Source organism: Paenibacillus sp. 05T425 (genome assembly GCF_056396205.1).
The window spans coordinates 170,883-228,553 of record NZ_JBFTLA010000006.1 but is presented as its reverse complement, the minus strand read 5'-3'; the positions used below and the strand labels follow the sequence as shown (position 1 = coordinate 228,553).

The following is a 57,671-nucleotide window of genomic DNA, read 5'->3' as shown; positions in this document are numbered from 1 at the left end:
CTACAAGATGCCGAATCTGACGTCCGAAGAGCTGGCCGAAATGCGGGACGTTGCACGCGATATCGTGCGCAAGCTGTCCGTCGAGCAGCTTCGCGAGGCGGAGACGGCGCGTACGCAGGTAGCGGAGCTTGTGAATGCGAGCCCTCTGGCGAATCGGACAAGCCGTGAAATCGTTCAAGAGGTTGCACGATTCGCCATCATGCCGAACAAGTTTCTCGACAAGCAGGCGACCGATGATGCGAAGGCGCTTGCGAAGCAGAATACGACGCCTGTCGTCATCAAGGAAGGCGATCTAATCGTCAAGCGCGGACAGACGATTACTCCTGACCTGTATCAACTGCTAGTCGATTCGTCTTTGCTGCAGGAAAAGAAAAACTATTGGCCGCAGCTGGGATTATTGATGATGTCGATTATGTTCACCGTGCTGCTATACGCTTACTTGCACAATTCCGGCAGCATTAACGGCATCAAGCCGAAGTACAATAATTCACAGTTGCTTATGCTGTGGCTTGTATTCCTAATTAACATTATTACGATTCAGATCGTTGCTCTTACACAGACCGATACGGCTTCGTATGTCGGTTTTCTCGCCCCGGCGGCGATGGGAACGATGCTTATTACACTGCTGCTGGATATTCACCTGGCGATCGTAAGTTCATTCCTGTTCGCGATCATGGGCAGTATTATACTGAATACGTCGCAGCATCAAATATTCGACTTCGAATACGGCTTCTTCATCATCGCCGTATCGTTCGCTGCAATCTTCTCGATTCATCGCGCCAGTCAGCGCTCTACGATCTTGAAGGCCGGCATTATGGTCAGCTTGTTCGGCTCGTTGTCGGTTATTGCGATGCTCCTGCTTAATGAGCAGCTCGACCGGATGCCATTCATCTATTCAGTCGCGTTCGCGTTCGCGAGCGGACTTGTTACGGCGGTGCTCGTTATCGGTCTGATGCCTTTCTTCGAGATAACGTTCGGAATTCTATCGGCACTCAAGCTCGTTGAACTATCGAATCCGAATCATCCGCTGCTGCGGAAGCTCCTTACCGAGACGCCGGGTACTTACCATCATAGCGTAATGGTCGGCAACTTGTCCGAGGCGGCGGCGGAAGCGATAGGCGCAGACGGCTTATTATGCAGGGTGGGCTCATTCTACCACGATATAGGGAAGACGAAGCGACCGAACTATTTCATCGAGAATCAGACCAATATCGAGAACCCGCATGATACGATCGATCCGAAGCTGAGCAAGTCGATTATTGTGGCGCATGCCAGAGATGGCGTAGATCTGCTAAAAGGACATAATATCCCTAAGCCGATCCGCGATATTGCAGAGCAGCATCACGGTACGACTTCGCTTAAATACTTTTATCATAAAGCATATAAGCAGGCGGAGGAGCAAGGCATCGAACCGACATTTACAGAGGATGACTTCCGGTATCCGGGGCCGAAAGCGCAATCGAAGGAAGCGGCAGTTGTCGGAATCGCGGATTGCGTAGAAGCAGCAGTAAGAAGCTTGCGCAACCCGACGGTTGAGCATATAGAAGCGATGATTCACAAAATAATTAAAAGCAGACTTGACGATAATCAGTACAACGAGTGCGATCTGACGCTGAAGGAATTGGACAAAATCGCGCAGTCGCTTAAGGAAAGCGTTATAGGCATCTTCCACTCGCGGATTGAGTATCCCGAAGATGTGAAATCAAAGGAGCGTTTGTCATGAGCTTGCAGCTCGATTGGAGCAATGAGCAACAGAAGGTAGAAATTCCGGAAGTTTGGATCGGCAGGCTGGAGCAGTTGCTTCGCATTGCAGGCGAGAAGGAAGGCATCGCAGGAGGAGAGGTAACGCTCACTTTCACGGACGATGAGGAAATTCATAAGCTGAATCTTGAATACCGCAATATCGACCGGCCGACGGATGTGCTTTCCTTCGCGATGCAGGACGACGGAGTGGACGAGCTTAACATTATTTTTGAAGTGGAATCGGAGGATGAAGTGGATCCGATATCCGGCATGCTTGGCGATATCATTATATCGGCCGAGACGGCTTTGCGCCAAAGCGAAGAGTATGGCCACTCCCTTGAGCGGGAGATCGGCTTCCTATTCGTTCACGGCTTCCTGCACTTGATCGGTTACGATCATCAGGATGAGGCAAGTGAAGCGGAAATGACGGCGAAGCAGGAAGCTGTGCTTCAGCAAGCTGGCTTGTCACGCTAATGCGCAAGTTCCTCCATAGCTTATCGGTTGCGAATGCAGGCATTCGGTTTGCCATTCGGACGCAATTGCATATGAGAATCCATCTAATTGCCGCGGCGCTAGCCTGCGGCATTGGTTTATTGGTGTCATTGCCGCGAGGAGACTGGGCAATCCTTATCTTAACGATCGCCCTCGTCATCTCAGCGGAGATGGTTAACACGGCAATCGAACAGGCAGTGAACTTAGCCAGCCCCGATATACATCCAATCGCCAAAGCGGCGAAGGATGTCGCGGCTGGCGCTGTTCTTCTTGCGGCTATTGCGGCAGTTGTAATTGGGTTGCTCTTATTAGGTCCGCCGTTATGGCGACTTTGCTTTGACTTATAGGAAAGTATATGAGTTTGCTCATACTTTCTCTATACGTTTCGACGAAACGATGGCGTCTATAGAAAGGATGCCATCTGGCGTTTCTTCTTAGAATATAAAGTTGCTGCTTGCCGGTTGAATAATAGACGCAATGATATTGCAGGAGGTATGGTACAATGAATTACGAAGGTTTATCGGAAGCCTATACGTTGTTGCTTCACTCGGCTAAGGAAGCGATGGAACGCGCTTATGTGCCTTATTCGAACTTCCAAGTCGGAGCGGCTTTGCTAGACGACGAGGGCCATGTTCATTATGGCTGCAATGTCGAGAATGCTGCATACGGACCTACTAACTGTGCGGAACGTACCGCGCTGTTCCGTGCTGTCGCAGACGGAAAGCGACCAGGCCAATTCAAGGCGATTGCGGTCATTGGCAATACGGATGGACCGATTGCGCCATGCGGTGTATGCCGACAGGTACTTGTAGAATTGTGCTTACCGGATATGCCGGTTATTATGGGCAATATGAACGGACAGTGGACGGTGTCGACCGTCTCCGCCCTTTTGCCGGGGGCGTTCACGCCTGCTTCACTAGAGAAAGGGGAAAGCTAGAGCCTATTATGAATCAACAATCATCGAACAACCGCGGGGACGGCAAAGGAAAGTTCCGTTCCGGCTTCGTAGCTATTATCGGACGGCCGAATGTCGGCAAGTCGACCCTGATGAATCATCTGATTGGTCAGAAGATTGCTATTATGTCCGACAAACCGCAAACGACACGCAACAAAATTCACGGGGTTTATACGACGAATGATACGCAGATCGTATTCCTCGATACGCCGGGTATCCATAAGCCGCAATCAAAGCTAGGCAATTATATGATGGCCACGGCGGAAAGTGCGCTGAAGGAAGTGGAAGCCGCTTTATTTCTGATCGATGCTTCGGAAGGGCTTGGGGGCGGCGATCGCTTCATTATCGAGCAGCTTAAGAAAGTAAAGACGCCGGTATTCCTCGTCATGAACAAGATAGACAAAGTGCTGCCTGAACAGCTTCTACCTATGATTACGCAATATAATGAGCTGTTCGACTTTGCTGAAATCATCCCGATCTCTGCTCTGCAAGGAAATAACGTGAGCACGTTGATCGAGCAATTGTCGCGCTATATGCCGGAAGGACCGCAATACTATCCTGCCGATCAGATCACGGATCATCCCGAGCAATTCGTTGTCTCGGAGCTTATCCGTGAGAAAATATTGCATATGACCCGCGAAGAAATTCCGCATTCCATTGCCGTAACGATTGAAGATATGAAGGTACAGGACAATGGCGTCGTCTATATCGGAGCCGTCATTTTCGTTGAGCGTGATTCCCAGAAGGGGATTATTATCGGCAAGCGAGGGGAGCTGCTGAAGGAAGTCGGCAAGCAGGCTCGCAAAGACATTGAGGCGCTGCTGGGCTCGCGCACATTCCTCGAATTATGGGTGAAGGTGAAGAAGGATTGGCGCAATCAGGAGCGAATTCTTAAAGATCTCGGCTTCAGGCATGATTGACCTTCGCTGACGTAATTTGCTAAGGATAGTCCTCGTTTCTTTATCGCATCCTAATACCGTCTGGAGCAGCATTTCCGACACGGAAAGGGATGGATACGAATGCGAGATTTTTCGTGGAAGTATTTTACGTTGACCGGGGATGTCGAATCCTTCATGCTGTACAAAGAAATGGATCAAATGGGCATCTTGGAACAGGATGGCGCGCAAGCTGGAGAAAACGACGATTATGCCATGATGGAATTAGAGGATAGCTCCAGCTAGCAGCAGCTTGAGACAAAGCATCATTTCAATTGCGAAAAAATGTGCTTACGCCGATATGGGACGGTGTAAGCCATTTACGCTTTAAGGGGAAATAATATGCTGTATCGAGTGGAAGGAATCGTTATCCGCAGCATGGATTACGGAGAAGGCAATAAGATCGTAACGCTGCTGACGAATACGAATGGCAAGGCCGGTGTCCTTATTCGCGGCGCCAAGAAGGTGAAGAGCAAGCACGGATCGCTTGCGCAGCCTTTTACATACGGGGAATTTGTATACTTTCGCACGAGCGGTCTCGGAACGCTTAATCATGGTGAGATCATTGAATCTCACCATCTTTTGCGTGAGCAATTAGATAAAACGGCTTATGCAGCTTATGTTGTTGAGCTGACGGACCGCGCGCTGCAGGATGATGAGGTCGGCAACTATCATTTTGAGCAGTTGAAGGCTTGCTTGTCAGCACTAGAGGAGGGCAAGGACCTGCAGATCGTGTCGCATCTGTATGAGATGCGGATGCTCGACTCAGCGGGCTATGCGCCCGAGTTCGACCAATGCGTGCATTGCGGCAATGTCGTAGGACCGTTTCGGTTATCGCCTTATGCCGGCGGCGTGTTATGTTCGAGATGCACAGGCAAAGATCCTTTCGCCATGCCGCTTAGCGAAGGGGCATATAAATTGCTGAAGTTATTTCGCAGATTGGATATGCGCAGGCTTGGCCAGATCCAAGTAAGACCGGAGACGAAGGCAGAACTGAAGCTTTGCATGCGCAAATTAATGGATACGCATATGAGCTTGCAGCTTAAGTCGCGAAGCTTCCTCGATCAGCTTGATAAGCTCAGTCCGCCTGAGTAGCGTCTCCGTCTAGAGACCGAGACAGGGCTACTGCTGTCGATGGTTACATACAGCTGATCCATGCAGTATGCTTGATGATGTTGGTTGGCTATATACAAATGATGGAGGGAATGACATTATGTCAGCAAAACAAAGCAGACTAGGCTTCGTTGTCGCGGGCTTGCTGCTCGGCATTCTAGTCGCATCGATCGATAACACAATCGTATCGACGGCAATGGCGACAATTGTGTCCGATCTTGGCGGTCTGGACAAATATGTGTGGGTAACTTCTGCTTATCTTGTCACCGAAATGGCAGGCATGCCCATTTTCGGCAAACTGTCGGATATGTATGGGCGGAAACGGTTTTTCGTACTCGGCATATCGTTATTTTTGATTGGTTCCGTATTATGCGGAACGGCGGAATCGATTACACAGCTTACGATTTATCGCGCGATTCAAGGGATTGGCGGCGGCGCTATGATGCCGATCGCGTTCGCAATCGTATTCGATATTTTCCCGCCGGAGAAGCGCGGGAAGATGGGCGGTCTCTTCGGTGCCGTATTCGGCACGTCCAGCTTGTTCGGTCCGCTTGCCGGAGCTTATTTGACGGAATATGTGAATTGGCGCTGGATTTTCTACATTAACGTACCAATCGGTCTTGTTGCATTGGCATTCATTATTATTTATTACAAAGAGTCTTTGTCGCATGCTAAGCAAGTAATCGACTGGTGGGGCGCATCGACGTTAGTCGGCTCGATCGTTTGCTTAATGTTTGCCCTAGAGCTGGGCGGCGCGGAATATGCTTGGGATTCCGTTCAAATCATCGGTCTCTTCGCAGCCTTTGCGGTTCTGTTAATCGCATTCTTCTTCGTGGAAACAAAAGCGAAAGAACCGATTATTGCGTTCAGCATGTTCAAGAAACGGTTGTTTGCCAGCAGTACCGGAGCAGGCTTATTCTACGGTGCAGCCTTCATTACGGCGGCACTCTATATTCCGATGTTCGTTCAAGGGGTCTTTGGAGGCACGGCCGTCAATGCAGGCCTAACGCTGCTGCCGATGACACTAGGCTCGGTATTCGCAGCGCAGCTTGGCGGTTTTCTTGCCAATAAGATTTCATACCGCAGTGTCATGACGTTATCGGCGGTTATCTTTATTACCGGCATTATACTGTTATCGACAATTACGCCTGATACGACGCGCTTCTTATTGTCGGTTTATATGTTCATTACCGGCTTCGGTATCGGTTTCTCCTTCTCCGTTCTTGGCATGTCGTCGATTCATGACTTCGATATGCGTCAGCGAGGAAGCGCGACATCGACGATGTCATTCGTCCGTTCGCTCKGCATGACAGTCGGCATTACGATCTTCGGCATCATTCAGCGCAATCATTTTACGAGCGGCATGGCCGAAGCATTCGCAGGCAGTGAAGGAAGCGGAGGTGGGGCGCCTATGACGGATAACGCACGCGAATTGCTTTCTCCGGAGAAGCGCGCAGAAATTCCAGCTCCGGTCATGGATAAGATCGTGGCTGCATTATCGGAATCGGTATCGGTCACTTTCCTATGGTCCATCGTTCCTGCCGGTCTTGCCTTCGTATGCGTCCTTATGATGGGAAATGCGGGCATGAAGGATCTGCTGGAGAAACGTGTACATGGCAAAGCGGTCATAGCGTCCCATAACGACGATACTCGCAGTCATTAGGCTAGAAGCCATTTAGTTGACATTGCATGGCAAACCGAATACAATAACTTAATATGTATATGGACTATGAAGGAAAAAGTAATCGTAATAATCGACGTGAATAGCGAGCCAGGGATAGTGAAAGCCTGGACGAACGATGACGATGAAGAGGCGTTCCTGAGTCTGAACGAACGAAAAGAGGGTTTGCTTCTCAATAAGCGAACCAAGTAGGGTGGAACCGCGGGATACAACTCTCGTCCCTACGTCTGGCAACAGGCGTAGAGGCGGGAGTTTTTTGTGATTCCAGTTACCCATCGCCTCTGCTGATGTCCAGCCACAGTCCGACAAAGGACAATAAACGAGGAAGAAGGAGACGGTTTTGATGAATTTTCAAGGTATGATATTGACGCTTCAACAATTTTGGGCTGAACAGAACTGCATTCTCGTTCAACCTTACGACACCGAGAAGGGTGCGGGTACGATGAACCCGATGACCTTCCTGCGATCGATCGGGCCAGAGCCATGGAACGTGGCCTATGTAGAGCCTTCGCGTCGTCCTGCAGACGGCCGTTATGGCGAGAATCCGAATCGGCTCTATCAGCATCACCAGTTTCAAGTGATCCTGAAGCCGTCGCCGGACAATATTCAAGAGCTTTATCTGGAGAGCTTGAAGCGTCTCGGCATCGATGCGCTTGATCATGATATTCGGTTCGTTGAGGATAACTGGGAATCGCCAACGCTTGGCGCTTGGGGACTTGGTTGGGAAGTATGGCTGGATGGCATGGAAATTACGCAATTTACGTACTTCCAACAAGTTGGCGGCATTGATGCGAATCCAGTTGCTGTAGAGATTACATACGGCATGGAACGCCTTGCCTCCTATATTCAGGAGAAGGAAAATGTGTTCGATCTGGAGTGGGTTGAAGGCGTTACGTACGGTGACGTGTTCAAGCAGCCGGAGTTCGAGCATTCCAAATATACGTTCGAAACATCGGATTCGGCTATGCTGTTCACGCTGTTCAATATGTATGAGGAAGAAGCGAAGAAGACGATGGAGCAGAAGCTCGTATTCCCTGCATACGATTATGTGTTGAAATGCTCCCATACGTTCAATCTTCTTGATGCCCGCGGGGCAATCAGCGTAACGGAGAGAACGGGCTATATTACTCGCGTCAGAAACTTGGCACGTTCATGCGCTGCGACTTATCTGGAGGAGAGAGAACGTCTCGGATTCCCGTTGCTGAAGAAAGGAGTGGAGCACAATGGCTAAAGATTTATTGCTGGAGATCGGACTTGAGGAAGTGCCGGCGCGTTTCGTGCGCGGTGCAATGAATCAGTTGAAGGATAAAATGGTCAAATGGCTCGCAGAATCGCGCATCTCGCATGGCGAGGTTGAGGCGTTTGCGACTCCGCGCCGCTTGGCGCTGCTTATTCGAGATGTCGCTGAGAAGCAATCGGATATGAACGAGGAAGCGAAGGGACCTTCGCGCAAAATCGCGCAAGATGAGCAAGGAAATTGGAGCAAAGCGGCTCTTGGATTCGCACGCAGCCAAGGCGTAGAGCCGGAGCAGCTTTATTTCCAAGAGCTTGCCGGTGTTGAGTATGTATATGCTACGAAGAGCAGCATTGGATCGGATACGGCTGGCGTACTGCCGGAAGGTTTGCCGTCGCTTATTACATCGATGTCATTCCCGAAAAACATGCGTTGGGGCGCGCATGAGCTTCGTTTCGTTCGCCCGATTCGCTGGTTAGTCGCGTTGTTCGGAGCGGAAGTTATTCCGTTCGAAATTACAGGCGTGGCAACGGGCAAAATATCCCGCGGACATCGTTTCCTTGGCGGCGAGGCCGTTATCGAAGAAGCTGGTCAATACGCAGAGAAGCTTCGCGAGCAGCAAGTTATCGTTGATGTAGCCGAGAGAGAGAAGCTGATCGTTGCGCAGATCGAAGAGCTTGCAGCGGATAAGGGCTGGGAAATCGCCATTAAGGAAGACTTGCTGGAGGAAGTGCTGTTCCTCGTTGAAATTCCGAACGTATTGTTCGGCACATTCGATCCGGCATTCCTTCACATACCGCAGGAAGTGCTTATTACTTCGATGCGTGAGCATCAACGCTACTTCCCCGTATTCAACAAGGAAGGCCAGCTTCAACCTAACTTCGTAACCGTGCGCAACGGCGACCGCAGATCGATTGAGCTTGTTGCAAAAGGTAATGAGAAGGTTCTTAGAGCTCGTCTATCCGATGCGAAGTTCTTTTATGAAGAGGATCATAAGCTTGAGATTGCTCAGGCACTCGCAAAGCTTGAAAATATCGTGTATCACGAGGAGCTAGGCTCTGTTGCGGATAAAGTAAGAAGAATTCGTGCAACGGCCGACTTGCTGAGCAACAAGCTCCAAACGGACAGCCAAACGGCGTCCGACGTCAGCCGCGCTGCGGATATTTGCAAATTCGACCTTGTTACGCAGATGGTCTATGAGTTCCCAGAGCTTCAAGGTATCATGGGCGATGATTATGCTCGCAAGCTTGGCGAACGCGAAGCAGTAGCGAAAGCCATTAATGAGCACTACCAACCGCGGTTTGCTGGCGATCGCGCTCCATCGTCGCTTACTGGAGCAATCGTAAGCTTGGCAGATAAGATCGATACGATCGTTGGCTGCTTCTCGATTGGCATTATTCCGACCGGCTCGCAGGATCCGTATGCACTGCGCAGACAAGCGGCGGGTATCGTCCAAATTATTTTGTCGCATGGCTTGAAGCTGAAGCTTAGCGAGTTGTATGAGGCGGCTTTGTTCGTGCACGAAGCTCGCGGTTTGAAACGCAGCAGTGCCGACATCCGTAAAGACTTATCAGACTTCTTCGCGCTGCGGATCAAAAACGTATTGTCCGAGCAAGGCGTACGCTACGACGTAGTCGATGCGGTTATGGCAACAGGCCTTGATGATCTTAGTCTTACGATTGAACGCGCAATGGTTATTCAATCGCTGGCTGCGGGCGAAGAACGTTCTGAATTCAAGCTGACTGTAGAAGCATTCAACCGTGTATGCAATTTGGCTTCCAAAGCAACMATATTCGAAGTGTCGGCTGMGCTATTCGCCGAATCGGCTGAGTCCGAGCTTTACGCAAAATGGAAAGAGCTGCATGTTGGCTTTGAGGCTGCGGTTAAGGAAGGTAATATAGCGCAAGCGGTTCAACTGCTGTCTTCGCTGAAACCAGCAATTGACGCATACTTCGAGCATGTTATGGTTATGGCGCCTGAAGAAGCGGTTAAGAACAACCGACTGGCTACATTGGCAGCTATCGCAGGGGATGTATCTTCCATTGCTGACTTCTCGAAGTTAGTGTGGTAGCTTACCCGAAGTATATCGATCTGTTTGCCGCCGGACTTCCGGTATATTCGCAAAGGGGGATGATTGAATGTCTAATTCAACAGCGGAAGTAATCGTATATGTCATTTCTGACGCTGCTGGCGATACGGGTGAGCTTGTCGTTCGCGCAGCTATTGCTCAATTTCATCCGATTAACGCCGATATTCGCCGAGCGCCATTTATTACCGACGAGCTTGCGTTGTTGCGTATCATCGGACAAGCGAAGCAGTGCGGAGCCATTGTGCTGTATACGCTGGTCATTCCCCAATTACGCGATAGCGTAAAGAAGCTGGCTGATGAAGCGGGAGTCGTTGCAATTGATTTGCTCGGCTCCTTTATCGAGACGCTGGAAGAACGGACAGGAAGAAAGTCACGCCAAGAGCCGGGGCTTAACCATGCGCTGGACGAGGATTATTTCCGTAAAGTAGAAGCGGTCGAATTCGCGGTGAAATATGACGATGCGCGCGATACCTCAGGCGTACGCAAAGCGGATATTGTTCTGGTTGGCGTATCCAGAACGTCGAAAACGCCGTTGTCCATGTATCTGGCTCATCAAAAATTTAAAGTCGCCAACGTCCCGCTCGTTCCCGAAATTAAGCCGCCGGCAGAGTTATACACGATTCCAAAGCATAAAATTATCGGCTTGACGATCGGCGTGCCTTATTTGAACATTATCCGCAAGGAGCGCCTTAAGGCACTAGGGCTGCCAAATACGGCACCGTATGCCACAACGGATCGGATCGAGAAAGAACTCGCGTACGCTGAAGATATTATGAAGCAGCTGGGCTGTGTGATCATTGATGTCTCGCATCGGGCCGTTGAGGAAACAGCCAGTCTCATTATGGAGCAGGTCAGACTGACTTAGCCACGTTGTTTATAGCAGCAGTATGCAGGATTTTTTCGTTATTTGCCGTATATAATAGTACAGTATAAATGTGAAAATCGAGAACGAGCGGTGATTCATGATAAAGGACAAGCCTAGGGCTGTTGTTGTCGATGCGGACGCTTGCCCGGTTAAGCAAGAAATTGCGGAAGCGACCAAATCTTTTCCCGTACGCGTCCTGATGGTCGCATCCTATGATCATCGGCTGGAAGCGCAGCCGGGAATTGAAGTTGTCCAAGTGGACCGCAGCGACCAATCGGTGGACTTGTATATCGTTAACCATATTACGACCGGCGACATCGTCATTACTCAGGACTTCGGTCTCGCTTGCATAGCCATTGGCAGAGGCGCGATCGTATTGTCGCCTCGCGGCGAGCAATATACGAATGACAACATTGATTACTTGATGGAACGCCGTCATGAGCTTGCCAAACGGAGGCGAAGCGGGGGTAAGACGAAGGGGCCGAAAGCGATGAATGATGCCGATCGTGAGCGATTTCAACAAAAGTTGACAAAAGTTTTACGAATTGAGCAGGAGAAACATGACGCATAGCGAATATTATTTACGTGTTACTAGGATGAAGGTGATGAACGATGACATTCGCAAAAATACCCGATGAGGTCATTAGCGAGATTTTGAAGCACAATGACATCGTGGAGACGGTCGGAAAATACGTTCATCTCACGAAGCACGGAAAATATATGAAGGGCTTATGTCCGTTCCATTCCGAGAAGACCCCGTCGTTCACCGTTACGCCCGAACGCCAAATCTTCTATTGCTACGGTTGCGGGAAAGGCGGCAACGTCATTCGTTTTCTTGAGGAGCTGGAGGGATATTCTTTCCCTGAAGCTGCTCGGGCACTAGCGGAGGATGCCGGCATTGCGGTACCTGACAGCTGGAGCTCAGATGATGGCGGGAGCAATAATCCGGAGAACGCCGAGCGCGCCAAGCTTATCGAAGCGCATGAGCTTACAGCTAAGCTATATCATTACATGCTGAACAATTCGAAGCAGGGCGTAGAAGCAAAGCGTTATTTGCGCGAGCGGGGACTAAGCGATAAGCTGATTGATCACTTCATGATTGGCTTCGCGACGGACGAATGGAATCGATTAGCAGACTTCTTAGAGAAGCGCGGATTTGACCTGGCCTTGATGGAGAAGGGCGGATTGTTATCGGCAAAAACGGATGGAAGCGGCTATGTGGATCGTTTTCGTAATCGCATCATGTTTCCGATATGGGATAAAGACGGCAAAACGACCGCGTTTGCGGGGCGCATTATAGGCGACGGACAGCCGAAATACTTAAATTCCCCGGAGACAATGCTTTTTACGAAGAGCAGAATCGTATATAACTTGCATCATGCACGGACTGCAATTCGCAAGAGCAAGCAGGCTGTTATTTTTGAAGGCTATATGGATGTCATTAAGTCATGGAGCGCTGGTGTCAAGAACGGCATCGCGACGATGGGAACCGCACTTACCAAGGAACATTGCGCCATCCTTCGCAGACAAGCGGAAGAGGCGATCGTCTGTTATGACGGCGATGATGCTGGACAAGCGGCTGCGTTCAAATCGATCCCGCTGCTGGAAGCGGCAGGTTTGAAGGTGACAGTGGCAATTCTCCCGAAGGGGAAAGACCCCGACGAATATATAGGTGAATACGGGCCGGACGCATTTCTGCGCGAGATCGTCGATCAAGCGGTATCCGTTACAAAATTTAAGCTTATATATTCAAGGAAAAACCATATACTGCTAAAAGAAGAAGGCAAAAAAAACTATCTGCTGGAAGCAATGGATATCGTAGCGGAGCTTAGCTCGCCCATTGAACGCGAAGTGTATTTGAAGGAATTGTCCCGCGAGTTCGATATTTCGCTCGAGTCTCTGAAGCAGGATTGCCATCGCAAGGTGCAGGAGCTGCAAAAAAAGAAACCGCAAGGGGATAATAACGACAATTCGTGGAATAATGGTAGAAATGAAAAGCGCCGTACGTCCGGACCTCCGGCTGTATTGCCTGCCTACACGCATGCCGAACGAAGGCTGTTGTACGTTATGATGCGAGACAAAGAGGTTGCTGAAGCCGTCCATAACCGAATCGGTGACGCATTTAACATGGAGGATCATGCGGCACTCGCTGCTTACTTATACGCTTATTATGCTCAAGGTCATGAATCGGATGCCAGCCGCTTTGTAGCTACGCTGCAGGATGATCAATTAGAGCGTACAGCGGCATCGATTCTCATGATCGACAGCGATTTTCCGTTTGATGAGACAACGATGAACGCTTATATCCGAGATATTGTTAGGGTACCGCAATTTAAGGAAATTGAACGCAAGAAAGAAGAAATGCTGCGCGCCGAGCGGTCAGGCAACGCTTTGCTGGCAGCGCAATTAGGACTTGAGATTATAACCCTAGACAGACAGCTTAAGGATCGTACTGAGGAGTAGTTTCTAGGGAGGAGGGAGTCGGAATATGGCGAATGATCAACATACTGAACTAGATACGGAACAAAAACTAGATCATGTAAAGGAACAGCTGATCGAGCACGGCAAAAAAAGATCTTCATTAACCTACAAAGAGATTATGGAGAAATTATCGCCTTTCGATCAGGATCCAGAACAGATTGATGAATTTTTCGAGCAGCTTGATGATTTGGGTATTGAGGTGCTTAACGAAAATGACGAGGATCATCCGCTTCGCGGTGCTGGGGAGGAACAAGAGCGCGAACAGGACGACTTCAACTTTGACGACGATCTGGCGTTACCGCCAGGCATCAAGATCAACGACCCGGTACGTATGTATCTGAAGGAAATCGGACGTGTTCCGTTGCTCCTGGCAGATGACGAGGTTGAACTCGCCAAACGTATCGAGAACGGAGACGAAGAAGCGAAGCGCAGATTGGCAGAGGCGAACTTGCGTCTCGTCGTTAGTATTGCGAAGCGTTATGTCGGCAGGGGCATGCTGTTCCTTGACTTGATTCAAGAAGGCAATATGGGCCTAATTAAAGCCGTTGAGAAGTTCGACCATGCGAAGGGCTTCAAATTCAGTACGTATGCAACTTGGTGGATTCGTCAAGCGATTACGCGCGCCATTGCGGACCAAGCGCGTACGATTCGGATTCCCGTGCATATGGTTGAGACGATAAATAAACTTATTCGCGTATCTCGTMAATTGCTTCAAGAGCTGGGGCGTGAACCGACGCCAGAGGAAATTGCTGCAGAGATGGAGCTTAGCACGGAGAAAGTACGCGAGATTATGAAGATCGCTCAAGAGCCGGTATCATTGGAAACGCCGATCGGGGAAGAGGACGACTCGCATCTCGGGGATTTCATTGAGGACCAAGAAGCGCTTGCGCCTGCTGATGCAGCCGCTTATGAGCTTCTGAAGGAACAGCTTGAGGATGTGCTAGATACGCTTACCGAGCGTGAAGAAAACGTACTGCGTCTGCGTTTCGGTCTTGATGACGGTCGTACGCGTACGCTTGAGGAAGTAGGCAAGGTGTTTGGCGTAACGCGCGAACGTATTCGTCAGATTGAAGCCAAAGCGCTCCGCAAGCTGCGTCATCCAAGCCGCAGCAAACGCTTGAAGGATTTCCTCGAATAACGTTTGGTTTGTTTGGTACTGCAATGACCTTTCTGCGCCTGCAGCGAGGTCTTTTTTTTCTAGTTCGACCCGATCCGTATACACATTATCTCTAATAAAGCATAGGTCTGAATCCGATACATACATTGAAACGTCAAAACGGTAAGACGGAAAGGATAAGAACCAATATGAATTCGGATCGCCGACAAATCATTGTAAGAGAAATCGAGCATTGGCGAAGGAGCAAGCTGTTGCCCGATCAATATTGCGATTTTCTACTCAATCTGTACGCGGATCAAGAAACGGACAGTCCATCCTCCCGAGCAGCCGGCGGATCGAGCACCGCACGAAAAGCGGTTGCGGCGGTACAGCGGGCTACAGGCATGCAATGGTTTCTTACATTTGGAACTTTTACCTTAATTTCCTTCGTTGTTTTTTATTTTAGCGTTTTTCATCCGCTATTGCAAATAGGTGTTATCGTACTGGCGGTAGTCGTTTTGTTGTGGCTTGGTAAACGTCTTGGAAAGCATAATGAGGCTGCCGGCTTAGCATTAACCGGAATAGCGATGCTGCTTCTATTAGGCGGTGGGCTGTTTATGTACGGATTGCATGATATAACGGAGTGGTGGACCAAAGTGGCCCTGCTTGGTTTCTGTGCGCTCTTATGGGTAGCCTATGGCATATTGGCTCGTATTCCTGTGCTGCACTTATGCGGCTGGATCACTTCGATACTTGTATACGCATGGCTGCTGTCGCATTACATGGGAGCTTCCAAGTGGTACGAAATTCAGTTATATTGGCTGCCGATTGCGTGCTTGTTCGCATGGGGCAGCTGGTTCATTCATCGTTGGCAGAAGCCGGTATCGGCTGTACTATTCGTCACCTGTGCGTTAGTATGGTTTATGCCTGAGCTGTACGCCATGTTGTTTTCAGACGAAATCGCTTGGATTCAACTGCAATTGATTGTCAAGATTGGCGTTGGCGGCGGTTTGTTGTTTTTAATGCGAAAAAAATGGATGGTGTGGGTTGTATAATGCTGAAATTATCAAAAAGACTGCAAACGATTGCCGATTATGTGTCGGAAGGCTCGCGAATAGCCGACATTGGCTCTGATCATGCAATGCTGCCCGTCTACTTGCTTCAATCGGAAAAATGTCCTTCGGGTATTGCCGGAGAGCTTAACGAAGGTCCTTACGAGGCCGCTCGCAAGCAGGCAGCCGATGCTGGACTGAGTTCGAGGTTGTCCGTTCGGCAAGGCGACGGTTTATCCGTTCTGAAGCCTGGCGAAGCCGATACGGTGACGATAGCGGGCATGGGCGGCAGTCTGATGAGCGAAATATTGGAAGCAGGCTTACAGGCAGGGAAGCTAAGCGGTGTGCGTGAGCTCGTTCTGCAGCCGAATGTCGGTGAAGATATCGTACGAAGATGGCTTTATGAACATAGCTGGTACTTGGCTGATGAGAGCATTATAGAAGAAGACGGTAAAATTTATGAAGTTATGCGAGCTGTCCTTGTTGTAGATGCAGCTGAATTGAATAATAAGCTGTATAACAGCGGTTTCCTTAGCGTCGAGCTGAATGAGGAGAAAGGTATTGCGGTACTGTTTCAAATGGGACCGCACCTGCTGCGGAAACCTACTCCTGTGCTGCATCAGAAATGGCGTATGGAGTTGGAAAAGCTGGACCGCATCTGTCAGCAGCTTGCAAAGTCGGAATTAGCAGAATCGGAGCGGAAGCTTCATCAGTTCCGTGCGGAAATGAATGTTACGCAGGAGGTATTGCAATGTTTGCCAACGGACATACGGTCATCCAATTGATGGAGAAACTAGCTCCCAAGCATTACGCGGTAGAAAATGACAAGATCGGACTGCAGCTCGGGACGCTTAATAAAGCTATTGATAAAGTGTTAATCGCGCTTGATGTAACCGACGAGGTCGTGGATGAAGCGATTGCGGCAGGTGCTGGTCTTATCATCGCTCATCATGCGATTATTTATCGTCCGCTGGCGAAGCTCGATACTTCAACGCCGKCAGGCAAGCTTTACGAGAAGCTGATCAAGAACGATATTGCGGTATATATTTCGCATACGAATCTCGATGTTGCCGATGGCGGCATCAACGATTGGTTGGCTGATCAGATCGGTATCTCAGCTTCCGGACGTCAGTGTCTGGAAGAGGTTCATACGGATAAGCTCTATAAGCTTGTCGTGTTCGTGCCGGAGAGCCATCATGAGCAAGTGCTGGAGGCGCTATGGCGCGCAGGAGCGGGCGAAATAGGCAACTACAGCCAGTGCAGCTTCAATATCAAAGGAACGGGTACATTCCTGCCAGGACCGGGTACTCATCCATTCCTTGGCGAGCAAGGCAAGCTGGAGCACGCTAACGAGGTGCGAATAGAAGTCATCGTTCCGCACAGCGTTCATCGCAAGGCGGTACAAGCGATGTTGAAGGCACATCCTTATGAGGAGGTAGCCTACGACTTGTACGCTGTCGATCTGAAGGGTCGTGCCTTCGGACTTGGCAGAGTGGGTAAGCTGAAGCAGGAAGTCAGCCTAAGCGAGCTTGCCGAACGTTTGAAGCAGGCATTCGACGTGCCTGCGCTTCGAGTCGTCGGTCAACTGGACCGCAGCATTCGCAAAGCGGCCGTGCTCGGGGGATCGGGAGCTAGGTATGTCCGTCACGCTATATTTGCAGGTGCTGATGTGATCGTAACGGGGGATATTGATTATCATACCGCGCATGATGCACTGGCAGCCGGAATCGCCATTATTGACCCCGGCCATAACATCGAGAAGGTTATGAAGCAGCAGGTTGCCGAGTGGCTGAATGGTCAGCTGCAGGCGACCAAAAGCGAAACGAAAGTAATTGCATCTACGTTAAATACTGAACCATTCACGTTCATATAGGGCCTTGTTTGCAATGCGGCTTGTTGTTCCAATATCAATTGGAACGAGTTAGAGGGTTGAGCTTTGACTGAATACCTAGTATACTAGATCGTGCTACGGAAAGTTTGACAGACAATCGCTGGCGGCCTTGTTGCCGCGAGAGGAAAGTCCGGGCTCCGCAGGGCAGGATGCTGGATAACGTCCAGTCAGCGCGAGCTGAAGGATAGTGCCACAGAAATGGACCGCCGATGGCTGGCTTAGGCCGGCACAGGCAAGGGTGGAACCGTGGTGTAAGAGACCACGAGGAGTGCAGGTGACTGCAGTCCTGGTAAACCCCATCTGGAGCAAGACCGAGAGGACGCAGCAGCCGCAAGGCTGCAGCCTTAGCCTGAGGCGCGTCCGGGTTGGTTGCTGGAGCCGTATAGCAATGTGCGGCCTAGATAGATGATTGTCGCTTCCTCGTGGGAGGGTCGTTCCCGTTCGCACCACTAGAAGTACAGAACCCGGCTTACGGCAAACTTTCCGCACGACCAATAATTAATGACAAACGAAGAAGGTTGAGCGAGGATGCACAGCATCCTCTGCTCAACCTTCTATTTGTTTTATCTATATCTGCGAACAATGTTGTCCAAGCGGCGTTTCACTTGATCTGGGAACGTCTGGAGCGCATTGCCGTAACTGGAGGCTGCCTGCAGCGCTTTGTTCACATCGATCTCACCGTAGCCGAAGTAATCATCCTTGCCCTTCGTGCCGAGATCAATGGACGAACTGCGCATAAGCTCCATAACTTCTTTGTTGGTAAGCTCCGGATTAACCGACCGAATCAAGCCTGCAAGCGCAGCGACATGCGGCGATGCCATTGACGTGCCCGATAATGCAGCGTATTGACTTCCCGGATACGTACTGGCGATGCTGTCTCCCGGTGCTGCCACGTCAATGTAATCACCATAATTGGAGAAGGAAGCTTTCTCTTTATTGCTGTCAGTGGCAGCGACCGCGAACACCTCTGGATATGCCGCCGGGTATCCTGGACGGTCGGTATTGTCATTGCCGCTGGCGGCAATCATGACGACATCATGCTCGTAAGCGTATTTGATCGCATCATGAAGGAAATCGGCTTCGGCATAGTTGCCGAGACTCATATTAATAACTTTTGCGCCGTGATCGACTGCCCATATAATGCCTTGGGCTACCGTATAGGTTGAGCCTGCGCCGCTGCTGTCCAGCACCTTAACAGGCATGATTTTATTGTACCAAGATACGCCTGCGACGCCTTCGCCGTTATTAACTGAAGCTCCGATGATTCCAGCGACATGCGTGCCATGACCCACATCGTCATCGGGATCTTTATCTTCATCGACAAGATTGATGCCGTCTAGAAGCTTACCTTGCAAGTCGGGATGGTTGCTCTGCACGCCTGTATCGAGCACCGCGACAATAACTTGTTCATCACCCTTGGAAACTTTCCAGCCCTTCTCCGCTTCAATGGATGGCAAGTTCCATTGATATTCGGAATAAAGCGCATCATTCGGAACGATATCGTTATCTGTCACTTTCTCGTTCGTCATGTACAAATAATGAGGCTCCGCGTACTCTGGATTCCATTTTTGACGGAAATACTGCAGCATTTTCTCGGTTTCAAGCTTCTTCGATCGGAACACGTACGTATCCCCGATTTGCTGTACGGATACGGCGTCAATATCGCGCTTGATCTGCTCCAGCTCGCGATTATCAGGTCTGCTGGCAAAGTGAATGACCGCATCGCGAATATGATAATGGCTGGCATTGCCATTGTCCTCGCCGGTGCGAACAGTCGTATCGATCGTGGAATTTGGTTTCACCGATTCGATCTTGTAATTGCCCTCTGCAGGGTATGGAATGAGACGCAAGTTCCGTTTTTGATGTGCCTCGACGGATTTGATAATATTTTGATTAATGACGCCGACAACGCCAATGCCGGGATGCTTCGAATCCGGAACGCCTAGCACCATATACCGGTTGCCATCCTTGTCATTGAACGTTGGCGATTCGAACTTTGCGCCTTTCATCACTTGCAGCTTCGCTGTCTTCACATATTGCTGCGCAACGTGGGAATCGGCCGAATCCGGTATTTCGCCGCGTTCAACCGAGCGTGTGCCGTTGATCCAGCTAATGAAACGCATATGATGATGTTCATGCATAAGGTGCTCAACAGAGTTTTCGGAATCTTTGCGTGACGAGCTGCCTGCGTTCATCAACTTGTGGAAATCACGCGAGCATTCCGTTGTACATAACAAGGCGGTAGCATTCATATCGTTTTGCAGCGTATTGAGCTTAAGCGTTTGCTCGCGCTTAACGGCGAAGCTTTCTGACTTTCGCGGGGTTTCCTTAACGTTTCCCGGTGTGAAGAGCCGGGACGATGGAATAAGCAGGGCGACAAGAGCAACAATGGTAAACGCGCCAATCCAATATTTTCTCATATTCGAAACCTCCAAATAAATCGTTCAGTTGAAGAGATGCCTAAAAGTTAGAGTTCGGCTAATGGCGGCAAAATATGCGAAGCAAAAAGAGTCAATCGCCAGTACCACTTCCATGCAATTTGTGGTACGATGTTGATGCCTACAGTTTTTTTCTGAGTGAAATGAAAGGGGATCTACCTATAATGCCATCTGCTAACGTAAATTCGATCAGCGAATCCACTCGCAACAAATTGAAGGACGCGGTTAATCAACTTGAACCGTTTCTGAACAATTATGCGCTGTCGCAGTTGTCCGAGAAGGACAGCAGCGAGGAAGCACAACTGTTCTACAAAGGACTTTTATCCGATTTGAGACATTTGTTGGTGTTCTCTGAAGTCTCGGTTGAAAAGCTGGGAGTTCTTCTTAGACGCCCCAATTTCGATACCGATTTTGCAGAACGCGCGCTTTATGAAGTGTACCACCAATGCGTAAGCGCCTTTTTCTATCCGAAGAACGAATGTTATTCCGAGGACGGACGTTACGCTTATACGGGACAAGACGCGATTCGCTTCCGTTACAAGCCTATTCGTGAAGMTCGCGACATCGTGCTTAGCGTATCGAAGATTTTTGAGGAGCTGCGCGACGAATTGGCGTATTACGAGAACGACTACATGACGCAGCGCCGTATGCAAGGACAAAAATAAGGCAAGAATGAATCACCTTCGGTCAGGGAAACTTGATAACGGAGGTGATTTTTTTATGCCGAATGGCGTATCCTGCACGGTGTCCAATTGTTCCTTCTGGAAAGAAGGCAATGGATGCAATGCAAAAGAGATCACGATTGAAATTGATCAGCATTCGAGTCATTCTTATCATGAAGAATTTGCTGGAGACGAGCTTGGACTGTTCCATGAGGATCAGGCGGAGCAATCGTCGGCTACATGCTGCCTCACCTTTAACCCAAAGGAGTGATTGGCGATGGAGAAATTCGAGCATGAACATGATGATGAACTTCGAAAAACCGGCCAAACGCCGGCGGTCATCGATCCGTTAACGAACGCTTCGCTAAACAATGTAAATGAAGAAATGGCAGCCGATTTTGCAGTTGGCGCTCCAGGCGCTTATGTAGAGCGGGATCGGAAGGAAAATGGGTATGCCGCGTATGAGGATGAAGGCAATGATGTGCGCAGCGGGGGATATGCATTAGGCTGGGTGGCGCTCGTATTTGCAATTGCGTCATGGTTTGTATGGCCTGTGCTGCTTGGCGCAACATCAGCCGTTCTTGGCTTCATTGCATACAGGCAAAGCGCGAGAGGGCTAGGCGGTTGGTCTATGGCGATCGGATTATTGGCAGTTGTTATGTATTTAGTCATCGTTCCCTTTTATTACGCGATAACCTAAAGCGGATAATAAGCAAACAGCTCCCTGCCATTATGGCGGGGAGCTGTTGTGCGTTATGTCTATTCGAGCGTCTGTGTGCGATGGCGCTGTACTTCTTCATTGAGAGCAAGCATTTGACGATCAAGCGAATCGATCATCGTTGCCGAGCCCTTTAATTGCTGCTGAATGTGCTCGGGTATCCGCTCATCGAATTTGTAATAAATTTTATGTTCGAGGCTTGCCCAAAAATCCATCGCTATCGTCCTAATTTGAATTTCAACACCTACATACTCCGTACGATTCGTTAAAAATACGGGAATTTCGATGATAAGATGGACGCTTTGGTAGCCGTTAGGCTTTGGATTTTTTACATAATCCTTAATCTCGATGATTTTGACGTCACTCTGCATGCTTATCATGTCGACAATGTGGTAAATGTCCGTTGAGAAGGAGCAGATGACTCTGACGCCTGCAATGTCTCTTATATGCTCTTTGGCTGCCTCGAGCGATATATCGAGCCCTTTGCGCCGCAGCTTCGTCATTAAGCTCTCTGGCGTCTTAATGCGCGTCTTCATATGCTCAATTGGATTATAGTCGTGAATGAATTGGAATTCCTCGTTCAAAATATTAAGCTTTGTTTCCACTTCATCTAAAGCAAATTTATACGTTAGAAAAAAATGCGACCATTCTTTGATTTGATCGGGTTTCATAGGATAATCACTCCTGAGTTTGTAAAAATATATGAAATTCACAAAAGTCAACGGTACCCGTACAGCAAGAATCGTTGTATGATAATAATGGTTGATATGAAGTGTGAAGTCAAATTATCGTCAAATAAATCATTCGTACAACATGTATAAGCATACATTGACCGGGAGGACTTTCCAGTGGTTATAGACATAAAAGGCGTATCTTGGGATCGCGGTGACAAAACGATTTTGCAGCAAATCGATTGGAAGGTGCAGGAGGGCGAGCATTGGTGCTTGCTCGGCTTGAACGGATCAGGCAAGACGACACTGCTCAATATGATTAATGGGTATATATGGCCGACTGACGGTCAAATGGAAGTGCTCGGCAAAAAATTCGGTGAATTCGATCTCCGCGAGCTGCGCAAAAGCATCGGCTGGGTCAGCACATCGCTGCAGCAGAAGCTGTACGGCAGCGAGACGGCATTCAACATCGTGCTAAGCGGCAAGTTTGCAACGATCGGCTTGTATGATCGTACGGACGATAACGATTCGGATAAAGCCGAAGCGCTCATGCAATCGCTGGGCTGCGCGGCGCTGATGCAGCGTACCTATGATACGCTGTCGCAAGGCGAGCGGCAGCGCGTACTGATTGCGAGAGCGCTGATGGCATCGCCGAAGCTGCTAATATTGGACGAGCCGTGTACAGGGCTGGACGTATTCGCGCGCGAGCAACTGCTGTACATGATTTCGTCAGTTGCGGAGCAAGAACATGCGCCTACCATTATTTATGTAACGCACCACGTAGAAGAAATATTGCCTTGCTTCACGAAGACGCTGCTCATTAAGGATGGGACCGTATTCGCCGCCAGCTCCACGGATGAAGTGCTTAAGACGGAGACGATGAGCGAGTTTTTTGGCGTTCCCGTTAGGATTGAACAGCATGACGGCCGCAATTGGCTCACCGTTAAGGAGAACTTATGGAATTAGCGATACAAGAGCAACGTAAGCTGATCAAGTTCGCAGCATGGCTGAAATTAAGATATGAATTGCGTGCTGACCGCGACAGCTTCGTATGGCGAATCGCTACAGGCAGTCTTATCGTCTTCGGATCGCTTTCGATGTATACGGCCGTAATGGGGATGCCTACCGGTCTAGGAGCGGTTACAGACACCATTCTCTTCCTGCTCGCGAATGTGCTGGCAATCGGGGTATCCGCATTCATCGTATCGATCCTGTTGTCGTTTGCTTACGTTCCCGTTCCTAGACGTTTTGCGGCAGTGCTGCTCTACGTGGGTATAGAAACGTATATGATTTTATATTTTGCTGAGCTTGGCATTCTAATGTCTGTTATATTAGCTGCATTGTATGCGGTTATAGGAGCTTTGCTTGGTGTAATGCTCGGAGTGCTTCTCAAGTGGCGGACCAAGCCGCGCTACAAATGGATGACCGCCGTAAGCTTGTCGGTCATTATCGCTCTGATCATTACTTTGGCGGGCTGGCCGAATCCAGCGTCGATGCCGCAAAGAGAAGAAACGGCGATAGAAGCTGTGTCGCCAGTCCATGCGGATAATCCAGCTCTTCCAGGAACTTATGAGTTCACTTCGTTCAGTTACGGAAGCGGGGCTGATAAGCATCGGGATCTATTCGGTGAAGATGTGGATTGGATGACAAATTCCGTGGACGCCTCGGAGTATATTACGAAATGGTCAAATCTGAAGACGCGCTTCTGGGGCTTTGATGAACATAAGCTCCCGATTAACGGCAGAGTATGGATGCCGGAGGGAGAGGGGCCGTTTCCGCTTGTCCTAATCGTACACGGGAATCATCTGATGGAGCAGTTCTCGGATGGTGGTTATGCTTATTTGGGAGAATTGCTAGCAAGCAGAGGTATGATCGCCATTTCCGTAGACGAGAATTTCTTGAATTATTCGGTCTGGTCGGGTATCCCGAACAACGATATGAAGGTGCGTGCGTGGATGCTCCTTAAGCATCTTCAGCAGATTAAAACTTTTAATGAAAGCATGGACAATCCATTCACGAACAAAGTCGATATGGACAAGATTTCGCTCATCGGTCACTCCAGAGGGGGACAAGCGGTAGCGATGGCTGCCGACGAAGATCGATGGTTCATAGAGGATAAATCATTGACGAATTTGGAAGACATTCAGATTCGTTCGGTAGTGGCCATCGCGCCGACCGACAAACAGGTGGATGACAAGTCCGCTCGGTTGAAGGATGTCAACTATTTAACGCTGCAAGGCGCGCGTGACGGAGATGTGAATTCCTTCTACGGTGATCGGCAGTACAGCAGAACGTCTTTCTCGAGTGATTCAGATGGATTTAAGGCTTCACTTTATATAGCCGATGCGAATCACAGCCAATTCAACACCGCTTGGGGAATCATGGATGAGCGACTGCCTGGCGGCGTGTTCTTGAACCGACAAGGCATGCTGGAGGGGGATGAGCAGAGAGATATTGCGAAGCTGTACATTTCCGCATTTCTCGAGGCTACTCTGCATGGCGAGGATCAATATACCGAAATGTTCCATGACTACCGCACGGTACTGGACTGGCTGCCTGACAGCACGTACGTGAATCGTTATGAATCGTCTAATTTCACGGAGATAACAAGGTATGAGGGCAGCTCTGTCAAAACAACGATAAGCGGCGGGGGCAAAGCTTCGGCTGAAGGGATGACGGAGTGGGAAGTGACGAATGCCAAGGATCGTGATGGAAAAAATAAAGGAACAAAAGCAGTGTCGCTCGAATGGGAGGAGCCAGGCGCTGTATACGAGCTTGAGCTGCCGAAGCGCGTAACGGAACAAATGGCTTCCGAGACGACATCATCGAGCCTAATATTCTCATTGGCAAATCTTGAGCGGGATTTATTAGCCGACGAGGCTGTAGAAGATGAGAAGGCAGAAGCCGACGCTGAGGCAAATGACGAAATAGATACAGAAATAGAAGCTGAAGCTGAGGTTGAAGGATTATCCGAGCTGCCTCCGCTTCCGGAACTGGAGATCGTTCTAACGTCGAGTGACGGCCAGACGCTTGAATTGCCATTATCCGAGGTTATGCCTGTCAGTCCGCCGACGTATACAGCTTTTATGACGCTTCCATGGCTGGAGGAGCGAATGAAAGACGAGAAGTACAAACAATCGAACGAGCCGGTGTTCCAAACTTTTATTGTTCCTCTGGACGCGTTCGAGACGCAGAATGAATCAATAGAGCAGTTTGAAATAACGAAAATATCTTTTGCATTCGTAGACGGACCTGGCAAAGTGATGCTCGACGATATCGGAATCATGCCGATACAATCTTAACGAACAACAAAGAAGCGATCCCGTATCTAACGGGATCGCTTCTTTGTTGTTCGTTTTATTAATGACTTTCTTCCTTAAACGTAAAACTTCTAGCCGCATAGAGGAAAGGGGTCGAGACAAGCGAGACGATAAATTTGATAATGTATGTCGAAAGGAAGATCGACAGCCAGACGTCGCTTTCGTATTCACCGGCGAACGCGATCGTGCAGAAGATCAGCGTATCTACAAGCTGGCTGACGAGCGTACTGCCGTTATTGCGGATCCAAAGCTTATTCGGTGCTGGAAACATCCGCTTAAGTACCGAGTAAATTTTGACATCTAGAAACTGGCTGACGAAATAGGCGCATAAGCTGCCAAGCGCGATTCGCGGCAGTAGGCCGAATAACGTCTCAAGGGACCCTTGCACCTCAAGCGGGAACGGCTCCTGAACGGGTTCGAACAATAGCGCCATTTGCATAATKACCGTAGTTGCAACTAGCGTGAAGAAGCCGAACCATACCGCTTTCTTGGCTGCCTTCTCCCCGTACTTCTCGTTAAGCAAATCGGATGCGAGATAGATGGTGCCGTACATCGTGTTGCCGAGCGTAATAATGATGCCAAGCGGCAATTCGACGGTCTTTACGACTTGAATATTAGCAAGCACGGTTGCCATGCCGATCCAAGCGTAAATACCGATTCTGCCGAACATTCGATACGAAATAAGAAATAATGTGAAATGGATAATCATAAAAAGAGCGCCAAACCATAAGTTAAACATATTTTCCTCCTAGTTTTGATAACGCGGGAGTTTGCGAACCGCGCGCCGACATACAGAAATGACCGGCATTAATCAGCCTTAGCTATTATAAACGGTTGTCCCTGTACAGGCAATGTATAGTGCTGGATAAGCCGAGCTATTTGCCGACTTTCGTCCATATATCGTGAATATCTACACGCAGCTCGGAAGCAATCAGCTCGGCTGTCAGCCGTTGCGGCTTCACAATCTTGCCATTTCGGAGCTTCGAGATCGTCTGGATCGATATGCCCGTTGCTTCGGATAGCATCCCGGCGGTTATATCCCGCTTGGCCATCCATATCTTAAGCTTCATCGCGGAATCTATTGTATCGTCGACAGGCTTCAAATCCCATATGACGAATGCGTATTCTTTGGTGTCGCCAAAACCGTCAATGATCGGTGTGAACGTAATTGACAATTCCAGCTCAATGCCGCTTAATCTGCTCGTTAGCAGCGTCAGACTTTTTTCTTTTTTCATCGTTCCGGCCTCTGCAAGCGCCTCCATTACTCTGGCATGTTCGTTATCCGCAATAAAGCTCAGGAGCGTTTCGTCCTCCATTTTTCGGTCAGGCTCGAACAATAACGGAGCGACGCTGTCGCGTAGAAAGCGAATATGGGAATGTGCGTCAATGATCCCGCTAATGATGACTTTATTCTGTTCACATTTTTGCTCGATCCACTTATAGGCCGTTAGATCTTCGAATGTGACAAAACTGATCAGCTCGGTTTCGCCTGGTTGCTTCGGTATCGGCTGTTGGTCGATGCGTACTGGAATTTGCTTATTGTTTTTTGTGAAAATTCCGAACTCGCTCTTAAGCGTCTGCCTCGTCGTATCGATGTTATACTTTAGCAGATGTCCAGCGCTTTCCTTCGATTTAAGCTCCTCCAACGTGTAACCGAGCAATCGCGAAAAGCTTTCGTTAGCATCGATAATTCTTACCTTTCCGTGTTCCATTCCTAGAATAATGATGGGCTTGTCAAAGATTTGGAATAAGCGATAGTAGGGTGACATGAAGTTTTCTCCTCTTTTTTGCACAAGCATAAGCATAAGCATTTGTAATATTCAACTAAAAGTATAGAATAACTGCCGAACGCACACAAGAGACTTCCAAATTGTTTCAAGATCAACTATTTCTATTAGAAATTGGTTTAATTAATTAAACTCCAAAACTTCTGCGCCATGTATAACGTGCAAATAGAGCCTAGAACCGCGTTTAAAGGCGTAATCTACCGATTTACAGCCTTTATTCTATACGGAATTCTCGATAATATGAATGAATGAGTGATTTTACACATTTTTTACCGTGAAATCAATCTGTATATAGGCTTTATGCTCAAAACGAGCTCATATTTCACCTACGGCGTAAGCCGTTTGCGCGCTTGACTCGTACAAAGGGGAGACTACCGATGGATAATTGCAACATGGAAGATTGTACAAAGTCGATAAAGGCAAGAGGTTTGTGCGCAATGCACCATCAGAGACTCATGAGACATGGAGATCCGTCTATCGTCAGGCCGCGTCGAGTTAAGGCAACCGCAGATTGCAAGTGGGTGAATTGCACGAAGGAAGCGGTAACCAAAGGTTATTGCTCCAAACATTATTATATCCAGCGCGTAATGTCTTCCAATTGAATAAAATAATGCTTTGTGTAACATGCACGTAAATAAATCTGACATTTTGTCGCAAACTATGAAAACATGCTGTGATTTTTCATAAAACGATGTATAATATGGGTATCTAAACCTATTTGACTCGCAAATGACATCCAGAAGGGTGGAGGAGCGGATGGTTCAAACGGTTCCAAACGGTTTATCCCATGAGCAATTGTATTTGTTTAATGAAGGCAATTCGTTTCACAGCTACCGTTTCATGGGCGCGCATCCCATCCGCCAGGATGGAATCCAGGGGGTCCGCTTTGTCGTGTGGGCACCTAATGCCCTGGAGGTTCGCGTAGTTGGAACCTTCAACGACTGGGATGGAAGCCGTCACCTCATGGAACGAATCGGAACAACAGGCATATTCGTCTTGTTTGTTGCGTATATCGGTGAAGGTGAGATTTACAAATATGAGCTGGTTACGCAATCCGGCGCATGTATTAGGAAAGCCGATCCGTATGCCTTTTATTCAGAGAGACGCCCGAACACAGCATCCATCGTCACGAGTTTGGAAGGTTATGCCTGGCAAGATGAGTCATGGCAAGCAGCCAAACCGAACAAATCCCCTTATACGAATGCGCTGCTCATCTACGAGGCGCATGCCGGCTCCTGGAAAGTCAAAGGAAAAGAACACTTCTATACATACGAGGAATTAGCCGGGTCGTTAGTTCCGTATGCCGCTGATATGGGATATACTCATATTGAACTCATGCCCTTGTCGGAGCACCCGCTCGATCAATCATGGGGCTACCAAATTACCGGATTCTACAGTGCGACGAGTCGCTACGGTACACCCAGAGGACTTATGTATTTCGTTGACACCTGCCATGCTCATGGCTTAGGCGTTATATTAGATTGGGTGCCTGGCCACTTCTGCAAGGACGACCACGGCTTGCGTCAATTCGACGGCTCGCCCCTCTTCGAAGGCCCGGATCCGAACCGCGCAGAGAAGCCTCTCTGGGGCACGTTGGCTTTTGATTTTAGCCGCAATGAGGTTGTAAGCTTCTTGATTTCTAACGCTGTCTTCTGGATGGAAATGTTCCATATCGACGGATTGCGCGTAGATGCCGTTGCAAGCATGATCAATCTACATATGGACAAACCGCCCGAGATGCATACCTACAACTGGCTTGGCGGTGCCGACAACTTAGATGCCCTTCGCTTCTTGAAGAAGCTTAATGAAACGGTGTTTCATTATTACCCCGACACGCTAATGCTAGCAGAAGATTCTTCCGCATGGCCTGCCGTCACCTCGCCTACCTACAAAGGCGGCCTCGGATTCAATTTTAAATGGAATATGGGCTGGATGAATGACATGCTGCGCTATATGGCGCTTGATCCGGCTGATCGCTCGCACCACCACCATCTTATTACTTTCTCACTCCTTTATGCATTCTCAGAAAATTTCGTTCTTCCGCTATCACACGATGAAGTTGTACACGGCAAACGCTCCTTATTGAACAAAATGCCTGGCTCCTATGAGCAAAAATTCGCCCAACTACGTTTATTCTACGGTTTCTGGATGACGCATCCAGGCAAGAAGCTGCTCTTCATGGGCAGTGAATGGGGACAATTCGACGAGTGGAAAGACAGCGATATGCTGGACTGGATGGTGCTGGAATACGATTCCCACCAAAGCATGCACCGCTATGTCAAGTCTCTCAACCATGTTTACGTCAATGAGCCTTCTTTGTGGGAGAGGGATCGCGAGCCGGATTGTTTCGAGTGGATTGACGCGAATAATGCCAATCAATCTGTTATTTCCTACATCCGCCGCGGTAAATCCAGCTTCGCCATCATAATCGCTAATTTCTCAGCTAATGAATATAACCCCTATCGCATCGGTGTTCCAGAGCGAGGAAATTACCGCTCTTTAATGCATAGCAATAATACGCACGAAGAAGGAACAGCTTCACAGAGTTCGCCTAGCTACAGCAGTCAGCCTATCGCTTGGCACGGGCATAATCAAAGCATTTCGCTTCAATTACCCCCATTCACCTTTATGCTGCTCACCTTAGATCCGGGGGACACACATTGAGAAGGAGTTGGTGTCCATGGGCCGAAAAGAAATGATCGCAATGCTACTCGCGGGAGGCGAAGGCAAAAGGCTTGGCGTATTGACAAAGGATTTGGCTAAGCCAGCCGTTTACTTCGGCGGGAAATACCGCATTATCGATTTCACCTTGAGCAATTGCGCTCATTCGGGTATTGATACGGTCGGCGTATTGACTCAATATCAGCCTCTTGAACTGAACCGATATCTAGGCATAGGCAGTCCATGGGGGCTGGACCGTCGTGACGGCGGTATGGCAATTCTGCCTCCCTATGTGAAGCAGAAGGGCGGCGTTTGGTATACGGGAACGGCCAACGCAATCTATCAGAACATGTCCTTCATTGAACGTTATAATCCCGAGTACGTGCTCATTATATCGGGGGACCATATTTATAAAATGGACTATGAGCTTATGCTAGACCATCATAAGCGCTGCGGCGCAGATGTGACGATCGCCGGCATAGAAGTCGTTTGGAGCGAAGCCAGCCGTTTCGGACTTATGCATGTGGACGATGAAGACCGTATTACCGCATTTGAAGAGAAGCCAAAAACACCAACGAGCAATATTGCATCGATGGGTGTCTATATATTCACCTGGTCGGAGCTGCAGAAATATTTGATATATGATGAAGCTAATCGATCTTCGAGCCATGACTTCGGCAAAGACCTTATCCCGTCGATGATGAAGGATGGGAAGAAGCTGTTCACCTATCCGTTCAAGGGCTACTGGAAGGACGTCGGCACGATCGACAGCTTATGGGAGGCGAATATGGATCTGCTCGCCGATGATCCGCCGCTCACATTAAATGATTCCTCATGGCGAATCTATTCCGTCAGTCCACATCAGCCAGGCCATCATGTAGGCGTATCTGCCGAAATCTCGGCATCGCTTATTACGGAAGGCTGCATGCTGGAAGGAAAAGTTCATCGATCGGTGTTGTTCTATGGGGTTAATGCCGCCAAAAATAGTTCGATTACCGAATCGGTCATTATGCCTAATGTCCGAATTGGTGAAGGTGCCAAGATTCACCGAGCGATCATCGGCGAGGGGGCGGTCATCCAAGCCGGCGTAACGATCGGCTCGCCGGATGATGATGCGATTACGGTTGTTGCCGTAGACCAATATGTGACGAACGAGCATCTGTTGCAGGAGGTGGAGCATTCATGAAGCATAAAGTGATGGGTGTCATTAACTTAATCCATGAGACGGATGAGCTCGACCGTCTGACGCAAGGCCGCTGCCTCGCGACTGTTCCTTTCGGAGGTCGTTACCGCATGATCGACTTTGCATTATCCAGTATGGTTAATTCGGGCATATCGAAGGTAGCCATATTCGCTCATACGAAGTACCGCTCGCTGATGGATCACGTTGGCTCAGGAAAGCCCTGGGATTTGAACCATCGCCAAAGCGGCTTGTTCGTACTGCCGCCTGCAACGGATGATATTCAAGAGATTAGCCGCGGCGATCTCTATCATTTTTATCAGCATCGCGATTATTTCAATCGTTCGTCGTTAGATTATGTCGTTATTACACGCAGCCACATGGTGTGCAATATCGACTTCGAGCCTGTTATCCAAGCGCATCTCGATCGAGCTGCCGATATAACTGTCGTCTGCAAGCAGCAATCCGAACCGATATTAGGTAAAGCGCGCAAGGTGAAGATGGACGAAGATGGCAGAATTACTGCAATCCAAGATCACTTTGGACGTATGGTAAGCGATATTCATTCGATGGAAATGTATATTATGCGCAAGGATCTGCTCATGGAGCTTGTGGAGACGTCGTTGGCGCAGGGGCAAGATCATCTCGTGCGTCATGCGATTTTTTCGAGGCTGGATAAGCTCAATGTGCAGGCGTATATGTATGAAGGTTATTTAGGCGTCGTTAACACGTTATCGAGCTATTATCACAATAATATGAATCTGCTGAAGCCGGAAGTATGGAAGGAGCTCTTCTTCCAACCGGGATCGATCTATACGAAGGTGAAGGATGAGCCTCCTGCCCGATATTTGGAAAGTTCTAAAGTGAGCAATTCGCTAGTTGCGAACGGCTGCCGGATCGAAGGAACGGTTACGGGCAGCATTCTGTTCCGCGGTGTCCATATTCGCAAAGGCGCAGTCGTTAAGAATAGCATTATTATGCAGAACGGGATCATTGGCGAGAATAGCTTTATCTCGCACAGCATCCTGGATAAGGATGTAGAGGTAGAGTCTGCACGCGATATACGCGGGGTAGAAAGTTCTCCGTTTCTTGCCGGCAAGAGGAAAATTATATAAGGCTGCCGCATAAGCGGAAGATAGCCGCATAGGAGGAGAGAGGCCCGTGAATATATTGTTCGCAACCTCTGAGGCAGTGCCGCTGGCTAAGACTGGCGGCTTAGCTGATGTTGCGGGAGCGCTGCCTAAGGCGTTAAATGCCAGAGGCGCAGATGTGCGCGTCGTGCTGCCAAAGTATGAGCAGATTCCGCTGTCGATGCTTGAGCAATTTCAGTTCGTTGATCATTTTACGGTATCCTTCGGCTGGCGCAATCAGCATTGCGGGCTGTTCCGAGGCGTTTTGGATGGCGTAACCTATTACTTGATTGATAATGAGTTCTACTTTAAGCGAAGAGGACTATACGGTTATGGGGACGACGCGGAGCGATTCGTATTCTTCTGCTTCGCAATTATGGAAGCCGTTCGCTACATGGATTTCCGGGCGGATATCGTTCATTGCCATGATTGGCAGACGGGACTCATTCCTTTCTTGCTACGAACGCGCTATGCTTTCGATCCTGCTTGGGCGTATACGAAGTCAGTGTTCACGATTCATAACTTAAAGTATCAAGGATTGTTCGGTATTGATTTGCTCAAAGATTTGCTGGGTGCGGGCGATGATGTTTTCGGTGCGGACAGTCTTGAATTCCATGGAGCGGCAAGCTGTATGAAAGGCGGACTTGTCTATGCGGATAAGCTGACAACGGTAAGCGGTACGTACGCGGAGGAAATTCAAACGGAATATTTCGGCGAAAGGCTTGACGCTCTGCTGCGCTATCGCTCTGGCGATCTCGTCGGTATCGTCAACGGCATTGACGAAGAGGCATTCGATCCGATGAACGATGCGGCGCTGCATACGCCTTATCGCAGCTCGCTTAGCCGTAAGCACAAGAACAAGCTGGAGCTGCAGCGGAGGCTGGGCCTTCCTCAGTCAGAGAGCGTACCGGTCATAGGCGTCGTATCGAGGCTGGTGGAGCAGAAGGGTTTCGAACTCATTATGGCAACGCTGGACGAGCTGCTGCAGGACGATATCCAATTCGTCGTGCTTGGAGCCGGCGATGAACGTTATGAGCGATTTTTTAATGATATCGTGGCTCGGTATCCGAACAAGGCTGCCGTGTGGATTGGTTATGACGACGGCCTGGCTCGACTTATTTATGCGGGCGCCGACCTGTTCGCGATGCCTTCGCAATTCGAGCCTTGCGGCTTAAGCCAGCTCATAGCGCTTCGTTATCGGACCGTTCCGATCGTTCGCGAGACAGGCGGTCTGAAGGACACCGTTCACGCCTACAACGAATATTCAGGCGAAGGCAATGGCTTCAGCTTCACGAATTACAATGCGCATGACTATTTGCATACCGTTCGCAGAGCGCTTGCGATGTATCGCGACGAGGAGCAGTGGAAGCGGATAGTAGCGAATGGAGCCAAAGAAGATTACAGCTGGAATCGCTCCGCCAAAGCGTATTTATCGTTGTATACCGACCTTATTCCGCATCGAAAGGAGCAAGAACAATGGCCCGTCATCTTGTAATCGGCAACGGAAAGATGCTGCTGAACCTCGACCAGCATTGCTACATTAGAGATATTTATTATCCGTTCGTAGGACAACTCAACCATGTAGGTGGTCAATATTGTCGTTTCGGTATCTGGGTGGAGGGCAAGTTCAGCTGGCTCGACGAGCCGGAATGGAAGTTCGAGCTCGATTATATCGAGGATTCGCTCGTAACGAACATTATAGCGAGGCATGAAGGTCTCGGCATCGAACTGCAAATGAACGACGGCATCCACCAGCGGGAATGCATCTATATCAAGCGCGTCGTTATTCGCAACAAAACGAGCGAGACAAGAGAAGTACGATTGTTCTTCCATCAGGATCTAATGATCGACGGCTCAGAGGTCGGCGATACAGCGGTCTACTATCCGGAAAATCATACGTTGTATCATTACAAGCGGTCTAATTATTTCATGTTCAACGGCTTCTCCGATGAAGGCGGCATGACCCAATATTCAACGGGCATTAAGCGATTCCAATCGGCCGAAGGCACTTGGAGGGACGCGGAGGACGGCGTTCTCATGGGCAACTCGATTGCCCAAGGATCGGTCGACAGTACGATCAGCTTCCGAACCGTTGTATCCGGAGGCAGCGACAAGACGGTCTATTACTGGATGTCCATTGGCAAAAACCTCGAGGAGGTCAAGGAGCTTAACCAATACGTTCACGAGAACCATCCCGAGAAGCTGTTAAGCCGGATGGTCATTTACTGGAAGCATTGGCTGCGCCGTGCGGAGACCGATCTTGGCGATCTGCCGCATGATGTCGTGAAGATGTTCAAGCACAGCCTGCTGCTCGTAAGAACGCAGGTTGATGAGCGGGGCGCCATCCTGGCGGCGAACGACACCGATATCCTGCAATACAATCGCGACCACTATAGCTATATGTGGCCTCGGGACGGCGCGCTCATTGCCGATGCGATGTCGATGGCCGGGTATCAGAGCGTCATCGCGCCATTCTTCCACTTCTGCGCGCAGGCGTTGTCGCCTGAGGGCTACTTATACCATAAATACAATCCGGACGGTACAGTAGGCTCAAGCTGGCATCCTTATATCGTCCAAGGAAGCAGGCGGCTGCCGATACAGGAGGATGAGACAGCGCTAGTTCTGTTCGCCTTGTGGCAGGATTACACGAGGAATCAGGTTATTGAATTGCCGCAATCGCTTTATAGCAATCTGATTCGCAAAGCGGCCTCCTTCTTGAGCCAATATATGGAGCATTCGTTGTCGCTTCCGAAGCCGAGCTATGATTTGTGGGAAGAACGTTACGGCATATGGACGTATACGGCGGCTTCCGTATACGGCGGCTTGATGGCAGCTGCGTTCTTCACGGAACTGTTCGGTGATTACGAGCGCAGTGATCATTATAAGAATACGGCACAATCGATCAAGCACGGAATGATTACACATTTGTGGGATGAGGAGAGCGGGCGATTCGCTCGCGGTCTCATTCAGAAGGACAACCGCTGGGTGAAAGATATGACGCTGGAGAGCAGCTTGTTCGGCATTCTTGAATTCGGCGTACTGCCCGTCGAGGACGAGCGTGTCGTGAAGACGATGCTGTCCATTAAGGAAGGGCTGCAGGTCAAGACGGAGATCGGCGGTATCGCCCGTTATACGAATGATTATTACTTCCAGCAATCCGGCGAAATCGACAAAGTGCCGGGAAACCCTTGGATCATCTGTACGCTTTGGGTTGCCAACTTCGAGATCGATTCAGCGAAGTCGATCGAGGAGCTCGAAGGCGCCAAAAATACGCTTCAATGGGTATCCGATCATGCTCTGCAGAGCGGTCTGTTGCCGGAGCAGTTGAATCCGTACGATGGAACACCGTTGTCCGTTGCACCGCTTACGTGGTCGCATGCGACCTTCGTGCAAAGCGTCAGCAAATATGCGGCGAAGTATAAGTCGCTGCGCGATAAAGATAACTAGTTCATTCATGTGAACGCAAAACAAGCTGCCCGCGCATATATGCGACGTGGCAGCTTGTTTGCATTTAAATACGGGTTTCGGATATGGCTTGGCGAATCTTCTCCAGTGATAACTTGGCGTTGTCCTTATTCGCAATCAAGACGTTCACATATAGCGCGTCGATCAGGCTTAGTTGTCCGATCCGGGAGGCCAAAGCCTCGGAGCGGTATTCGGTCTCCTCAGAGCTTGTATGGAGCGCAACGTCGACGTTCTGACTAATCGGAGACTTCGGGAAACCTGTTATTCCGATCGTTCTAGCACCATTGTCGCTTGCCGTCTTCAGTATGCGCAGCGTGTCCTTATTCGTTCCGGAATGGGAGAGGACGACTGCAACATCGTTCTGATCCAACTGGGATGCCGACATCAGTTGGAAGTGGGCATCCGTAAAGGCGAAGGCTTGCTTGCCGCAGCGATAGAACTTATGGACGGCATCCATGGCGATAACAGATGAGCCGCCTATACCGTAGAAATAAATGTTTTTCGCTTGGGACAGCAATTCTACAGCCTTATGGAACGCATCGCCGTCCAGCAATTGGAACGTGTTCTCCAGCGTACGTATATTCGATTTGAATATTTTCTCGGCTATCGTCTTCGCGTCGTCGGATTCATTGATTTCTTCGTAAATCTGTTGTGCGGGCGACATAATCTCCGAAGCAAGCGCGATCTTCATTGCTTGATAGCCTTTATAGCCGATATGCTTGCAGAAGCGGAAGACGGTTGCCTCGGCAACGTGGAGATCATCAGCTACTTCACTGATGGTGCTATGGATAATTTTTTCGGGATTTTCTAATATGTAATTGGCGATTTTCTTTTCTTTCTCGCTGAACCTTGTTTGATAGGAGCGGATTTTTCCGAGCATATTTTGCACCATGGCGGATTTCCCTTCTCGTTGCGGTGTATTGTTGAGAAGTATACCATAAACCGTTAATTGGTAAACCATTTATCTATCCGACTCGTATAGAAAAGTTGCGCATGCGCCTAATCCCTTGTAAGGTTATAGAGGGAATTATTGCGTTATGCAGCGAGTTAACATAGGGAGATGAAGACTAGCAATGGAAACTAAATATATGATTGGCGTTGATATAGGAACAACAAGCACAAAATCCGTATTGTTCACGACGAAAGGGGCTATCGTAGCCAGTCATGGCATCGAGTACCCGCTTCATTCGCCGTCGCCGGCGATCGCGGAGCAAGATCCTGAGCAAATATTCCAGGCGGTTATCGAGACGATCGGACAAGCCGTAGCACAAGCGGGCGTACAGGCTAACGAGGTGGTATGCGTATCATTCAGTTCGGCTATGCATAGCGTTATCGCGGTTGATGAAGCAGGCACGCCGATTACGCAATGTATCACATGGGCAGACAATCGCAGCGCGGAGTGGACGGATAAAATTAAGAACGAGCTGAACGGTCATGAAATTTATTTGCGTACCGGCACGCCGGTTCATCCGATGTCGCCTCTTTCCAAGCTGGCATGGCTCAGTCATGATGAGAAGGAGCTGTTCGAGCGCGCTTATAAATTTATATCGATTAAAGAGTACGTGTTTTTCAAGCTGTTCGGCCAATACTTTATTGACTATTCGATTGCTTCGGCTACTGGACTGTTCAACCTTGAGCAGCTGTATTGGGACGAGGAGGCGCTGCGAGTTGCAGGCGTTACGGCTGATCAATTGTCTGCGCCGGTTCCGACGACTTACAAGCTTGAAGGATTGAATGGCGGTTATGCGGAGCGGATGAATCTGCTGCCTTCGACGCCGTTCATCGTCGGCGCCAGTGATGGCGTCCTGTCGAATCTAGGCGTCAATGCGATAGAGCCTGGAGCTGTTGCGGTTACGATTGGGACGAGCGGCGCTATCAGAGCCGTTACGAATAAGCCGATCACCGATCCGCTTGGCCGTACGTTCTGTTACGCGCTGGCTGATGACCTGTGGGTCATCGGGGGCCCGGTCAACAATGGGGGAATGATCTTCCGTTGGGTTCGGGATCAGATCGGAGCGCATATAGCGGATGAAGCGAAGCAGCGCGGAGTCGACGCCTACGAGCTGCTTACGGAGCTGGCCGCCAAAGTGAGCGCTGGCTCTGACGGCTTGATCTTCCATCCGTACTTATCCGGCGAAAGAGCGCCGCTGTGGAACGCTAATGCAAGAGGTTCATACTTCGGCCTGGGCTTGCATCACCGAACGGAGCATCTCGTTCGCGCCGCTCTGGAAGGCGTTATTTATAACTTGTATACCGTACTTATGGCGCTGGAGGACTTAATTGGCAAGCCGACTAGCATCCAAGCGACAGGAGGTTTCGCCCGCTCTGAGCTATGGCGCCAGATGATGTCCGATATTTTCAACCAAGATCTGCAAGTGCCCGAGAGTATCGAGAGCTCATGTCTAGGCGCAGCCATTCTCGGATTGTACAGCTTAGGCGAGGTGTCCTCGCTGCAAGTCGTCTCCGAGATGGTCGGCGGTTCTCGCAAGCATCAGCCTGATAAGCACAATGCCGCTATTTATGCAGAGATCATGCCGATCTATATTCGATTGTCGCGATTGCTGACAGATGAATATGCGGAAATTGCTGCTTTTCAGAAAAAATGGATGTAAACGGCGACCATTAACGGCGAAATCTTAGTTGCCTCCGTACTTATGAATATAGGACGTTAGCGTTAAGAGCGGCCAAATATAATTGTTGCTCACATAATGAACGTATATACTGCCCGGCAGGCCTGCTCCTGTCGGGTATGTGTATGTCCAGTCGTTTCGATCAAGTGCTTGCAGCAATGCCTTTATGCCGCGCTCAATGGCCGGCGTAGATTTCGGAGATACTGCAATTAAACCATCAAGCGCCCATGCCGTCTGAGAGGGCGTGCTCGCATGCAGCGGAACGTAATGCTTCACTTTGTCGCTTAGACAGGACTCTCCCCATCCGCCATCTGCATTCTGAATACTAAGCAGCCAAGCAGCCGCCTTGCGCACAGCGGGATGATCGTTGGCGACGCCGATAGCCGTCAGCCCTTGAAGGGCAGCCCCTGTGCCGTGCGTATAAGCAATTCCCCAACGACCGTACCAACTGCCATCCTTCTGCTGCTGTGACAACACATACCGAACTGAATCCTCCAGCCAGCTTGACGATGACGTCAGATGAAGCTCTTTGCCTAGAAAATAAAGCGTACGTGCCGTTAGGTCGACCGTTGACGGATCGACAGCGATGTCTGCTGCGCCTTCAAAAGTTAGAAAGCTTGGCGGGGTCGTACTCCCTTGGCGCTCAAAAGCAGGCCATCCGCCATCGTCGTTGCGCATGGACATCACCCAGTTAAGGCCTCTTTGCCATGCGGCATGATCATCCTCGATATTCGTTGCTCCCGCAGTGTCTGATTCCGCTACATAAGGAAGCAATGAYCGCAGCGCTGCTGTACTGTCGTCCACGTCGGGATATAGTGTATTTACGTCAGAGAAGCCCCATCCGCCCGGCGGCGTATCCGGATTGTGAATAGCCCAATCGGCCAGCTTGGTCTGTTGTCTAACTTTCAAATAAGCTGCCGCATTGCGCAGAGCGAAGCTCGAAGGCGGAAGTCCGGTTTCTCGAAGCGCGTAGCTGAGCATCGCCGTATCCCATACTTCCGCGGAAGCGACTTGAATATGGGGGCGATCACGGCATAGCAGCGAGCGAATGCCTGCAACCATACGGCTAATTAATGGCGAGTGGTCATCGTAGCCTAATGCGAGCAACGCCATAATCATCAACATCGTTGCTGTTGAGAAGGTGAGCAGCGTACTGTTCGGTTCGAGTCGATCGAGCATGTATTGCTCAGCCCTTTTCCATGCCTCGTGAGAAGCATCAGCAAACAATCCGGTTTGGGCTATCGTATCGAATAAAGCGGAAAAAGCCGCGAAGATCGGAGGATCATTTTTGAATTCCAGATGCCCGTCAATGAACCAATCGGACAGATCGGGAGCGCTTGGCGCGCGTCTAGCATAAAGACTGTTCGCCATAATGACGGTAGGGACAATATGAGCTCTAGCATGGCCTGACAATGTGAATAGATCGAACAGAGGGTGCTCGCCGAACAGGAAGGGCAGAGGCACGCGCAAGGCATTCGGCCATTCCGCCTGTCCCGAAGCGGACAACCATACTTGCGTAAGCAATGATTTCACCTCAGCCAAGCCGCCGCGGCTGCGAATATATTTCTTGGCATTAACTATCGGCGCATCGTACGGGGTATATAAGCCGGCGTAGAGCAGCGCATAGGCTGCCTCGGCCGTTGCGTCCAAATTGCCTTCCCGCTCATCATGATACAGTTTCCAGGAGCCATCAGGCTGCTGTTGGGAAGCAATACGAATCGCTAAGGAACGGATAAAGGGCTCATCGGCGATGTTCAATATCCGCAGTAACATAATCATGTTGCTGTCGGTCGTCAGGCCGTCGTCAAAGCACAGCCGCCATGCGCCGTCTGGTGATTGCAATCTCAGCAATTCTTCGGTCAATTGTTCTATTTTCTCTCGAAGCGGTTTCAAATCCATCATTCGCTTCATCCTTTGCATAGGTTATTCAATATGTATATGCGAGCGGTGGCCGACTCATTAAAGCAAACAAGGCATCGCCACTAGGAGATGCCTTGCCTTTCTAATTCCCATATTGGATTAGCCTTTCGGCTGCACTGTTCATCTATAGGCAGGAGTTAAAATACAACTGCGCGCAATATAATGACTAGTAAGATGAAGAGAACAAGAATAGTACCCGTATTTGACCATAGGCCGTTACCGCAACCAGCACCCACACCTGCTACAGGGTATCCCATAGTTCATTCCTCCTGAAAAGTAAGTTTAGTGTGATGTTTGTACTTAATCACAAGATAAAGTATGCGGCAGTGGCAGAAGAGAACTAGACATTTGTACCTGTATCGATGCAATTCCACTTTTGCCTACCATTTGATTCTTTAATCTTGCGTAGGCTGCTGCCTTTCCTGGCATTTGCCTTTGTCAGCAGAAAGCGCCGGGGACAGGCTTAGGCYGCGGATATTGCCGGATATGCTTAATTCGGGATTCCAAGTTAACGTTCATGCAATTGCCTGCAAGGAAGCTGGATGCCGCGCCTGTAGCCGTAACTTGAATACAGCCGACCGTAATATACGGGTTGCAGTTAATCCTCTCAATCTGGACGCCTTGCCCTGGCTCGTATTGCGGATCAACMAGTTCGGGCAATTGGCGATCAAAGATCCGGTATGATTCGAAAAAGACATCGCCGGCCGTCGTATGATCTTCCTTGCGCTGCACAGCCAATGCGCGAAGCCTGGCATTCGTCTCGCCGCGATCGCCGAATTGTACGGCGGCCGACAACGAGACGTCGATGAGGTATACGGCGGCAATTCGCGCTGTCCGAATCGGGAACGAATCGTTTGGACCGCTATTATTCGGCACTCGCTGCGCCCTCCTCCTGCGCTCCTTCCGGGAGCGGGAGCGGCGCTACGGGACCTACGATGACCGATTCCGGCGGCGTATCGAACATCGAGTTCAACGTGACGTAGTCGGTGTCCCCGATCTGGAACATTGAAGCGCTCGATACGCCGAGTATTTCGATCTGTCCAACGGTGAGCGCATGATTAACGACTTTGAATTGAATCATCTAGACATTGCCTCCTGATGGTGGAATCCCTTTTTGTAGCTGCTGCATATAGGCGAGCATTGCTGCGTCTGCATCTCTTATTGCTTTGACAAGCACAACTTCGCCTGTATTCTCGTTTGTATTCGGAGTTTCATTATCGTTGCCGCTGTTGTTTGATTGTTGCATATAGTAATTGATTCGTGTTGGCATCTGCTTCTTAATATCATTAAGAATGATTCTACGGTGGAACGGATCTAACGGGATGCATAGATCGGTTTCCATGGCGATAAGTCTTTCGGTCGCATCCGTATCGAGATATCGATTCATATTATTGAATATTTCGTTATACAACGGGGATGGAGGCGTCACTGCAGGAGCTGCTGACGGGAACACCTCAGGTGCTGGTGCGGGTGAAGGTACAGATATTTGCTCGATGGACCCAGGAAAGTGATCGCCGCCGCTGCCGGGAGCGGTCATGCCGATATTCAATGTTCCATCCAGCTTCTCAACCTTCAATTGGTCAAAATGATATTCGATGCTCTCGATATTGTAAGCAGGCTTAGCCTCCAACAGCTTCACCTGCTCGCATAACTCGGCAACCTGCTGCTCTAGCTTCTCGATAATCGTTTGCTGGACGGTTAGCTTATGCATCACGTCATGCGCCCAGGCTTGCCAAGGTGACAGCGGACCTTGCTGCATACGTTCCACCTCCTGACGTAACGGTATGTTTACTAGCGATTATGAAGGATTCGGAAGCGGCACGAACGATAACGGATTTTCCGAGCTGAGCTGCGGAGCAGGCCCAGAGAAGCCGCCCGTATTGAAGAGCTGGGACAATGATCGGATCGAACCTGCGCTGCCTACCTGAAGCACCGAGCTGTTCGAGATGCTGTCTATGCGCATCGAATTGATCGTAATCTGCTGATGAATGGTCCAGCTCATATGACGTTAACTCCCGAGGCTACCTCGTTTTGCGTATTGTCTTGCAAATCCGGATCAAGCGTGTTCGTTGCGCTGACGGCATTGTTGGAATTCGTTAAGCTGCCCGTCAGGAAGGATCCCGACCCTGCGTACGTTTTGGAACTGCTATTGGGCGATACTTGCACGGCATCGCCGAACTGAACGATCGAGCTCGATCCGACACTGACTATTTTTACAAAACCTACGACTGCTGGCATGACGTTCACCCTCTTCTATGAATCGGTCTGGCTGGCCTCTCTGATATTACATCTTATGCGGCATTCGCCTAGACGTTACCCGCCCAAGTACTTGCTGTTGCTAAATCAGCCGGCAGTATCCATCGACTAGGCTGGCGCATATATTGGCAGTAGTGCAGGGAGGCAGGTGTGCTGATGGCGTCCAAATGGAATGATATCGAGAAATGGATGGAAGGGCAGCAGCTTCCAAAAGGGTTCGAGGTGCTCAAAGAGCCGGATTGGGTGGAGCAATATGTAAGGAAGCTGATGACCAAAGCGCTGCCTGAGGCTGCCGGCGTAATAACCGGCTCGAAGTCGGCGGCAGTCTCCGAAACGGACCATTTTGTCATCGTAAAAATAAATTTGCCAAAGGATACGGATCGTGAACAGGTAAGGCTGTTCATTCGCGAAGATCGAGTCCGAGTGGAAGGGCTGCCGAAAGGAAATAAAGAGACCGTGAAGCTGCCGGTACTCGTTAAACCGCGAATATGCAAAGCACAGGTGAAGGATGATATCCTTCATGTGAAATTGCGCAAGCGGCCCGTCAATCGCACCTATCATGAGTCGTATATTGTCTGGTAGCGAGGATATCCAGTTCTTTTGCAGGCAAGGGGGGCCGCTTCATTTGTTGCAGGAACTCCTTGTTTTGTCACGAAATCGACCGGGTTTACGGCTGGATAATGGCAGACTTATCCCTTATAATGGCTAGTGACGTGTATATATTAGTCTATAGAGGAGTGTAACCTGTGTCTTTAGTTGATGTTAGTGACGTATCCGCTGCGTTATTTATACTGGGTATCGTGTTCTTATTGCTTATATTTGGTTTGCTCAGCTTCGGCATATTGCGAATGTTCCAGCAGAAGTTCAGGACAGGCTGGTTCTGCTTCGGCGGCGCTGTCGTCAGCTTCGGCGTATTCATGTACATATTAAACGAATGGTTTCTATAGCGCGCTGTAGCCATCTTATTGGAGGAATCGTCGTTGTTCTGGACGTTAATGTGGTTTATCGTTAATATATTGTTCGTGACTTCCGTGATCGTCTTCCTGTTCATGCACCGCGCATACAAGGAAGCGGCTCTTCAGGCTGATCATGAACGGCTTGCCAAGAGCAAGGGCAGAAGGCTGCTGTTTGGTGTGATCAGTGTTGCGTTGTTAATCGCTATGGTAGTCAGCTTCTTAATAAATATGCGAATGAACGGCTAAAATTCGTCGTTTACCGCTATTATAGGTACGTCTGCAAATGGAGGCTCTCATTGACGAGAGCTTTTTTTTTCGGCATTATGAAGATAGCAACTTTCAATGAACGGAGGTACTGACATTGCATACGATAGATGAAATTATACAAAGCATGGCAAGTCGTGGTCTCCGAATTACGGACCAAAGGAAGACTCTCGCTAAGCTGTTCGCCGAGTCCCCCGGTTATTTGGCGCCTAAGGAAGTCTATGAATATATGGGAAAATCGTATACCGGACTTAGCTTTGACACGGTCTACCGCAATTTGCGAGTGATGGAGGAGCTAGGTGTGCTTGAGCAGGTTATGTTCGAGGAGGGCGTGAAGTTCAAGCTTCATTGCAGGGAGCATGACCATCACCATCATATGATTTGCCTGCAATGCGGACGCACTTATCCAATCACGTATTGTCCGATGGAGCAGACGGCTGTGCCCGACGACTTCCGCGTCGTGAAGCATAAATTCGAGGTATTCGGCTATTGCAAGGAATGCGTGCAGGAAGATACGGCCGCGAGCGAACGATAATGGGCAGCGGACGGGCGCTAAGAATAACGCTTCAAGCACCGATTCATTTCTATCGCAAAGTGATATCGCCGCTGAAGCCGCCAACCTGCCGCTTCTATCCGACCTGCTCCATGTATGCGCTTCAGGCGATCGAGCTGCACGGTCCGGCCAAGGGGGCATGGCTTGCGGCAAAAAGAATTGCCCGCTGCCACCCTTTCCACCCGGGAGGTTATGATCCCGTTCCGCCGGTGAATGACGGGAGTGAGGCGTCTTCTTGAAATATAGGAACGTATAAGTTTCACTCTTATACTTACGCCTATATTTCACTGGAATGAAACGCGCCTCGCCGACTAAGGGACGGCGTCAGCCGTATCACCTTGACAAGTGCCGCGTTGCTTCGGTATATTTTTATTATCTAATCGATTATTGAACTGAATCGTAACGTCCTATGAATGGATAAGTACAATGGCATTCCTTGCTCAGAGAGCCGGTCATTATGGTGCAAGCCGGTGAAGGAAGCGATTGGAAGATGGTCCTGGAGGATCCGCCTTCGAGCAGCAGCATCATTCGGGTGCTGGGTAAGATTGCGGCGCAGCGCCGGCGTTAACGGCATGCCGTCATTAGCAGACGGCACACGAAGCGTTCGAGTTAGGCAGGCTTAATAGCCTCTCATAACTTGAGCGAAATTTGGGTGGTACCGCGTGAGTGCATACTCTCGTCCCATGTTGGACGGGAGTTTTTTGCGTTCACTGGCAAGTCTAAGTACGATAGGAACAATACGGGAGGTCGAATAAACGATGTCTAAGAATGAACCTTTTTACATTACTACGCCGATCTATTATCCGAGCGATAAGCTCCATATCGGCCACGCTTATTCTACGGTCGCGGGTGACGCGATGGCTAGATACAAGCGTCTTCGCGGCTATGATGTATGGTATTTGACAGGAACGGACGAGCATGGCCAGAAAATCGAGCGCAAAGCGCAAGAGAAAGGCAAGACGCCGCAGCAATTCGTAGATGATATTGTGGTCGGCATCAAGGAGCTTTGGAAGAAGCTCGATATTACGAACGATGACTTCATTCGGACGACAGAGGAGCGCCATAAGCAGGTTGTTGCTCAAATCTTTGACCGTTTCTTGAAGCAGGACGATATTTACAAGAGCACCTATGAGGGCTGGTATTGCACATCCTGTGAATCTTTTTTCCTGGAGCGCCAGCTTGAAGACGGCAGATGTCCGGACTGCGGCAAAGAGGTCGAGTGGGTAACGGAGGAAAGCTACTTCTTCCGGATGAGCAAATATGCGGACCGCTTGCTGCAATACTATGAAGAGCATCCAGACTTTATCCAACCCGAATCGCGCAAAAACGAGATGATCAACAACTTCATTAAGCCGGGTCTTGAAGACCTCGCTGTATCGCGGACGACATTCGATTGGGGCATTAAAGTGCCGGGAGATCCGAAGCATGTCATCTATGTGTGGATCGATGCGTTGTCCAACTATATTACGGCGCTTGGCTACAACACCGATAATGACGAGAAATTCCGCAAGCATTGGCCTGCAAGCGTACATCTAATGAGCAAGGAAATCGTCCGCTTCCACACGATTTATTGGCCGATTATGCTCATGGCGCTTGACCTGCCGCTGCCGAAAAAAGTGTTCGCGCATGGATGGCTGCTAATGAAGGATGGCAAAATGTCGAAGTCGAAGGGCAACGTCGTTGATCCTGTCGTTCTTATCGATCGTTACGGCTTGGATGCGCTTCGTTATTACTTGCTGCGTGAAGTGCCTTTCGGGGCAGACGGAGCGTTCACGCCGGAAAACTTCGTGGATCGCATTAACTTCGATCTCGCGAACGATCTTGGCAACCTGCTGAATCGTACAGTCGCGATGATTGACAAATATTTTGACGGCGTTATTCCGACAACGAACCTGGTGCCTACAGACTTCGACGAATCGCTCAAGAAGCTCGGCAGCGACACGGTAACCCAAGTGGAAGCGGCGATGGAAGGCATGGAATTCTCGGTTGCGCTTGCTGCAATCTGGCAATTCGTCAGCCGCACGAACAAATATATCGACGAGACGCAGCCATGGGCGCTTGCCAAGGACATTGCTAAAGTCGGCGAGCTTGGATCGGTTATGAACCATCTTGCTGAATCGCTGCGTATTATCTCGATCCTGTTGCAGCCGTTCCTGACGAATGCGCCTCGCGAAATGTGGCGTCAGCTTGGCATCGCGGAAGGCGAGTCGACGACATGGGAGAGCACAAAGAGTTTTGGAATCATTGGCGGAGGCACTCACGTAACGAAAGGTACACCGATCTTCCCGCGTCTCGAGATGGCAGAAGAAGCTGCATATATCGCGGGAACGATGGGGGGAGGCGTCAAGCCGGCAGAGGCTGCGTCGGAAGCGCCTGCTGCTTCTGATTCGTCTGCAAAGGCAGACAAGCCGGAGACGGCCGTGGAATCGAAAGAAGAAATCGGCATCGATGATTTCGCGAAGGTAGAGCTTCGCGTTGCGCAAGTAATCGCGGCTGAACCGGTTGCGAAAGCCGACAAGCTGTTGAAGCTGCAGCTCGATCTTGGTTATGAGCAGCGCCAGGTCGTCTCGGGCATTGCGAAGTTCTACACGCCAGAGCAGATGGTTGGCCGCAAAGTCATTTGCGTGACGAACTTGAAGCCGGTTAAGCTGCGCGGCGAAATGTCGCAAGGCATGATACTCGCTGCTTCGCATGGCGACCAATTGACGCTGGCTACCGTTCCTGACGAGATGCCGAACGGGGCAATCGTTAAGTAAGTTGGCAGCCATCTAAATAAGGCAGAGGCTGATCCTGAACGCTTTGGCGGAAGGGGTCAGCCTCTTTGCCGTCCCCTTATATTTAGGATCAAACGGGTCAATACAGGAGATAGGACGCGCCTTCCGAATCGGAATGAAACTATATTTATCGTTGACAGCCTATAGCTGTCGTCGTATAATACAAAACGTAATCATAACGATTACGATTAAGGCAAAGCGAAGTTAGGCAGCCGGCTATCATCCTAGGAATGAAGAAATGGAGTGTAACATGATGAGAACAAGATCAAGAGGAATACGATACTTAGCTATAAGCTTAGTTGCAGCAATCGCGCTATTGACTGCGGCTTGCGGCAATACATCTAATAATACGAATACAGCAGAGGGCAATACGGAACAAGACGGCAAGCTGAGCGTCGTTACAAGCTTTTATCCCTTATATTTTATGGCTAAGGAAATTGGCGGAGAGCATGTGAAGGTCGATAATCTCGTCGCAGCAGGAGTTGAACCGCATGACTGGACGCCAAAAAGCCGGGATCTGAGTACGGCTTCGAACGCGAATCTATTCCTGTACCACGGGGCTGGGCTAGAAGGCTGGGTTGAGGATTTCCAGAAAGGGTTGTCCAAGGATAGCGGCGTAGCAGTGAAGGAAATGAGCGAAGGCATTACTTTGATTCATGGCGAAGAAGAAGAGGAACACGAGCATGAGCATGAAGGCGAAGAGGACCATGACCATGAAGGTTTGGACCCTCATACGTGGGTAAGTCCGAAATCCGCGCTGATTTTGGCGGAAAACATTAAGGATAGCTTAATCGAGGCAGACGGTACACATAAAGCCGATTATGAGCAAAACTTTGCTGCACTTCAAGAAAAGCTCGTTGCAATCGATGCTGAATATACGGCGGAGCTAACAAAAGCGAGTAAAAAGGATATCGTCGTATCCCATCAGGCGTTCGGTTACTTGGCAAGAGACTATGGCTTGAATCAGGTGGCCATTATGGGATTAAGCCCGGACGCCGAGCCGCGCGCGCAAGACTTGTTGGAAATCGCCAAATTCGTCAAGGAAAACGATGTTCGCGTTATTTTCTTCGAGGAGCTGGTATCCGATAACTTAGCTAAGACGCTTGCCGATGAGGCGGATGTAGAGACGCAAGTTCTTAACCCTCTGGAAGGACTTACATCGGAGCAGGAGAAGGCAGGCGACTCCTACTTGACGCTTATGGAACGAAACTTGCAATATCTGACGCAAGCATTACAATAAAGTGTAACGATAGTCAGGCAAGCGGGCTAATATCGCTGAGATATAGCCCCTTATTGCTGTAAGGAGATAGAACATGCTGCAACCAAAAACATTAATAAACGAAACGCCGAATTGCCATCAGGAGGTTATTTCACTCGACGGCGTATCGTTCTCGTACCAACAGCAGTCGGTCATTTCGAACGTAAGCTTCGGTGTGAAGGAACGCGATTTCATCGGCTTAATCGGAACGAATGGCGCCGGCAAGACGACATTGCTGCGAATGATCGTTGGTTTACTCAAGCCGACGCAGGGGCAGATTCGTCTGTTCGGACAACCGATTGAGAAGTTCAAGCAATGGGAACGGATCGGCTATGTGCCGCAGAAGAACTCGCTTAATCCGTTGTTTCCGGCGGTAGTGAGAGAAGTGGTGCTGTCCGGACTGTATGGGCGGAATAAGCTGTTCAAGAAAGTAACGAAGGAAGATCATCAGAAATGCAATGATGCGCTTCATGCTATGGGGATCGAAGACTTAAGCGAGAAGCGGATCGGTCTGCTCTCGGGCGGTCAGCAGCAGCGCGTATTTCTCGCAAGGGCGCTGATCAACAATCCGTCATTGCTCATTCTGGATGAGCCTACGGTCGGTATCGATACCGAGACGCAGGAAAGCTTCTTCCATATGATCAAGCATATGCATCAGCATCATAATATGACGTTTCTGATGGTGTCGCATGACATGGATATGATTCGGTCGTACCTCGGCCAGCAGCCGGCTTCGGAGAGCGGCAAGCTGAAGTTCTATATTAGACATTCGCATGAGACGCAGGATTGCGTGGAGAGCAATTTGGCACATAGCTTGAAAGGGCTAAGGGAGCAATTGGAGAGCGGGAAAGAGGTTGTTCGGATTGGAGATCGTTACTAGCGAGTTTTTTCAAAGAGCTCTTATCGGGGGCTTGTTAATTGGTGTTACTGCGCCGCTGATGGGCATATTTCTAGTGCTGCGCAGATTATCGATGATCGGAGATACGCTGTCGCATGTATCGATTGCCGGCGTTGCGCTCGGATTCCTTATTGGTGTCTACCCGATAGCGGTAGGTCTTGTGTTCGCCATAGCCGCATCATTCGGCATCGAGAAGCTTCGCAAAGCGTATAAGACGTATGCCGAGCTGTCACTGGCCATAATGATGTCGGGCGGGGTGGCGCTGGCCTCGCTGCTGTTCACGCTTGGCAAAGGATTCAACATGAACGTGAACAGTTACTTATTCGGCAGCATCTACACGCTTAGCAGCGGCGATCTTTATTTGATTGGCGTGGTAACGCTTGTCGTTCTGATTGCGATCCGAACGCAGGTGAAGGAGCTGTTTCTCATTACGTTCGATGAGGATGCGGCTGCAGTAAGCGGGTTGCCCGTCCGTTTCTATAATGTTATGATTAGCGTGCTTACGGCACTCGTTATTAGCGTATCGATCAAGATTGTAGGCGCTTTGCTCGTATCGGCTCTATTAACGATACCGGCTGCGTGCAGTCTAATTATCGCGAGAAGCTTCAAGCAAAGCGTTATTTCGGTTGTTATTATCGGTGAGATTGCTGTCGTTGCCGGCTTGCTGATTGCGGGGGTATGGAACCTTGCGCCAGGCGGAACGATTGTATTGCTGCTAATCGTTATTTTGCTTCTGTTGCTCGTGTTCAAGCGGGGATTGAAGCTAGGCAACTGATCAGCTGATTCGAGATTGAGGTGAAATGGTTTGACCGATGTTAATATTTGGCTGGCGTTTACCGCCGGCATTGCTTCGTTTGTGTCACCTTGCTGCTTGCCCTTATATCCGTCTTATCTATCGTACATAACCGGTATTTCGGTATCCGATCTGAAAGAAAACGACCAGACGAAGAAGCAGCGCATGCGCATGATGTCGCATACGTTCTTCTTCATATTGGGCTTCTGCACGGTGTATTATGCTTTAGGTTATTCGACGAATCTGTTCGCGGAATTTTTCAGCGAATATCGTCAGCTTATCCGTCAATTGTCGGCAATACTTATTATTCTGATGGGCTTGTTCTTGGTCGGACTATTCCAGCCGAAGCTGCTGCTCAAAGACACGAGGAAAAATCTGATTCCGCGGAAATCAAACTATATCAGCTCGTTCGTGTTCGGCATCGGCTTCTCGGCAGGCTGGTCGCCCTGTGTAGGGCCCGTGTTGACTGCAATTCTTGGCTTGGCAGCCTCGTCGCCGGATACGTGGTTCCAGTTAACGACAGCTTATGCGCTCGGATTCGCGATCCCATTCTTCGTATTGGCCTTCTTCCTAGGAACGGCAAGATGGATACTGAAGTACTCTTCCCTTGTCATGAAGATCGGCGGCGGTGTTATGCTGCTCATGGGCGTGCTGCTATTCACGGATCAGATGACGCAAATTACGATTTGGCTTAATTCAATAACGCCGGAATGGCTGAAGTTCTAAGTAAAGTATTCGATCTTCGCTTCCGGAAAATGCTCGAAAATGCGCTCCGATATGAACATGCGGAGCGCATTTGCCTGTTCATCGGGATATACGTATTTGCCTTGTCCCCAGCGGCCCCATTTGTATTTGCGTTTCTCCATGTCCATCTCCAGCTTCGTACGAGGGTAACGCTTCTCAATGACGGTTTTAGCCGTCTTCGTGAACCGGTGCTGAATTAACTCGAACGTGAGATCACGCCTTGCCTCAGGAGGCAAATCGGCAGCCAGAGCGGCAATCAGCTCGCCGTACCCTTCCTCCCAGCCATCATGCCAGATGATCGGCGCGATAATGAAGCCCATCGGATAACCAGCTTTGGCGACCTTGACCGCCGCTTCGATACGCTGTTCGAAACGGGAGGTGGCCGGTTCGAAATGTTTAATGACGTATTTGGCGTTAACGCTGAACCTTATTCTCGTGTGGCCGTTATGCTTTGCATCCAGCAGCGAATCGACATGATGGAATTTCGTGACGAATCGAAGCCTTCCCAACGGCTCTTCGCCAATGAATTCAATCAACTCGCGCAGACTGCCAGTAATGGGCTCGAGTCCGACAGGGTCCGAGGTGCAAGCCGCTTCGAAGCGGGTGATTTCGGGCTTGCGTTCTTCAATGTAACCTTTGGCCGCTTCGATGATGTTGTCGATATTGACGTAGACACGAATATAGGGTTTAGCTCCCAGCGTTGTTTGCAGGTAACAATAATGACAGTGCGCCATGCAGCCAGTTGCGATAGGAATTGCGTACTCCGCTGAAGGCTTGGACGTATCGAATTTGAGTGTCTTTCGAATGCCGACGACAAGCGTGCGTTTTGCAATTTTATATTGCTCCAGCTCCGTATCGCCGGGCAGATTCGTAATGCGGTTATGCGAGGTTGTCATACGATAAGGAATGCCCTGCTCCTTCACCCATTCAAAAATGCGTTTGCCTTTCGGGTAATCGAGCGCGGAGGGCTCGAAATAAACAAGCTCGGGGACGAAGGAAAGCGTTGAACGGTCTATTTTCGGACGATCAATCACGTTAGCGCTCATGTAAGCAAAGTCCTCCTCGAATAATGGCATTCATGCTTGGCATCATTGCTTATAGTGTATGGAATTCAAGGACGAACCAAACTGGAAAGATGCAGTGCGGCGTTTCGGACAGGTTGCAGTGTCAGGCTCGTACAGTGTATGATACATAGAGTAACGCCGAGGAAACAAGGTGAAGATGCAGGGTTAGGGGGTTCTTCAGGTGCCGACTCCGAGCATGGAAGACTACTTAGAGAGAATTTATAAGCTCATCGACGAAAAAGGATATGCGCGTGTTTCGGATATTGCGGAAGGCTTAGAGGTACATCCGTCCTCGGTCACGAAGATGATACAGAAGCTCGACAAAGACAACTATTTGATCTATGAGAAGTATCGCGGTCTTGTTCTTACGAATAAAGGAAAAAAAATGGGCAAGCGGTTGGTTGACCGTCATCAATTGCTGGAAGATTTCCTGACGACGATTGGCGTGCAGGATGAAAATATTTATCGCGACGTAGAAGGAATCGAGCATCATTTGAGCTGGGATTCCATTACATGCATTGAGACGTTGGTTGAATATTTCCGCCGTGACAGCCAGCGGCTGGAGGAGCTTCGCTCCTTGCGCTCCGAACTGGACAGCGAGTAGAGTACATAGCAATGAATAATGAAAAAAGGGATTGCAGCCCGCGCGGGCCGCAATCCCTTTTTTCGTTGTTAGTGATACTTAGGCATATCGTTGTCGTCCTTGCCGCCTTCAATGACTCGGAACGGCACCGTCTTGGAACGTGGACGGCTCGTCTTCGGCTTAGCTGCCGTTGATGAACGGCCTTGTTTGACGCGCGTCTGGCTCTGACCCGTGCGGCGATACCCTTGCAAGAACGAAGGCGGATATTTGTAAAGGAGGAAGATCGCGCCGAGTATGACGATGGGAAGGATGAAGCCGAACGGATTCGTCGTTATGCTGAACAACACTCCGATTACGAGCAAAATTAATATCGTAATTGACCATCCATTCCATTTTCCTTGTACTCTGCTCATCGCTATTCCTCTTTTCTTATTAGAAATTAAGCTTTCGTCATTTGTTGCTCCAACTCGCGCATCCGGTTGAAGGAAGCGATGGATACGGCAACTTGCTCGTCTTGCGGTTCTTTGGTCGTCAATAGCTGAAGCCATAGCCCTGGATAGCCAAGGTAACGTAGTACCGGAATGTCTCTAAGCGCGTTCGTCCACTTCAGCACCTCGTAGGAGATGCCAAGCACGACTGGCAGCAGGAGGACACGGATGTACACGCGTTCCCAGATCGAATCCCATGTGAAGACGGGCAGCGAGTATATAACGACGCCGACGATAACGGTAAATACAATGAAGCTCGAACCGCAACGGTAGTGCAGACGGCTGTATTTCTGAACATTGCGCACCGTCAGATCTTCACCGGCTTCATAAGCGCTAATGACCTTGTGCTCAGCGCCGTGATACTGGAAAAGACGCTTGATGAGCGGTGTCATCGAGATGAAATACAGATACGTAAGCAGCAGGATGATTTTAATAAGTCCTTCTAATAAATTATGACCGATTTTGTTGCTGAATACCCCTGCGAATAGCAATTCTTCCAGCGCGGCAGGCACTGCAGTAAATATGAGCTTGCCGAAGATGAAGGACAGGACGCCGGCAACGGCTACGCCGACAACCATACTAATGCTCCAGCCTCCGGATTTCTTCTCTTCCTTGCTTTCTTTCGTAACATCGATTGAAGCTGCTTGTGCGTTAGCGTCGGCCTTGTTATCCTTGGCCTCGCTCGTCTCATCCTCCGCATAAGCTTCCATGGAGAAGTTAAGATGCTGCGACCCTTTGGCGCTTGATTCGATAATGCCAACTACGCCGCGCAGTAAAGGGATTTTTTTTAAGCGTTGTACCCAAGGCTTCGAGACGGAAGGGACCTCGTAAAATACGATTTCATCGTTTTTGCGCCGTACGGCCGTTACGTTAACGTGTTTGCCTGCAAACATTACGCCTTCGATAACAGCTTGTCCGCCATAAGCGCGTCTAATATCCTGCGGCAAGAGCTTGTCACCATCCCCAAAGTAAGGTTTCGTCATCAATCCTATTGCGACGAATCTGTCTATCGTTTTGTAAGTCTATTGTACTTGATCTATGCGTGAATTGCCAACGTCATCATCATCCAGCAGCGCATGTTATAGGTGCATGTTGATTCTGTTATTCGTGTGGCATTGATGAATTGCGAAGAAGGCGATTGTCACATAATAAAGGAGTCAGATACAAGATAGCGAAGAAAGGCGGTCAATTAAGATGTCGACGTTGGCTAAGAACAAACGCAGCGATCAGGAAGTCTACTCGGATCATCATACGAATCCATGGACGTACCCGATGATGATAGGACTTTACGCCGGAATCATATGGGGCGGACTTAGGTGGGTGTTCTATCAAATTAAGTTTACTACCGTGCTGCCGGGGTTTATAGGCGATCCGTTTTTTAAGCAGTCTTTTTTGAGGACGGGATGGGGGGGACTAGCCGGAGTAGGATGCTATGTCTTATTTTCAATTGCTGCGGCACTGTTGTATAAGCTGGTTCTCGGGAAATTGCGCGGCCCATGGCCGGGAATCGGTTACGGCGTATTCTGGTGGGCGCTTATCTTCTTATTGCTAGGCCCAATGCTCGGTATGACGGCATCAATTACGAAATCTGGCTGGAATACATTGTTCACAGAGATCTGCGTATTCATTCTTTGGGGGCTGTTTGTCGGCTATTCCATCGCTTTCGAATTTACGGACGAAGCTTCGCGGGAGCCGATTCCGGCACCGACATGAGTTATCACTTCTCAAGCGGCCGGCATTTGTGGTAAAATGTGAAAGCCGTTTACGCTAGAGAATGAAAGCAGTATCAGCTTAAACTCTAATACATCGCTCGAGCTTCCCAGCGTGACGACAGATGTGCTCTTCTACCGGGCACACAAAGCTGCGTTCGTAGGGGAGGTTAATTCATGAGCAAAGTTCTCGTTCTAAACGGTCCTAACCTGAATATGCTGGGCATTCGAGAGCCTGGGGTGTATGGAACGGAAACGCTGGCCTATATTGAATCGCTTGTGAGGGAGAAGGGCGAGGCGCTTGGCTTCGAAATCGATTTCTTCCAAACGAACCATGAGGGCGAGATGATCGACAGGATACATAGTGCTTTCGGCATTGCTAACGGAATCGTCATTAATCCTGGCGCTTGGACGCACTACAGCTACGCCCTGCGAGATGCGCTTAGCGCGGTAAGCTTGCCGATCGTTGAAGTGCATTTGTCCAACATTCATAAGAGAGAAGCGTTCCGGCATGTATCGGTTATCGCTCCGGTTGCCGTCGGACAGATTGCGGGCTTTGGCGCGCATAGCTACTTATTGGGCTTGGATGCGTTGGCACGGCATTTGCAAAGTAAGTGAATGAAAGGAAGTGTAGCTTATGTCAAACGAAAGAGTAAACCGTCTGCGCAAGCTGCTAGTGGAATCAAGCTATGAAGCCATTCTAATCGGGAGCGATATTAATCGCCGCTATATCAGCGGATTCACAGGCTCCTCAGGAATGGTGCTTATTACGCAGGACGAAAGCTATTTGCTCACTGATTTCCGGTATCGTACACAAGCGCCGCAGCAGGCGGCAGGCTTTCAGATCGTGGAGCATGGTGCGAATCCGATTAACGATGTGCGTGAACTGCTTGCCAAGCACGGCATTAAGCAGCTAGCTTTCGAACAGGATCATGTCGTCTACAGCCAATACTCAGCTTGGGCTGAGGCGTTGCCAGGCATTGAACTGCAGCCTTCCGGCGCGCTCGTAGAGAAGCTTCGGATGATTAAGGACGCAGCAGAGCTTAAGGTGATGCAAGAAGCTGCCGATCTGGCGGACAAGACGTTCAGTCACATTCTGAATATCATTAAGCCGGGCATCAGAGAGTCGGATATTGCCCTTGAGATGGAAGTGTTCATGCGCAGTCATGGCGCAACTTCATCTTCTTTCGACACCATTGTTGCATCCGGTGAGCGATCAGCGCTTCCGCATGGTGTTGCAAGTGATCGCCTTGTAGGACAAGACGAATTTGTTAAGCTTGATTTCGGCGCTTATTATCAAGGCTATTGTTCTGATCTTACACGGACAGTAGTGGTCGGCACGCCGACCGAGAAGCACCGTGAAATATATTCTATCGTGCTGGAAGCGCAGTTACATGCGCTTGAGCATATTAAGCCGGGCATTAGCGGCCGTGAAGCGGATGCGCTTGCCCGTGACGTTATTGCGAAGTACGGCTACGGCGATCTATTCGGACATGGCACTGGTCACGGCCTTGGCATGGAGATTCATGAATCGCCCCGATTGTCGAAGCTCAGCGATACGATTTTAACCCCCGGCATGACTGTAACGGTAGAGCCTGGCATATACATTCCCGGCTTCGGCGGGGTTCGTATCGAGGACGATATCGTGATTACGGAAACCGGTATTAAAATATTAACCTCATCTCCGAAAGAGCTCATTATTTTGGGATAGGAACAATTTATTCAGGAGGTATATTCAGTGATTTCAGTAAATGATTTTAAAACAGGCTTGACCGTACAGGTCGACAACGACATCTTCTCGGTAATTGACTTCCAGCACGTTAAACCGGGCAAAGGCGCGGCTTTCGTTCGTTCCAAATTGCGCAATCTTCGCAACGGCAACGTTGTTGAGAAAACGTTCCGTGCGGGCGAGACAATCGGCCGTGCAATCATTGAGAACCGCGAAGTGCAATACCTGTACAACTCCGGTTCCGAATATACGTTCATGGACAACGAGACTTACGACCAATTCAACCTCGACAAGAAACAGCTTGAATGGGAGCTTAACTTCTTGAAAGAGAACATGAACGTTAACATCTCCAGCTACCAAGGCGAAATCCTCGGTATTCAGATGCAAACGAGCGTTGATCTGAAAGTAACGGAAACGGAGCCGGGCGTGAAAGGCAACACGGCTCAAGGCGCAACGAAAAACGCGACGCTTGAGACTGGTCTTACGGTTCAAGTTCCTTTGTTCATCAACGAAGGCGACGTGCTTCTGATCGACACGCGCGAAGGTAAATACATTTCCCGCGCTTAGTTGCAGCGGGATTTGAAAATGATGGAAAACCGTCCGGTGCTTGCATTCGGACGGTTTTTTTTTGTGGGTTTATATACCCATTAGCTTGCGATTTGTGTTATAATATTGACTTGTATGTATATGTCAAGGTTGGGAGTGAACAGCTTTGTCGTTGATAGTGATGAAGTTTGGCGGCAGCTCTGTCGGTACACCGGAGAGAATGCAGCGCGTAGCAAAACGTATAATTGAAAGGCAGCAGGAGGGCAACCAAATCGTGGTCGTCGTCTCTGCCATGGGTGATACGACCGACGATTTAATCGATCAGTCGAAGGAGCTGAATCCGAATCCGCCGGCGCGCGAGATGGATATGCTGCTTACCGTAGGTGAGCAAATATCGATCGCGTTGCTATCGATGACGATTCATCAGGAGGGTCATAAAGCACAATCGTTCACGGGCTGGCAAGCAGGCATCCGCACTGAAGCTGTTCATGGTAAAGCGAAGATGACCAATATTCAGCCTGACCGGCTGTTCAAAGCGTTAGAGGAAGGCAATGTTGCGATCGTTGCCGGATTCCAAGGGATGACCGAGGAAGGCGAAATAACGACGCTTGGCCGCGGCGGCTCGGATACGACGGCCGTTGCGCTTGCAGCTGCTATCAAAGCGGACGTATGCGAGATTTATACCGACGTTGACGGGATCTATTCGACTGATCCGCGCGTCGTTAAGAATGCCCGCAAGCTGAATGAAATTTCCTATGACGAAATGCTGGAGCTTGCCCATCTTGGAGCGGCAGTATTGCATCCGCGAGCAGTGGAATATGCGAAGCATAACAATGTGAAGCTGGTT

The 57,671-nt window shown here is 49.6% G+C and carries 58 protein-coding genes and 1 other RNA gene (2 of these 59 cut by a window edge); 45 read left to right on the top strand and 14 right to left on the bottom strand.

Translation table 11 applies throughout. The features are described from left to right. The 18 genes from AC1DF0_RS15130 to rnpB all read left to right on the top strand — a co-directional run. Positions 1–1,723, top strand: the 3' portion of a protein-coding gene (locus AC1DF0_RS15130) for an HD family phosphohydrolase (protein ID WP_477574503.1). 527 nt of this gene lie to the left of the window's left edge; the window shows 1,723 of its 2,250 coding nt (coding positions 528–2,250); its start codon lies off the left edge, out of view; it ends in the stop codon at positions 1,721–1,723. Continuing rightward, complete coding sequence (gene ybeY / locus AC1DF0_RS15125; RefSeq protein WP_442051712.1) at positions 1,720–2,217, top strand: rRNA maturation RNase YbeY; 498 nt, start codon at positions 1,720–1,722, stop codon at positions 2,215–2,217. Before AC1DF0_RS15130 ends, ybeY begins: the two co-directional genes overlap by 4 nt. Next, positions 2,217–2,582 (top strand): diacylglycerol kinase family protein, encoded by a 366-nt coding sequence (locus AC1DF0_RS15120; RefSeq protein WP_477574502.1) that lies wholly within the window; start codon positions 2,217–2,219, stop codon positions 2,580–2,582. Before ybeY ends, AC1DF0_RS15120 begins: the two co-directional genes overlap by 1 nt. Positions 2,583–2,737: 155 nt before the next feature. Continuing rightward, positions 2,738–3,172 carry a cytidine deaminase gene (cdd, locus tag AC1DF0_RS15115; protein ID WP_477574501.1) on the top strand — a complete coding sequence of 145 codons (435 nt, stop codon included), beginning with the start codon at positions 2,738–2,740 and terminating at the stop codon, positions 3,170–3,172. 8 nt (positions 3,173–3,180) lie between these two features. After that, positions 3,181–4,110, top strand: a complete 930-nt coding sequence (era, locus tag AC1DF0_RS15110) for a GTPase Era (RefSeq protein WP_337101613.1) — start codon at positions 3,181–3,183, stop codon at positions 4,108–4,110. A gap of 99 nt (positions 4,111–4,209) precedes the next feature. Further along, positions 4,210–4,371 carry a YqzL family protein gene (locus AC1DF0_RS15105; RefSeq protein ID WP_442051714.1) on the top strand — a complete coding sequence of 54 codons (162 nt, stop codon included), beginning with the start codon at positions 4,210–4,212 and terminating at the stop codon, positions 4,369–4,371. Between the two features lie 96 nt (positions 4,372–4,467). Next, positions 4,468–5,220: a DNA repair protein RecO gene (gene recO, locus AC1DF0_RS15100; RefSeq protein ID WP_442051715.1), complete on the top strand. Its 753-nt coding sequence runs from the start codon at positions 4,468–4,470 to the stop codon at positions 5,218–5,220. Positions 5,221–5,338: 118 nt separating this feature from the next. Next, on the top strand, positions 5,339–6,901 hold the full coding sequence (locus AC1DF0_RS15095; RefSeq protein WP_477574500.1) for an MDR family MFS transporter: 1,563 nt from the start codon (positions 5,339–5,341) through the stop codon (positions 6,899–6,901). Positions 6,902–7,262: 361 nt separating this feature from the next. Continuing rightward, positions 7,263–8,150 carry a glycine--tRNA ligase subunit alpha gene (glyQ, locus tag AC1DF0_RS15090; protein ID WP_442051717.1) on the top strand — a complete coding sequence of 296 codons (888 nt, stop codon included), beginning with the start codon at positions 7,263–7,265 and terminating at the stop codon, positions 8,148–8,150. After that, positions 8,143–10,224, top strand: coding sequence for a glycine--tRNA ligase subunit beta (gene glyS, locus AC1DF0_RS15085; RefSeq protein ID WP_477574499.1), 2,082 nt, complete (start codon positions 8,143–8,145; stop codon positions 10,222–10,224). The genes glyQ and glyS overlap by 8 nt, the downstream gene beginning before the upstream one ends. Before the next feature lie 67 nt (positions 10,225–10,291). Beyond that, positions 10,292–11,107 carry a pyruvate, water dikinase regulatory protein gene (locus tag AC1DF0_RS15080; RefSeq protein WP_477574498.1) on the top strand — a complete coding sequence of 272 codons (816 nt, stop codon included), beginning with the start codon at positions 10,292–10,294 and terminating at the stop codon, positions 11,105–11,107. A gap of 97 nt (positions 11,108–11,204) precedes the next feature. After that, positions 11,205–11,678 carry a YaiI/YqxD family protein gene (locus AC1DF0_RS15075; RefSeq protein ID WP_442051720.1) on the top strand — a complete coding sequence of 158 codons (474 nt, stop codon included), beginning with the start codon at positions 11,205–11,207 and terminating at the stop codon, positions 11,676–11,678. A gap of 41 nt (positions 11,679–11,719) precedes the next feature. Beyond that, a complete protein-coding gene (gene dnaG / locus AC1DF0_RS15070; protein WP_477574497.1) occupies positions 11,720–13,570 on the top strand; it encodes a DNA primase in 1,851 nt (616 codons plus the stop codon). A 25-nt stretch (positions 13,571–13,595) separates the two neighbouring features. Beyond that, the gene (gene rpoD, locus AC1DF0_RS15065) at positions 13,596–14,726 is read left to right on the top strand and encodes an RNA polymerase sigma factor RpoD (RefSeq protein WP_477574496.1); all 1,131 of its coding nucleotides are present in this window, start codon (positions 13,596–13,598) and stop codon (positions 14,724–14,726) included. A 167-nt stretch (positions 14,727–14,893) separates the two neighbouring features. Continuing rightward, positions 14,894–15,739 (top strand): hypothetical protein, encoded by an 846-nt coding sequence (locus tag AC1DF0_RS15060; protein ID WP_477574495.1) that lies wholly within the window; start codon positions 14,894–14,896, stop codon positions 15,737–15,739. Then, complete coding sequence (locus tag AC1DF0_RS15055; protein ID WP_477574494.1) at positions 15,739–16,521, top strand: tRNA (adenine(22)-N(1))-methyltransferase; 783 nt, start codon at positions 15,739–15,741, stop codon at positions 16,519–16,521. Before AC1DF0_RS15060 ends, AC1DF0_RS15055 begins: the two co-directional genes overlap by 1 nt. Beyond that, positions 16,488–17,609: a Nif3-like dinuclear metal center hexameric protein gene (locus AC1DF0_RS15050; protein WP_477574493.1), complete on the top strand. Its 1,122-nt coding sequence runs from the start codon at positions 16,488–16,490 to the stop codon at positions 17,607–17,609. Before AC1DF0_RS15055 ends, AC1DF0_RS15050 begins: the two co-directional genes overlap by 34 nt. Before the next feature lie 99 nt (positions 17,610–17,708). Next, positions 17,709–18,114, top strand: an RNA gene (rnpB, locus tag AC1DF0_RS15045) — RNase P RNA component class A. 76 nt (positions 18,115–18,190) lie between these two features. Here the strand turns inward: rnpB and AC1DF0_RS15040 are convergent. Then, entirely contained in the window at positions 18,191–20,047 is a 1,857-nt protein-coding gene (locus AC1DF0_RS15040; protein WP_477574492.1) for a S8 family peptidase, read from the bottom strand. Positions 20,048–20,229: 182 nt separating this feature from the next. Here AC1DF0_RS15040 and AC1DF0_RS15035 point away from each other — a divergent pair, with 182 nt between their 5' ends. The 3 genes from AC1DF0_RS15035 to AC1DF0_RS15025 are packed head-to-tail and all read left to right on the top strand — an operon-like array spanning position 20,230 to position 21,427. Continuing rightward, on the top strand, positions 20,230–20,730 hold the full coding sequence (locus tag AC1DF0_RS15035) for a YpuI family protein (protein WP_477574491.1): 501 nt from the start codon (positions 20,230–20,232) through the stop codon (positions 20,728–20,730). Positions 20,731–20,785: 55 nt separating this feature from the next. After that, positions 20,786–20,998 carry a DUF1540 domain-containing protein gene (locus AC1DF0_RS15030; RefSeq protein ID WP_337101631.1) on the top strand — a complete coding sequence of 71 codons (213 nt, stop codon included), beginning with the start codon at positions 20,786–20,788 and terminating at the stop codon, positions 20,996–20,998. A gap of 6 nt (positions 20,999–21,004) precedes the next feature. Continuing rightward, a complete protein-coding gene (locus AC1DF0_RS15025) occupies positions 21,005–21,427 on the top strand; it encodes a DUF4190 domain-containing protein (protein WP_337101632.1) in 423 nt (140 codons plus the stop codon). A gap of 59 nt (positions 21,428–21,486) precedes the next feature. On the opposite strand, the gene AC1DF0_RS15020 is transcribed toward AC1DF0_RS15025, so the two are convergent. Further along, positions 21,487–22,116, bottom strand: a complete 630-nt coding sequence (locus tag AC1DF0_RS15020; RefSeq protein ID WP_477574490.1) for a GTP pyrophosphokinase — start codon at positions 22,114–22,116, stop codon at positions 21,487–21,489. 177 nt (positions 22,117–22,293) lie between these two features. Here AC1DF0_RS15020 and AC1DF0_RS15015 point away from each other — a divergent pair, with 177 nt between their 5' ends. Together AC1DF0_RS15015 and AC1DF0_RS15010 are read left to right on the top strand one after the other, a co-directional pair. After that, the gene (locus tag AC1DF0_RS15015) at positions 22,294–23,082 is read left to right on the top strand and encodes an ABC transporter ATP-binding protein (RefSeq protein ID WP_477574489.1); all 789 of its coding nucleotides are present in this window, start codon (positions 22,294–22,296) and stop codon (positions 23,080–23,082) included. Further along, positions 23,073–25,418, top strand: a complete 2,346-nt coding sequence (locus tag AC1DF0_RS15010; protein WP_477574488.1) for an alpha/beta hydrolase — start codon at positions 23,073–23,075, stop codon at positions 25,416–25,418. Before AC1DF0_RS15015 ends, AC1DF0_RS15010 begins: the two co-directional genes overlap by 10 nt. A gap of 58 nt (positions 25,419–25,476) precedes the next feature. On the opposite strand, the gene AC1DF0_RS15005 is transcribed toward AC1DF0_RS15010, so the two are convergent. After that, complete coding sequence (locus AC1DF0_RS15005; protein WP_442052573.1) at positions 25,477–26,175, bottom strand: queuosine precursor transporter; 699 nt, start codon at positions 26,173–26,175, stop codon at positions 25,477–25,479. A 136-nt stretch (positions 26,176–26,311) separates the two neighbouring features. Beyond that, positions 26,312–27,205 (bottom strand): PAS domain-containing protein, encoded by an 894-nt coding sequence (locus AC1DF0_RS15000; protein WP_477574487.1) that lies wholly within the window; start codon positions 27,203–27,205, stop codon positions 26,312–26,314. A 774-nt stretch (positions 27,206–27,979) separates the two neighbouring features. On the opposite strand from AC1DF0_RS15000, the gene glgB reads away from it, so the two are divergent. From glgB to AC1DF0_RS14975, 5 genes are read left to right on the top strand one after another with little or no spacing between them, the layout of a single operon-like run. Next, the gene (glgB, locus tag AC1DF0_RS14995) at positions 27,980–29,887 is read left to right on the top strand and encodes a 1,4-alpha-glucan branching protein GlgB (RefSeq protein WP_477574486.1); all 1,908 of its coding nucleotides are present in this window, start codon (positions 27,980–27,982) and stop codon (positions 29,885–29,887) included. A 16-nt stretch (positions 29,888–29,903) separates the two neighbouring features. Next, complete coding sequence (locus AC1DF0_RS14990; protein ID WP_477574485.1) at positions 29,904–31,070, top strand: glucose-1-phosphate adenylyltransferase; 1,167 nt, start codon at positions 29,904–29,906, stop codon at positions 31,068–31,070. After that, entirely contained in the window at positions 31,067–32,179 is a 1,113-nt protein-coding gene (gene glgD, locus AC1DF0_RS14985; protein WP_442052577.1) for a glucose-1-phosphate adenylyltransferase subunit GlgD, read from the top strand. Before AC1DF0_RS14990 ends, glgD begins: the two co-directional genes overlap by 4 nt. Before the next feature lie 46 nt (positions 32,180–32,225). After that, positions 32,226–33,689, top strand: a complete 1,464-nt coding sequence (glgA, locus tag AC1DF0_RS14980; protein WP_477574484.1) for a glycogen synthase GlgA — start codon at positions 32,226–32,228, stop codon at positions 33,687–33,689. After that, positions 33,671–35,641, top strand: coding sequence for a glycoside hydrolase family 15 protein (locus AC1DF0_RS14975; protein WP_442052579.1), 1,971 nt, complete (start codon positions 33,671–33,673; stop codon positions 35,639–35,641). The genes glgA and AC1DF0_RS14975 overlap by 19 nt, the downstream gene beginning before the upstream one ends. Positions 35,642–35,705: 64 nt before the next feature. On the opposite strand, the gene AC1DF0_RS14970 is transcribed toward AC1DF0_RS14975, so the two are convergent. Further along, entirely contained in the window at positions 35,706–36,551 is an 846-nt protein-coding gene (locus tag AC1DF0_RS14970; RefSeq protein WP_477574483.1) for a MurR/RpiR family transcriptional regulator, read from the bottom strand. Positions 36,552–36,732: 181 nt separating this feature from the next. Between AC1DF0_RS14970 and gntK the strand changes: the two genes are divergently transcribed. After that, on the top strand, positions 36,733–38,271 hold the full coding sequence (gntK, locus tag AC1DF0_RS14965; RefSeq protein WP_477574482.1) for a gluconokinase: 1,539 nt from the start codon (positions 36,733–36,735) through the stop codon (positions 38,269–38,271). Positions 38,272–38,295: 24 nt separating this feature from the next. On the opposite strand, the gene AC1DF0_RS14960 is transcribed toward gntK, so the two are convergent. The 6 genes from AC1DF0_RS14960 to AC1DF0_RS14935 all read right to left on the bottom strand — a co-directional run bounded on the left by AC1DF0_RS14960 (position 38,296) and on the right by AC1DF0_RS14935 (position 42,447). Next, positions 38,296–40,191 carry a squalene cyclase gene (locus AC1DF0_RS14960; RefSeq protein WP_442052582.1) on the bottom strand — a complete coding sequence of 632 codons (1,896 nt, stop codon included), beginning with the start codon at positions 40,189–40,191 and terminating at the stop codon, positions 38,296–38,298. A gap of 456 nt (positions 40,192–40,647) precedes the next feature. Beyond that, positions 40,648–41,085 carry a spore germination protein GerPE gene (locus tag AC1DF0_RS14955; RefSeq protein WP_477574481.1) on the bottom strand — a complete coding sequence of 146 codons (438 nt, stop codon included), beginning with the start codon at positions 41,083–41,085 and terminating at the stop codon, positions 40,648–40,650. Beyond that, positions 41,075–41,290 carry a hypothetical protein gene (locus tag AC1DF0_RS14950; protein ID WP_442052584.1) on the bottom strand — a complete coding sequence of 72 codons (216 nt, stop codon included), beginning with the start codon at positions 41,288–41,290 and terminating at the stop codon, positions 41,075–41,077. Before AC1DF0_RS14950 ends, AC1DF0_RS14955 begins: the two co-directional genes overlap by 11 nt. Next, positions 41,291–41,968, bottom strand: a complete 678-nt coding sequence (gene gerPC, locus AC1DF0_RS14945; RefSeq protein WP_442052585.1) for a spore germination protein GerPC — start codon at positions 41,966–41,968, stop codon at positions 41,291–41,293. Positions 41,969–42,007: 39 nt separating this feature from the next. Further along, positions 42,008–42,211, bottom strand: a complete 204-nt coding sequence (locus tag AC1DF0_RS14940; protein ID WP_442052586.1) for a spore germination protein GerPB — start codon at positions 42,209–42,211, stop codon at positions 42,008–42,010. Then, a complete protein-coding gene (locus AC1DF0_RS14935) occupies positions 42,208–42,447 on the bottom strand; it encodes a spore germination protein (protein ID WP_337101651.1) in 240 nt (79 codons plus the stop codon). Before AC1DF0_RS14935 ends, AC1DF0_RS14940 begins: the two co-directional genes overlap by 4 nt. Positions 42,448–42,621: 174 nt before the next feature. On the opposite strand from AC1DF0_RS14935, the gene AC1DF0_RS14930 reads away from it, so the two are divergent. The 10 genes from AC1DF0_RS14930 to AC1DF0_RS14885 all read left to right on the top strand — a co-directional run bounded on the left by AC1DF0_RS14930 (position 42,622) and on the right by AC1DF0_RS14885 (position 50,687). Next, positions 42,622–43,047, top strand: a complete 426-nt coding sequence (locus tag AC1DF0_RS14930; protein WP_475821474.1) for a CS domain-containing protein — start codon at positions 42,622–42,624, stop codon at positions 43,045–43,047. 164 nt (positions 43,048–43,211) lie between these two features. Beyond that, positions 43,212–43,412: a hypothetical protein gene (locus AC1DF0_RS14925; RefSeq protein WP_442052201.1), complete on the top strand. Its 201-nt coding sequence runs from the start codon at positions 43,212–43,214 to the stop codon at positions 43,410–43,412. Between the two features lie 33 nt (positions 43,413–43,445). Continuing rightward, positions 43,446–43,667: a hypothetical protein gene (locus tag AC1DF0_RS14920; RefSeq protein ID WP_477574480.1), complete on the top strand. Its 222-nt coding sequence runs from the start codon at positions 43,446–43,448 to the stop codon at positions 43,665–43,667. A 115-nt stretch (positions 43,668–43,782) separates the two neighbouring features. Next, positions 43,783–44,220 (top strand): Fur family transcriptional regulator, encoded by a 438-nt coding sequence (locus AC1DF0_RS14915; protein ID WP_442052203.1) that lies wholly within the window; start codon positions 43,783–43,785, stop codon positions 44,218–44,220. Continuing rightward, entirely contained in the window at positions 44,220–44,477 is a 258-nt protein-coding gene (gene yidD / locus AC1DF0_RS14910; RefSeq protein WP_442052238.1) for a membrane protein insertion efficiency factor YidD, read from the top strand. Before AC1DF0_RS14915 ends, yidD begins: the two co-directional genes overlap by 1 nt. 519 nt (positions 44,478–44,996) lie before the next feature. After that, positions 44,997–46,994 (top strand): methionine--tRNA ligase, encoded by a 1,998-nt coding sequence (metG, locus tag AC1DF0_RS14905; protein ID WP_477574479.1) that lies wholly within the window; start codon positions 44,997–44,999, stop codon positions 46,992–46,994. A 268-nt stretch (positions 46,995–47,262) separates the two neighbouring features. Then, positions 47,263–48,252, top strand: a complete 990-nt coding sequence (locus tag AC1DF0_RS14900) for a metal ABC transporter solute-binding protein, Zn/Mn family (RefSeq protein ID WP_477574478.1) — start codon at positions 47,263–47,265, stop codon at positions 48,250–48,252. A gap of 73 nt (positions 48,253–48,325) precedes the next feature. Beyond that, complete coding sequence (locus tag AC1DF0_RS14895) at positions 48,326–49,150, top strand: metal ABC transporter ATP-binding protein (RefSeq protein ID WP_477574477.1); 825 nt, start codon at positions 48,326–48,328, stop codon at positions 49,148–49,150. Continuing rightward, complete coding sequence (locus AC1DF0_RS14890; RefSeq protein ID WP_477574476.1) at positions 49,134–49,943, top strand: metal ABC transporter permease; 810 nt, start codon at positions 49,134–49,136, stop codon at positions 49,941–49,943. Before AC1DF0_RS14895 ends, AC1DF0_RS14890 begins: the two co-directional genes overlap by 17 nt. A gap of 30 nt (positions 49,944–49,973) precedes the next feature. Then, positions 49,974–50,687, top strand: a complete 714-nt coding sequence (locus tag AC1DF0_RS14885) for a cytochrome c biogenesis CcdA family protein (protein WP_477574475.1) — start codon at positions 49,974–49,976, stop codon at positions 50,685–50,687. On the opposite strand, the gene splB is transcribed toward AC1DF0_RS14885, so the two are convergent. After that, positions 50,684–51,751 (bottom strand): spore photoproduct lyase, encoded by a 1,068-nt coding sequence (gene splB, locus AC1DF0_RS14880; protein WP_477574474.1) that lies wholly within the window; start codon positions 51,749–51,751, stop codon positions 50,684–50,686. The two genes, AC1DF0_RS14885 and splB, sit on opposite strands and share 4 nt — an antisense overlap. A 199-nt stretch (positions 51,752–51,950) precedes the next feature. On the opposite strand from splB, the gene mntR reads away from it, so the two are divergent. Then, positions 51,951–52,373, top strand: coding sequence for a transcriptional regulator MntR (gene mntR / locus AC1DF0_RS14875; protein WP_337101663.1), 423 nt, complete (start codon positions 51,951–51,953; stop codon positions 52,371–52,373). 68 nt (positions 52,374–52,441) lie between these two features. Here mntR and AC1DF0_RS14870 read toward each other — a convergent pair whose 3' ends face one another. Then, entirely contained in the window at positions 52,442–52,765 is a 324-nt protein-coding gene (locus AC1DF0_RS14870) for a hypothetical protein (protein WP_442052208.1), read from the bottom strand. 26 nt (positions 52,766–52,791) lie between these two features. Further along, on the bottom strand, positions 52,792–53,823 hold the full coding sequence (locus tag AC1DF0_RS14865) for a DUF1385 domain-containing protein (protein WP_442052209.1): 1,032 nt from the start codon (positions 53,821–53,823) through the stop codon (positions 52,792–52,794). 211 nt (positions 53,824–54,034) lie between these two features. Between AC1DF0_RS14865 and AC1DF0_RS14860 the strand changes: the two genes are divergently transcribed. The 5 genes from AC1DF0_RS14860 to AC1DF0_RS14840 all read left to right on the top strand — a co-directional run. Next, the gene (locus AC1DF0_RS14860; RefSeq protein ID WP_442052210.1) at positions 54,035–54,553 is read left to right on the top strand and encodes a YqhR family membrane protein; all 519 of its coding nucleotides are present in this window, start codon (positions 54,035–54,037) and stop codon (positions 54,551–54,553) included. A 173-nt stretch (positions 54,554–54,726) separates the two neighbouring features. After that, complete coding sequence (aroQ, locus tag AC1DF0_RS14855) at positions 54,727–55,167, top strand: type II 3-dehydroquinate dehydratase (RefSeq protein WP_442052211.1); 441 nt, start codon at positions 54,727–54,729, stop codon at positions 55,165–55,167. A gap of 19 nt (positions 55,168–55,186) precedes the next feature. After that, the gene (locus AC1DF0_RS14850; RefSeq protein ID WP_477574473.1) at positions 55,187–56,260 is read left to right on the top strand and encodes a M24 family metallopeptidase; all 1,074 of its coding nucleotides are present in this window, start codon (positions 55,187–55,189) and stop codon (positions 56,258–56,260) included. 27 nt (positions 56,261–56,287) lie between these two features. Continuing rightward, positions 56,288–56,845, top strand: coding sequence for an elongation factor P (gene efp / locus AC1DF0_RS14845; protein ID WP_475821487.1), 558 nt, complete (start codon positions 56,288–56,290; stop codon positions 56,843–56,845). 145 nt (positions 56,846–56,990) lie between these two features. After that, on the top strand, positions 56,991–57,671 hold the 5' portion of the coding sequence (locus AC1DF0_RS14840) for an aspartate kinase (protein WP_337101670.1). 573 nt of this gene lie beyond the right edge of the window; 681 of the gene's 1,254 nt are visible here — the first part of the coding sequence; it begins with the start codon at positions 56,991–56,993; its stop codon lies off the right edge, out of view.

Excerpts from the sequence above, each read along its gene's own strand:
- ybeY (WP_442051712.1), top strand. The coding sequence starts at position 1,720 with ATGAGCTTGCAGCTCGATTGGAGCAATGAGCAACAGAAGGTAGAAATT.
- AC1DF0_RS15120 (WP_477574502.1), top strand. The coding sequence starts at position 2,217 with ATGCGCAAGTTCCTCCATAGCTTATCGGTTGCGAATGCAGGCATTCGG.
- cdd (WP_477574501.1), top strand. The coding sequence starts at position 2,738 with ATGAATTACGAAGGTTTATCGGAAGCCTATACGTTGTTGCTTCACTCG.
- era (WP_337101613.1), top strand. The coding sequence starts at position 3,181 with ATGAATCAACAATCATCGAACAACCGCGGGGACGGCAAAGGAAAGTTC.
- AC1DF0_RS15105 (WP_442051714.1), top strand. The coding sequence starts at position 4,210 with ATGCGAGATTTTTCGTGGAAGTATTTTACGTTGACCGGGGATGTCGAA.
- recO (WP_442051715.1), top strand. The coding sequence starts at position 4,468 with ATGCTGTATCGAGTGGAAGGAATCGTTATCCGCAGCATGGATTACGGA.
- glyQ (WP_442051717.1), top strand. The coding sequence starts at position 7,263 with ATGAATTTTCAAGGTATGATATTGACGCTTCAACAATTTTGGGCTGAA.
- AC1DF0_RS15080 (WP_477574498.1), top strand. The coding sequence starts at position 10,292 with ATGTCTAATTCAACAGCGGAAGTAATCGTATATGTCATTTCTGACGCT.
- AC1DF0_RS15075 (WP_442051720.1), top strand. The coding sequence starts at position 11,205 with ATGATAAAGGACAAGCCTAGGGCTGTTGTTGTCGATGCGGACGCTTGC.
- dnaG (WP_477574497.1), top strand. The coding sequence starts at position 11,720 with ATGACATTCGCAAAAATACCCGATGAGGTCATTAGCGAGATTTTGAAG.
- AC1DF0_RS15060 (WP_477574495.1), top strand. The coding sequence starts at position 14,894 with ATGAATTCGGATCGCCGACAAATCATTGTAAGAGAAATCGAGCATTGG.
- AC1DF0_RS15055 (WP_477574494.1), top strand. The coding sequence starts at position 15,739 with ATGCTGAAATTATCAAAAAGACTGCAAACGATTGCCGATTATGTGTCG.
- AC1DF0_RS15040 (WP_477574492.1), bottom strand. The coding sequence starts at position 20,047 with ATGAGAAAATATTGGATTGGCGCGTTTACCATTGTTGCTCTTGTCGCC.
- AC1DF0_RS15030 (WP_337101631.1), top strand. The coding sequence starts at position 20,786 with ATGCCGAATGGCGTATCCTGCACGGTGTCCAATTGTTCCTTCTGGAAA.
- AC1DF0_RS15025 (WP_337101632.1), top strand. The coding sequence starts at position 21,005 with ATGGAGAAATTCGAGCATGAACATGATGATGAACTTCGAAAAACCGGC.
- AC1DF0_RS15020 (WP_477574490.1), bottom strand. The coding sequence starts at position 22,116 with ATGAAACCCGATCAAATCAAAGAATGGTCGCATTTTTTTCTAACGTAT.
- AC1DF0_RS15010 (WP_477574488.1), top strand. The coding sequence starts at position 23,073 with ATGGAATTAGCGATACAAGAGCAACGTAAGCTGATCAAGTTCGCAGCA.
- AC1DF0_RS15000 (WP_477574487.1), bottom strand. The coding sequence starts at position 27,205 with ATGTCACCCTACTATCGCTTATTCCAAATCTTTGACAAGCCCATCATT.
- glgB (WP_477574486.1), top strand. The coding sequence starts at position 27,980 with ATGGTTCAAACGGTTCCAAACGGTTTATCCCATGAGCAATTGTATTTG.
- AC1DF0_RS14990 (WP_477574485.1), top strand. The coding sequence starts at position 29,904 with ATGGGCCGAAAAGAAATGATCGCAATGCTACTCGCGGGAGGCGAAGGC.
- glgD (WP_442052577.1), top strand. The coding sequence starts at position 31,067 with ATGAAGCATAAAGTGATGGGTGTCATTAACTTAATCCATGAGACGGAT.
- AC1DF0_RS14975 (WP_442052579.1), top strand. The coding sequence starts at position 33,671 with ATGGCCCGTCATCTTGTAATCGGCAACGGAAAGATGCTGCTGAACCTC.
- AC1DF0_RS14970 (WP_477574483.1), bottom strand. The coding sequence starts at position 36,551 with ATGGTGCAAAATATGCTCGGAAAAATCCGCTCCTATCAAACAAGGTTC.
- gntK (WP_477574482.1), top strand. The coding sequence starts at position 36,733 with ATGGAAACTAAATATATGATTGGCGTTGATATAGGAACAACAAGCACA.
- AC1DF0_RS14950 (WP_442052584.1), bottom strand. The coding sequence starts at position 41,290 with ATGATTCAATTCAAAGTCGTTAATCATGCGCTCACCGTTGGACAGATC.
- gerPC (WP_442052585.1), bottom strand. The coding sequence starts at position 41,968 with ATGCAGCAAGGTCCGCTGTCACCTTGGCAAGCCTGGGCGCATGACGTG.
- AC1DF0_RS14940 (WP_442052586.1), bottom strand. The coding sequence starts at position 42,211 with ATGAGCTGGACCATTCATCAGCAGATTACGATCAATTCGATGCGCATA.
- AC1DF0_RS14935 (WP_337101651.1), bottom strand. The coding sequence starts at position 42,447 with ATGCCAGCAGTCGTAGGTTTTGTAAAAATAGTCAGTGTCGGATCGAGC.
- AC1DF0_RS14930 (WP_475821474.1), top strand. The coding sequence starts at position 42,622 with ATGGCGTCCAAATGGAATGATATCGAGAAATGGATGGAAGGGCAGCAG.
- yidD (WP_442052238.1), top strand. The coding sequence starts at position 44,220 with ATGGGCAGCGGACGGGCGCTAAGAATAACGCTTCAAGCACCGATTCAT.
- metG (WP_477574479.1), top strand. The coding sequence starts at position 44,997 with ATGTCTAAGAATGAACCTTTTTACATTACTACGCCGATCTATTATCCG.
- AC1DF0_RS14900 (WP_477574478.1), top strand. The coding sequence starts at position 47,263 with ATGATGAGAACAAGATCAAGAGGAATACGATACTTAGCTATAAGCTTA.
- AC1DF0_RS14895 (WP_477574477.1), top strand. The coding sequence starts at position 48,326 with ATGCTGCAACCAAAAACATTAATAAACGAAACGCCGAATTGCCATCAG.
- splB (WP_477574474.1), bottom strand. The coding sequence starts at position 51,751 with ATGAGCGCTAACGTGATTGATCGTCCGAAAATAGACCGTTCAACGCTT.
- AC1DF0_RS14870 (WP_442052208.1), bottom strand. The coding sequence starts at position 52,765 with ATGAGCAGAGTACAAGGAAAATGGAATGGATGGTCAATTACGATATTA.
- AC1DF0_RS14865 (WP_442052209.1), bottom strand. The coding sequence starts at position 53,823 with ATGACGAAACCTTACTTTGGGGATGGTGACAAGCTCTTGCCGCAGGAT.
- AC1DF0_RS14860 (WP_442052210.1), top strand. The coding sequence starts at position 54,035 with ATGTCGACGTTGGCTAAGAACAAACGCAGCGATCAGGAAGTCTACTCG.
- aroQ (WP_442052211.1), top strand. The coding sequence starts at position 54,727 with ATGAGCAAAGTTCTCGTTCTAAACGGTCCTAACCTGAATATGCTGGGC.
- AC1DF0_RS14850 (WP_477574473.1), top strand. The coding sequence starts at position 55,187 with ATGTCAAACGAAAGAGTAAACCGTCTGCGCAAGCTGCTAGTGGAATCA.